This is a genomic window from Rubrivirga marina (genome assembly GCF_002283365.1).
GTDB classification, from domain to species: domain Bacteria; phylum Bacteroidota; class Rhodothermia; order Rhodothermales; family Rubricoccaceae; genus Rubrivirga; species Rubrivirga marina.
In genome coordinates, this window is the sequence record NZ_MQWD01000001.1 from 1,890,709 (window position 1) to 1,948,379 (window position 57,671).

The window sequence follows — 57,671 nt, forward strand, 5'->3', positions numbered from 1 at the left end:
AGAGGCCCCCGGCGACGGCTCCGACCCGGCCGACGTCTACGCCGAGACGCCGCCGAGCCCCGAGCGACGCCGCCGCGCCCTCTGGGCCGGCCTCGCCCTCCTCGTGCTCGTGACGGCCGTCGGCCTCACGTGGACGCTCGCGCGCGGCGACTCGTCCGACGCCGTCGCCGAGGCCCCGCCCGCTGCGCCGCTCGGCACCGCGAACGAGGAGGCCGTCGAGGGCGGCCTCGCCCAGTACGACCTCAACGGCGACGGCGTCGTCTACCAGTCCGGGATGCACCCCTACATCGTCCAGGACGAGCCCGGCACGTGCCCCGTCTGCGGGATGGACCTCGAGCCTGTGCCGGTGAGCGGAGCGCCCGCCGGGACCGTCGAGATCGACCCGGTCACGCTCCAGAACATCGGCGTCCGGACGGCCGTCGTCCAGGAGCGCCAGCTCGAGCGGACCCTCCGCACGACCGGCACCTTCGAAGCCCAGGACGCCGCCCGCGAAACGGTAACGCTCCGCGTCGGCGGGTTCGTCGAGCGGCTCTACGTCGACACCGAGGGCCAGCGGATCCGCCAGGGCCAGCCGCTCCTCGAGATCTACAGCCCCGAGCTCGTGTCGACGCAGCAGGAGCTGCTGCTGGCGGTCCGCAACCGCCAGCTCCTCGGCGGCGGCGACGGGGCCGACCGGCTCGTCGAGGCGGCCCGGACGCGCCTCCGCCTCTTCGGACTGGGACCCCAGCAGATCGCCCGGGTCGAGCAGAGCGGGACCATCCAGGAGCGGATCACGCTCTTCGCGCCCGCCTCGGGCACGGTCCAGAACAAGCGGATCGTCGAGGGCATGCAGGCGACGCCCGGCATGCCGCTCATGGACATCGTCGACTTCGGCGCGCTCTACCTCCAGGTCGACGTCCCCGAGCGCGACCTCGGGTGGGTCAGCCGCGGCACGCGCGGCGTCGTGACGCTGGCGGCGCTCCCGGGCGAGGAGCTCCGCGGCCGCGTCGACTACGTCTACGACACGCTCGACCCGGCCACGCGGACCGGCACGGCCCGGATCACGGTCCCCAACGCCGGGGGCCGCCTCCGGCCGGGGATGTTCGCGACGGCCACGCTCTACGGCGACCTCTCGGCCGTCGGCCCGGTCGTGCCCGCCGAGGCCGTCGTCCGCGACGGCGACGGGGCCGCGGTCATCCTCGCCCTCGGCGAGGGCCGCTTCCGCCCGCAGCCCGTCACGCTCGGCGAGGAGTCCGACGGGCTCGTCCGCGTCCTCTCCGGCCTGTCGGCGGGCGAGCGCGTGGTCACGAGCGCCCAGTTCCTCATCGACTCCGAGGCCCGCCTCGCGGCCTCGCTCGGGGCCATGACCGGCGGGATGGGGACGGCGGACACCGACGACTTCCCCACCGAGTGATGCGCGGTCCCAATGCAAGAGACGGCGCGCTCGAGCGGCTCATCGAGTGGAGCGCCGAGAACCGGCTCCTCGTCGGCCTCGTGACGCTCATGGTCGCCGGGCTCGGCGCGTGGGCCACGCTCACCACGCCCGTCGACGCCATCCCGGACCTCTCGGACGTCCAGGTCATCATCCGGACCGAGTACGCCGGCCAGGGCCCGCAGATCGTCGAGGAGCAGGTGACCTACCCGCTCACCTCGGCCATGCTCTCGGTCCCGGGCGCGCAGACCGTCCGGGGCTACTCCATGTTCGGGACGAGCTTCGTCTACGTCATCTTCGAGGACGGGACCGACCTCTATTGGGCCCGCTCCCGCGTCCTCGAGTACCTCTCCCAGGTCCAGGACCGGCTCCCGGACGCCGCCAGCCCCGCGCTCGGACCCGACGCGACGGGCGTCGGCTGGGTGTACCAGTACAGCCTGCGCGACACGACGGGGCAGTACGACCTCGCGCAGCTCCGGTCCGTCCAGGACTTCTACCTCCGCTACGAGCTCCAGGCCGTCGAGGGTGTCGCCGAGGTGGCGACGGTCGGCGGGTTCGAGAAGCAGTACCAGGTCGTCGTCGACCCCCAGGCGCTCGCGGCCTACGGCGTCCCCATCGGGCAGGTCGCCGACGCGCTCCGGCGCTCGAACCGCGACGTGGGCGGGCGACTCCTCGAGCTCGGCGAGCGCGAGTTCATCGTCCGCGGGAAGGGCTACCTCACCGGCCTCGACGACATCCGGCAGGTCGTCGTCAAGGCCGAGGGCGGGACGCCCGTGACCGTCGGGCAGATCGCCGAGGTCCGCCTCGGCCCCGAGATCCGGCGCGGGATCGCCGATGTCAACGGCGAGGGCGAGGTCGTCGGCGGCATCGTGGTCATGCGGAGCGGAGAGAACGCCCAGGCGACGATCGACGCGGTGAAGGAGCGGATCGCCGAGGTCTCGTCCGGCCTCCCGCCCGGCGTCGAAGTCGTCACCGAGTACGACCGCTCCGAGCTCATCGCGAGCGCCGTCTCGGCGCTCGCGACGACGATCTGGGAGGAGATGCTGGTCGTGGCCCTCGTGGTCATCGTGTTCCTGCTCCACGTCCGGAGCGCGTTCGTGGCCCTCGTGACGGTCCCGGTCGGCATCCTGATCGCGCTCGGGATCATGCGGCTCCTCGGCATCAACGCCAACATCATGAGCCTCGGTGGCATCGCCATCGCCATCGGCGTGATGGTCGACGCCTCGCTCGTCATGGTCGAGAACGCCCACAAGCACATCGAGCGGGCGCGCGAGGCCAAGCGCGCCGCTGGCGGGGCCGGCGACGGGGCAGCGCCCTCTGGCGACCCACCCGCGCTGGCGGACTCGGAGCGGGTCCGGGCGGTCATCGAGGCGGCCAAGGAGGTCGGCCCGTCGCTCTTCTTCGCGCTCCTCATCGTGACGGTCAGCTTCCTGCCCGTGTTCACGCTGGAGGCCGTCGAGGGCCGCCTCTTCCGGCCGCTCGCGCTCACCAAGACGTTCTCGATGGCCGCCGCCTCGGTCCTCGCCGTGACCCTCGTCCCGGCGCTCATGGTCGTGTTCGTCAAGGGGAAGATCCGGAGCGAGCGCGACAACCCCGTCGCCCGCGTCTTCCTCCGCGCCTACCGGCCCGTCATCCGCGGCACGCTCCGCCACCCGAAGGCCGTGCTCGTTGTCGGGTTCGCGCTCCTCTTCGCGACGCTCCTCCCGGTCCAGCGGCTCCTCCTGGGCGAGACCTACGTGCCGTTCCCCCAGATCGGGTCCGAGTTCATGCCGCCGCTGTGGGAGGGCGACATGCTCTACATGCCGACGACGCTCCCGGGCGTCTCGCCGCAGGGGGCGAAGGAGATCCTCCAGCGGACCGACCGCATCCTCGCCTCCTTCCCCGAGGTCGAGCGCGTCTTCGGCAAGGTCGGACGGGCCGAGACGGCGACGGACCCGGCCCCGCTCTCGATGCTCGAGACGACCATCATCCTCAAGCCCGAGGACGAATGGCGGGACGGGGTCGACCGCGACAGCCTGACCCGAGCGTTCGACGCGGCCATCCGGTTCCCCGGCCTCACGAACGCCTGGACGATGCCGATCAAGACGCGGATCGACATGCTCGCGACCGGGATCCGGACGCCGGTCGGGGTCAAGATCGCGGGCGAGGACCTGGAGACGCTGGAGCGGCTCGGCGAGCAGGTCGAGCGGGCCGTCTCGGCCCTGCCCGGTACGCGGAGCGCCTACGCCGAGCGCGTCATGGGCGGGAGCTTCCTCGACGTCGAGGTCGACCGCTTCGCCGCGGCCCGCTACGGGCTGACGTCGGGCGACGTGCAGGACGTGCTCCAGGCGGCCGTCGGAGGCATGACGGTCACGACGACCGTCGAGGGCCTCGAGCGCTACGGCGTCAACGTCCGCTACCCGCGCGCCCTCCGCGACGACCTCCCCGCCCTCCAGCAGGTCCTCGTGCCCACGCCCGGCGGCGCGCAGGTCCCTCTCGGCGAGCTGGCGACGTTCGCGTTCGTGAGCGGGCCGCCCATGATCAAGTCGGAGAACGCCCGCCCGAACGCGTGGGTCTACGTCGACCTCGACGAGGGCGCCGACGTCGGGACCTACGTCCAGGACGCCCGCGCGGCGGTCGAGGCGGCGGTCGACCTCCCGCCGGGCTACTCCATCCGGTGGAGCGGCCAGTACGAGTACATGGAGAGGGCCAACCGTCGGCTCGCGGTCCTCGTGCCGATCACGCTCGCCGTCGTGTTCCTCCTCCTGTTCCTCCACTTCCGGAGCGCGGAGGAGGCCCTGCTCCTGATGATCCCGCTCCCGTTCGCGGTCGTCGGCGCGGTCTGGCTCATGCTCGCGCTCGGGTTCAACTTCTCGATCGCCGTCGGCGTCGGGATGATCGCGGTCGCGGGGCTCGCGGCCGAGACCGGCGTCGTCATGCACGTCTACCTCGACGAGGCCGTCGCGCGCTACCGCGAGCGCGGCTGGCTCACGAGCGTCCCCCGCCTCAAGGCGGCCCTGGAAGAAGGCGCCGTGGACCGCGTCCGGCCCAAGCTGATGACGGTCTTCACGACGATCCTCGGCCTCACGCCGGCCATGATCGGGACGGGCACGGGCGCCGAGATCATGCAGCGGATCGCGGCCCCGATGGTCGGGGGGCTCGTGACGTCCACCGTCCACACGCTCGTGATGATCCCGGCGCTCTACGCCGTCGTCCAGGGCCGCCGCCTCCGCCGCCAGCTCCGCGACGCCCCGGGCGGCGACGGCCGGGCGGACGGCCTCGCGCTCGAGCCGCTCGCGCCCGCCGCCCGCGCCCACGACGCCCCGCCCGCGCCATGACGCCGCCGCTCCGTCTGGCGGCCGTCGTGGCCGCCCTCCTCGCCTCGGGCTTCACGGCCGAGCGCCTGGTCTCCCAGGGCCGCACCGCTACGCCTGCGCCGGAGTTCGTCGCCGCCCCGCGGGCAGACGCACGGGCCGAGCGCGTGGCACCACCTGTCGCGCCGCCCGACGCCCCCAAGTCGACCCCCAGCCCGATGTGGGCCGCGCGTGCGCGCCTCCCGATGGGGCCCGTCCAGGGGCCGGTCAGCTCGCCGTTCGGCCCCCGCGTGCACCCCGTCTCGGGCCGTGCCGGCCACCACGACGGCGTCGACCTCGCGGTCCCGGCGGGCACGGCCGTCTGGACCGTCGCGCCGGGGACGGTCCGCTCGGTGGGCCGCCAGCGCGGCTACGGGCTCGTCGTCGAGATCGACCACCCCGATGGCATCGGCGGGAGCGAGCCCGTCCGCACGCGCTACGCCCACCTCGCCTCCGTCGACGACGCGCTCCGTCCCGGCCTCCTCGTCGGCCGCGGTGTCGCCCTCGGCGCGAGCGGCGGGAGGCCGGGCCGCGACGGCGTCTCGACGGGCGCGCACCTCCACTTCGAGGTCCGTGACGCCGACGGGCGACCACTCGACCCCGCCCGGTTCGTCCTCCTGCCCCAGACCGCCGCGCCCGCCCCCCGCTGGTCCGGCCCGTGGCCGAGCGATCCCGCGCCGACCCCGGACCCCGCGACCACCTCCGCCAGCCCCGCGTCAGCGGAGACCCCTGGCCGTGCCGAGGCGGACTCCGCCCACGCGCCCGACGCCGACCTCCCCGAGGTCGCGCTCCCCGAGTACCCCACCCTCACCCCGTTCACTCCCACCCCCCACACCCCATGACCCGCTTCCTCCTCCCGCTCCTCCTCGCCGCCCCGCTCGCCCTCGCCGCCTGCGGCGACGCCGACACCGACGAGGTCGCCGACATGCCCGCGATGGGCGCCGAGGCCACCGACGAGACGCACGAGATGCCCGACGGCACCGTGATGGACGGCGCCGAGCACGAGCACATGGCCTCCGCCGACGGCGAGGCCACCCAGCCCCAGCTCGTCGACGGCGTCCAGGTCGTCGAGGTTGAGGCCGGCCGGATGGGCTACCAGCCCCGCCAGATCGCCCTCGAGGCCGGCGTCCCCGCCCGCCTCGTCGTCACGCGGACCGTCGAGGACGAGTGCTCGTCCCAGATCACGCTCCCGGCCTACGACGTCCCCACGACGGACCTCCCGCTCGGCGAGCCCGTCGCCATCGAGTTCACGCCGACGGAAGCCGGCGAGGTCCAGTTCGTCTGCGGCATGGACATGCAGCGCGGGACGATCGCAGTCGTCTCGTAGAGGCCGCCTCCGGTCGTTCCATAGCGTCCCCTTCGTAACTGCTGAGGGCGATGTCGATACGCGCCGTTATCGGGCTTGGGCTTCCCAGCAGGCCTTACGCAGCGACACGCCGGAGCCCCTTCCCGGCCGGGAGGTGGAACCCGACGTGGCTCGTGACGACGCCCCACACGACGAGGTCCTGCCCGTCCCGGAGCTCGATCGGCTCGTGCTCCGGGTTCGCCGCCAGCAGCACGACCCGGCCGCCCCGCCGGACGTACCGCTTGACGGTCAGCTCGCCGTCGACGGCCGCCACGACGATCATCCCCGACTCCGGCTCGACGGCCCGGTCGACGACGAGGACGTCGCCGTCGCGGATCCCCTCGTCCCGCATCGACCACCCCTCGGCCCGGCAGAAGAACACGCTCGGCGACGAGGCCCCGAGGAGGTCGCGCATGTCCAGCTCGCCCTCGCGGTAGTCGTCGGCCGGGCTGGGGAACCCGGCGGCGACGGCCGAGGCGAAGAACGGGAGCCACGGGCCGGGCGGGAGGTCGGCCGCCGTCCCGATGACGGTGACGCGGCCGTGGGGCGGGTCGTCGGGTGGGGGGGAGAGCGCGAGGGGCATGTGGGTAGGAGAGGGAGCCGGACGCAAAGGAGCGAGGTCCCCCGTGACACACCGGGTGTCGCACGGCCTGAGAGCGCCGGGGTGGCCCTCAGGCGCCGTCCGGGCTGCGTCTGGGAGGGGAGGGCCACACGTCGTCCCCGCGCGCTCAGGGGCGCTGAGAGGGCCCAGACTGGACGCCTACGTCGGCCTCACCCGCCGGCCCCCACGCGGACGACGTCGGCCCACGTCTGCCAGCACGAGGAGGACGCCCGTGACGACTCCGCCCACGAAGCAAGGGCGGACGCCGGTCCGCCCCCATTCGAGCCCGCGGTCGGGGCGGACGATGGACCGGAGGACGCCGGCCGAGCGGGGGAGGCCGTCCCACTCCATCTCGTCGGCGATCCGGTCGAGGTCGTCGCGGGCGGCCTCGGTGAGTCCTCTCGAGCGGTCGGTCATCGTCGTCGGGGTTGGGGGCAGAGAGGGGCCAGGCGACCACCACCGCGCCGGCCCCTGCCGATGGCCGGCGCGACAGGCACGCCGGTCGGGGCCCAAGACCGGGAAGCGCCCACGATCTAACCCTGCTCCACGTCCCGGCGTCCACCACCGCGGGTGGGCCGTCGCGACGTTGACGACGGTCGGGTACGGCGACGTGTGCCCAGTCACGGCTGGCGTTCACCGTCCTCGTTGTCGGCCTCGGCGTGGTAGCCGTCCCGACCGCGCTCGTCTCCTCCGCGCCCACGGAGGTCCTCCGCGAGGAGCCCGAGCGGGACGGAGGGCGACCGGGGAGCCCCGAAGCCCCACAGGCCTGAGCTAGCGGGGGCCCTATTGACGGCCTCCCCGCCCGGTCCCAAACCCGGCGCGGCGTCCGAGCGCCCACTCCGAGTCCGCTGCCCACGCGGGACGACGTTCCGAGGCCCCCGGGTCGTTTCCTGAGCGTCCGTCCCTGACCACCGACGGCGGGTCCGCCACCGAGGCCCGGTCTCCACACCTCTGGAGGCCGGGCCTCTTCTCGTATCCGGCCGCGACGCCGAGTCCGGTCGGCCATCATCAACGGCGAACACGTGTTCGCCACCGCCACGGCTGAGGTGCCGTGCGCCATGACCCCACCCACACCCCAGGCCGAGGTCCGCCCGGCCTCCATGCCGGCCGACGACCGGCACGCTGCCCCGTCCGTCGTCCCGCTCCTCCGGCTCCGCGGCCACGACCGCGAGCCGGTCCCGCCCGAGGCCTGCCTCCTCGGACCCCGCTGCCTCGTCTGCCGCTGGCGACGCGAGGGGCTCCTCGACCGAGCCGAGGTCGGCCCGCCGACCGGCGTGAATCGGCGCCCAGGGCCCGATCAGCCGCTCGGAAAGAGCGGGGTCCGAGGTCCCCTCCGGCTCCCGTGCGCCCCCCAGAAAGGGCCGTAGGAGCCCAGAAAGCGCACAAACGCCCGCCATGCGCCGAGTCCCCTGAGGGGCCGGCGTACAACAAACGCCACCCCCCGGCCGACGCCGGGCCCCATCCGCGGGCCCGCCCTGCCACCCCCCTCGCTCACGTCGAGCGACGCCCGCGCGGAGGCGCGCGGGCCCGCCGCCCGTCGGCGGCATCCCCACCGCCCGTGCCCACCCAGACTCGCTGGGCGAGGTGCGCGCGGCCTTTACACCGGCCTGAGAGGGCCATCCCCATCATGTCCAGCTACAACCTTCCCGGCTACGGCGACGCCTGCCTCTGCGGGAGCTACGGCCCCTGCCGATGCCCGCCCGAGCCCGACGCCGACGCGTACCACCAGGCGTCGTACGAGGCCGGCTACGGCCACTGCACGGCCGACGGCTACGACGAGCGCCCGCTGACCGAGTGGGTCTACCGAACCGGGTACCGCGTCCGCTACGACCGCGGTCCCGACGGGCGCCCGCGCGCGACGCACGTCATGACGGCGCTTCGGTTCGCCGCGTTCACGTGGCGCCACGGCCACCGGTCCGAGGCGGCCTACTCCGTGTGGTTCGAGCGCCAGTACAGGTTCGACCTCGCGTCGTACCTCATGGGCTACGACGACGCGGGGGCCGGCCTGCCGAGCGCGGTCGACGATCCCGAGCGCCACCGGCTCTGCGCCGAGGCCCTCGACGCATACGAGCCCATGCCCGACCTCTACGACGAGCGGCTCGGCCCATGGCCGGCCCCGGCCGAGGTCGACGACGGGCTCCCGTTCTAGACAGCTGTCTAGTCACCGACTGCGGCGCCCGCCGCGACGGGCCACGGCCCGGGCTCCCAGAGAGCCGAATGGGCCGGTCACCGGCCCCCATCACACGACGCCCGCCCCGAGAGATCGAGGCGGGCGTCGCCATGTCTGGCCGGTCGGCCAGATCGCCGAGCCGGGAGGGTCCCGGCCGGCTTCACGGCGCACACGCTGCTCCAACAGCGCGGCGCCTCAACCACGACAGGGGAAGAGGTCCCCACGTCATGTCGAACACCCACGATACCACTCACGCCGTACGCCACACGTCCGGCACGCACACTACTCCTGACGAGGCCCACGCGGCCGAGGTCGCCGCGCAGGCCGGCCGGTGGCTCGCCTTCGCGACCGAGCGGTCCCGGATGCGCCCGGGCACGCTCCTCGCGAAGGCGCTCGCCTCGGCCACGTTCAGCACGCTCCACCGGGCCTCGTCGCTCGCCGTGCCGAGCAAGCTCGTCGGCACGGCGAAGCACCAGCGCGCGCTGTGGGCCCTCGTCCGGGACCCGGCCGATCCGTGGGCCGAACTGCGCTTGGGCGTCACGAACGAGGCGATCACCGCGAGCCTCGGCGACGAGGCCCTCGGGTCAGTCCAGGCCAAGCACGTTCCCTGGGTCCGCCCGCTCGTCCCGTTCGGCCTCACGGCCCACCTCGCCCGCGTGACCGGGAGCGAGACCGAGGGGTACACGCTCGGCGCCAACGTCGTCCTCGGCCACGTCGGCCGCGCGCTCGACCGGCTCCTCGACGCGCTCGGCGGGGCGGACGGTCCGTCCGCCGGCGGCGACGGCGCGACCGCCGAGCCTCCGCCTGCCTCGCTCCGCCTCGTTGTCCGGCCCGAGGCCGACGTCCTCCGACCGGGCTACGACGCCCAGGACGTCGTCCTCTACCGGCACCTCGACGGGACGGCCTGCGCCTCCGTCGCCCACATCCCAAGGCACTCGCCGACCGGGATCGAATGGGGCTACGCGGGCTCCGGCCCGGCCGACCTCGCCCGGTCCGTCCTCCTCGCGCTGACCGACGAGCCGACGGCCGAGGCGCTCTACCAGGCCTTCAAGGCGGAGGTCATCGCCCGCGTCCCCCACGCCGGCGGGGTCCTCCGCGCGGCCGACGTCCGGGCCTGGGTCGCCGCCCAGACCGACCGCCCGACGGCCGCCTAGCTCACTTCTATCCACCGACCGAGAGGCCGGCGCTCCCACCGCGGGGCGCCGGCCTCTCTCCATTTCAGCCAACTCCCATGACCAAGAACACACCCGCCCCGAACCAGCTCGCCCTCGGGCTCACGACGCCCGTCCTCTCGGCCGCCCAGCGCGACGCCCGGCCCGACCGACAGACCCGCCTCGACGCCGCGAAGGCCGTCCTCGCCCGCGGGCTCGCTGGCGTCCGCGACGACCCGAAGGCTCTGGAGGCCTACCTCGCCTTCCGCGCCCGCTTCCACGACTACAGCCCCCGGAACACCATGCTCATCTTCCTCCAGCGCCCGACGGCGAAGTACTGCATGGGCTTCCGGTCGTGGACGAAGCACGGGCGCCGGGTCCGGAAGGGCGAGCGCGGGATCACGGTCCTCGCGCCGATCCTCCGCCGGCCCACGACCGAGGAGGTCGCGGTCGGACACGACCCCGACGACCGGGTCCCGGCCGGCTTCCGGACGGCGACGACGTTCGATTACCTCCAGACGGAGGCGACCCGCGACGACGCGCTCGTCTACACGCCGCCGATCCCCCGTCTCGACGCCGACGGGCCCGACGGCCTGCTGGCTCGCCTTGAGGCCACCGCACGGGCCCTCGGCTACACGGTGACCTACACCGAGGCCGGGTACGCCGACGGCCGGTGCCGCTTCGCGGACCGCGTCATCCAGGTCCGCCCTCAGCTCTCGGGGTCCGACCAGTGCGCGGCCCTTTGCCACGAGCTCGCACACGCCGTGGCCCACACGGGGGACCGGGAGACGACGAGGGCCTCGAAGGAGCTCCAAGCGGAGGGAGCGGCCTACGTCGCGCTCGCCGCGCTCGGGCTCGACACGGCCCGGGCGAGCCTGCCCTACCTCAAGGGATGGGGCGACGACGAGCGGATGGCCGCGGAGCTCGACGCGATCGACCGGATCGCCGGCCGGCTCCTCGCGCTCGTCGACCACGCGACGAAGGTCCCCAGCTAGGGCTCCCCACGCCGGGCGCGCTGCCCGGCATCCCACACTTCCGACCACCGACCGACAGGCCGGGCTCCCTCTGCGGGGCCCGGCCTGTCGTCGTCTCCGACATCCCCATGACTACCAACCAAGCCCATCACACGAACACGTGTTCGTCCTCCACGCGCCCCGAGCCGACCGGCCTCGGGCGCACGCTCGACCTGTTCACCCTGCCCGTCGATCCTCCACTGATCGACATGCCTCGCCTCGACGTCCCCGTCTTCTCCGTCCGCCTCGTCCGGGAGCGGAGCCACGAGACGGCCGTCGTCCGGACCCCAGCCGACGCCGCTCGACTCTGCTGCGAGCTCCTCGACGGGTTCGACCGGGAGGTCTTCCTCGCCGTCGCGCTCTCGACGTCCAGCCGCGTCATCGGCGCCCACGTCTGCCACGTCGGGACGGTCGACGCGAGCGTGGCCAGCCCGCGCGAGGTCTTCCGGTTCTGCTTGTTGTGCAACGCCCGGTCGGTCCTCGTCGCCCACAACCACCCGTCGGGGAGCCTCGAGCCGTCGCGGGCCGACGTGGTCGTGAGCAAGCAGCTCAAGGCGGCCGGAGAGGCCGTCGGCGTCGGGCTCGTCGACTCGCTCGTTGTCGGCTACGACGGACGGTACACGTCGCTCGTCGATCGGGGACTTCTGTGACAAAGCGTTGACGGGGGCGGCGCAAACGACCCCGGAGACGGCCGGCCGGCCCGGCTCGAACGGTCTCCACTCCATGATGCGCCCTTGAGGCCTTAGGGGTCCTCAGTGGGTGAAGCGTGATGGGCGATTTGCGTGGCCCGGGAGGCCTCGTGACCGTCCCCTTGCGTCATGATATCGGCCCCACCAGGAGAACCACCGTGCCCGACCTGTCGACCGTCCCCACTCCCATCGCGCTCGCCGCCCTCCTCCGACCCGGCGAGCGGGCCCTCCGCATCCCCGGTGCCTCCCGGTATTGGGCCACCGACCGCGGCCGCGTGTTCTCGACCGCGCGCGGCCTCCGTGAGATCAGGCCCTATGCCAAGCCGTCCAAGCGGTACCTCCAAGTGGACGTCTGGTTCGACGGCCCGGACGGGACGACCCGGAGGCGCGTCGTGTTCGTCCACGTCCTCGTCATGAGCGCGTTCGTCGGGCCCCGGCCGACCACGCCCGGCGTGGCCTACGACGTCGACCACGTCGACGGCGACCGACAGAACAACCGGATCGCCAACCTCCGCTACATCCCGAAGGCCGAGAACGTCGGGCGCGCGATGCGCTCGGCGGCCCGGGACGGCCGTCACCCGACGGCGAAGCTCTCGCCGGCCGACGTCTGGACGCTCCGGTGCCGGGCCCACGACGAGGGGACGGCGCCGGTCGTGGCGGACGCGGCCGACGAGCTCGGCATGTCCGTCGCCGCCGTCCGCGCGGCGATCTCGGGCCGGTCCTGGCGGTGGGTCCCCGACCCGTCGGACCGCCCCGGCGTGGAGGCGCTCGCCCGCTCGCTGGGGGTCGACGCCGACGAGGCCCGCCGTCTCCTCGACCTGTCGCCGTTCGTGCGCCCAGCCGTCCGCGTGATCCCGTTCCGGTCGGCCTCCCAGGCCGCGTGACCGTAATCGGTGGCCGGCCAAACACCGGCGTGGTCGCCTGAGCTGATGCCCACAGCGGGAGTGCACAGCTGTGCACTCCAGGCGGGCGTTCGCGGAGAATCTAACCCCCCACAGTCCCCGTGGTGCTATCTTACCACGTGAGCCCGTAGCCCTATGACTTACCGTTCCAACGACGCCGAAGTCGGCCGCCTCGCCCGCTTGCTCCGGGAGGAGCTCGGGCTCTCGCTGGCCGAGACCGGGGCGAGGATCGGGGCCGACCGGTCGAACCTGAGTAAGGCCGAGCGGGGCTTCCCGGGGTTCGGCTCGATCGCCCGCCGCGCGCTCGAGGAGCTCGCCGTGCTCCGGGAGGTGGAGAAGGGGAAGGGGCCTGAGGACGTCGTCCGGCGGCGGTCGCGCGTCCGCGTCGTCGTCCAACTCCCGCGGGTCGTCGACGACCTCGTCGACCGGCTCCGCGAGCCCGACCGCGGGGCCCGGTTCCTCGCGCTCCGCGAGGCGTTCGGGCGTGAGGGGATCGACGTCGCCCGCGACCCCGACCGACCGTCGGCCGCGGCGATAGGGGCACACGGCACCGTCGACCTCGACACCCTCGTCGTCCGGCTCGCAAGAGCGGACGGGGCCCGCTCGCTCCTCGCGTACCAGGGCCCGCGCGAGCCCCACCGCCTCCACGAGCACATCGACCGGTTCGCCGAGCGCGTGCTCGACCTCATCCCACCCCAGAACCGACCCCACTAACGCCAGGGGGCCAGCAGGTTGCAGCTGCTGGCCCCCACGCATGGCACCTGCCGAGTCATCACTAGACAGCCGGTCTCCGCACTGCGGGGACGAGGTCCTACCATGCCCGACACCGACGCGGAGCCCGACGCCCGGTTCCATCCGACCACGACGCTCGACACGACCAATCCGCCGGTCGGCGAGCCCCTCAGCCCGAGGCCCGCGGGCCGCCGGCGGGCGCGTATGGAGGCCCCTGGCAGGCCCGCCGTGAAGGCCGTCACGCGGCGCCCGGACTGGCCGCGCCCCGGCCACAGCCCCGAGGACTGATGGCCGCCACGAACGAGGGCCGCCCCGTCCCGACGCCCCGCGGGAACGCCCGTCGGAGTGGGGACCGGCGAAAGCCGCGCGAGGACGTCCAGCGTGAGAGGCTGGCGCGCGCCCAGGCGGCCTCCGAGATCGAAGAGAGCGTGTACGTCGAGGTTCGGGGCGACCCGAGCCGTTGGCAACTGGAGGTCGCGTACACCGTCGATGGATGTCCGGACCTCGTCGCGTTCTACGACGCCGTCCGCGGCCGGTGGCGGCCGAAGGGGGACACCCGATGGCGGGAGGCCCGGACGGTCGTCGCGTTCCTCGACGCGTTCGCGCCCGGAGCCATCCCCGCCGGAGAGAGGCCGTGGCTGCCGGACTACGGATACCTGCACCTGAACGACCCAGGGAGCTGGAACCCCCAACTCGCGGCCCGGCTGGCGGCGCGCGAGGCCCGCCAGCGGGAGTGCGGTGTCCTCGGGTCGGAGCCGAAGCCAACCCAGACCCACCCCCTCCCGCGGGCGGTGGTCCTCACCCCCCGGCGGGAAGGCCCCCCCGCCGCGACGGGCGAACCGTCGACGGGCCCGCCGCCGGAGGCCCCCGAAGGCCCTGCGAAGACCCCGCCGGACAGCGCCGGCACCTCGGACGCCCGCGCGCGCGCGACCCGCCGGTCCGGGCGACCGGGGGACAGGGGTAGGGAGGGGGCCGGCGGGCGGGGCGGCCGGAGGGCAGGGGAGGGGACGCTAGTTGGGGATCTGGAGGTCAGTGGCCGACACCAAACCGACGAGAAGGGGGGCCTACGGGCCGATCCCGAAGCCCAAACCGGGGTGTCACGAAACCCGGAAAGGGTCGAGGCCCCGGCGGGACCGACCGGGTATGTCCCGACGTCGGCCCCCGGCCTCCGGAGCCAACACGACCTCGTCGTCGGCCTCGTGAAGGGGCTCCCCTTCGAGCGTCCCGAGCTCGTCGGGCCGGCCACGAAGCTGCTCGTCCACGTCCTCCGGACGGGCCGCGCCAAGGACGGTTTCTGGGTGCCCGTCAGCTGCCGGCTCATCGAGGAGGCGACCGGCGAACACAACACGTCGGTCGTGTGGCGGCCGCTCGAGGAGGCCGGGGTCCTCGAGGTCCGACCGGAGGACCGCGAGCGCGGGCGCTCCCGGGAGTTCCGCGCTCGGGAGGACGTCGCCGACGAGTTCCTCCGGCTCGGGGCCACGTCGAGCGGGCGGCACGTCGACCTCTACACCGGAAGGCGGTCCCGGACGACGCGCAGGGTCCGCAAGACCTACAGCGACGGGAGGCCCATCCCGACCCTCATCGTCGACGCCCTCGAGGCCCTCGCCGAGAACGGGTGCCCGGTCGACTTGGCGCGGGGCCAGGCGGTCGTCGACCGACGGCGCGCAGAGTACGAGGCCGCTAGAGACGAGTGGACCGCCGCCGGCCGGCCGGAGGAGGGCGACCTAGCGACGGCGTACAGGAGGGCCCGGGGCCGATGGACGACCGACGCCAAGTGCTGGGGGGAGGTCCGCTCCGGTCTCACCGGCGAGCGCGACGGTGTCCACTGGTACCGGCCGGCGTTCGCCCGCGACCCGCAGATGTCCGGGCGTGTCACGGAGCGCGGCGGGCTCCAGAACGCGAGCCGCCTCCTGAAGCACGAGGCGCTCTCGCCGCTCCGGGCGAGCCACGACGTCCGGAACCACGACCTCTCGTCGTCGCAGCCGTGGGGCCTCGTCCAAGAGTTCGAGGACGCGGGGGTCGACACGGCGTGGCTCCTGGAGTATCTCGCGTCGGACAAGGCGGACTTCGCCGAGCGGGCCTTCGGCGACCGGAGCGAGAGGACCGTCCGCCTGCTGAAGGACTCCTTCCTCGCGCTCGTGATGGGGGCCCGGCTCCCGACGTGGCTCGAGGATCGGGTGCCCCACTTCAAGGACGGCGCCCGGGTGAGGCCCGAGCTCCCAGCCATCGCGCGGTACGTCCGCGACCGGTTCGGCGGCGGGGCACCGACGGACGAGGCCCGGCGGGCGCTGGACGGGTTCCGCGCCGTCGTCGCGCCGTTCGTCGCGCGCCGCGACGAGTGGCTCGCCTCGTTGGAGCGCCGGGTCCTCCACGGCGACCTCCGCGTCGGTGGGCGCGGCGGGAACTGGGTCCGGAACGCCGCGGGCGTCACGCTGAACACCGACGCGTACTCGGGGTGGGAGCTCCGGAGCCAGCTGTCCGCTTTCGTGCTTCAGGGACGCGAGTCGAGCTTCATCCATCACCTCACGCTCCTCGGCGAAGACCACGGCTTCGTCCCCGTGTCAGGCCAACACGACGGGCTGGTGACGATCGGCGAGGTGCCCGAGGCGGCCGTCGAGGAGGCGAAGCGGCGGTCGGGGCTCCGCTACGCGGACCTCAGGGAGAAGCGGTACCACCCCGACCTGCCCGTCCCCGGGCTCGACGACTGAGCCCGTGCGACGCGAGACCCTCACCGGCGTGACCGTCGTCGTGGCGGAGACCGACCGGGACCGGTTCTGGTCCCGGGTCGACACGGAGACGACGCCCGACGGGTGCTGGCCGTGGACCGGCGCGCTCAACGCCGAGGGGCGGGGCCGCTTCTCCGCGGCGGGCGTCCGCGACTACGCCTACCGCTGGCCGCTCGTCTTCGACGGCCACCGGTTCGAGCCGGGCGACGAGATCGACCACCTCTGCGACAACCCGGCGTGCGTGCGGCCCGAGCACCTAGAGCTCACCGACCACTTGGGCAACATGCGGGCGATGGGGGAGAGGGAGCGCGGGCCGAGCAAGCTGTCCCGTCGGCAGGCGGACGAGATCCGGGCGCGCCGGTCCGCGGCCGACCGGCCCACGCAGCGCGAACTCGCGGCGGAGTACGGCGTCGACCGGTCGACCGTCTCGCTCATCGAGGCCGGGAAGATCTGGGGCTGGTAGCGCGGCGGGTGCCGCAGGGCGGCCGGCCCCCGTGGGCTCTGTGGCGTCCGGGCGAGCACTGTGAGCGGCGTCATTCGGCGGTCCGAGCGGTGAGTCCGGAGCGACGCCGGGGACGCACGGCTGCGTCTAACTTCACCGGCCGATCGAGCCCTCCGACGTGCCGCGCATCTTCGACAACATCGACCTGGACCTGCTGCCGGACTTGCAGCGGTCCTTGGGCCGATCCGAGCGCGCGGACCTCTGCGTGGGGTACTTCAACCTCCGCGGCTGGCGCCATATCGGGCCCCACGTCGAGGCGGTGGCCGGCGGCGAGGGCCGGCAGTGCCGGATCATCGTCGGGATGCACCGGAGCGAGTCGGGCGAGCTCAAGGAGGCCCTTCGGCTCGACCGCGACGGCGACGGCGTCGACATGGGCGAGGCCGTCCGGCTCAAGCGGCGGCTGGCCGAGGAGTTCAAGGAGCAGCTCACGCTCGGGTCCCCGTCGAACGCCGACGAGCGGGCGCTCCGGCTCCTAGCCCGCCAGCTCGGCGAGGGCAAGGTGACCGTCAAGCTCCACACGCGGTACCGGCTCCACGCCAAGCTCTACCTCTGCCACACGCCGGACAACCCGGTCCTGCCGACCGTCGCCTACCTTGGCTCCAGCAACCTGACGTTCTCGGGGCTCCGCGGCCAGGGCGAACTGAACATCGACGTCCTTGACGGCGACGCCGCGGCGAAGCTGACCCGGTGGTTCGAGGCCCGGTGGGCCGACCGGTTCTGCCTCGACATCAGCGCCGAGCTCCTCGCCCTCATCGAGGAGAGCTGGGCCCGCGATGAGCCCGTCCGGCCGTACCACCTCTACCTCAAGGTGGCCTACCACCTCTCGCAGGAGGCCCGGCTCGGTCTGGCCGAGTTCGCGCTCCCGGACGTGTTCGAGCGCGAGCTGTTCGACTACCAGGCCGCCGCGGTGAGCCTCGCCGCCCGCCACCTCTCGCGCAGGTACGGCGTCCTCCTCGGCGACGTCGTCGGCCTCGGGAAGACGATGATGGCGACGGCCCTCGCCCGGGTCTTCCAGGACGAGATGCGGCTCCGGACGCTCGTCATCTGCCCGAAGAACCTCGTCCGGATGTGGGACGGGTACCGGAGGCGGTACGGGCTCCGCGGCGCCCGCGTCCTCTCCATCACCGAGGTCCTCACGCGGCTCCCCGACCTCGAGCCGTACGACCTCGTCGTGATCGACGAGAGCCACAACCTCCGGAACCGAGAGGGCAAGCGGTACCGGGCCATCCGGGACTACGTCCAGGCCCACGACGCCCGGTGCGTCCTCCTCACGGCCACGCCGTACAACAAGGCCTACGAGGACCTCTCGAACCAGCTCCGCCTGTTCGTCCCGCCGGACCGGGACCTCGGCGTCCGCCCGGAGGCCCTGCTCCGCGAGATCGGCGACGCCCAGTTCGAGCGGAGGTACCAGGTCCAGCCCCGGACACTGGCCGCGTTCGAGAGGAGCCCGCACCCGGACGACTGGCGCGAGCTCATGCGGCTCTTCCTCGTCCGCCGGACCCGGTCGTTCATCAAGGAGCACTACGCGCTCGACGACGGCGGGCGGAGGTACCTCCTCTACCCCGACGGGACGAAGTCGTACTTCCCCGAGCGCGTCCCGCTCAACCTCCCCTACGGCGACGGGCTCGCCGACGACGACGCGGACCCGGCCGCCGCGCTGTACGGCGACGACGCGGTCGACACCGTCGCGGGCCTCCGCCTCCCGCGGTACGGCCTGGGCGCCTACGCCCGCCCGGCCCCGCGGCCGCTCCCGACGCCGGCCGAGGTGGAGGTCCTCGACGGACTCTCGCGGGCCGGCACGCGGCTGGCCGGGTTCACGAAGACGAACCTGTTCAAGCGGCTCGAGTCGAGCGGCCACGCGTTCCTCCTCTCGGTCGAGCGCCACGTCCTCCGGAACTACGTCTACATCCACGCGATCGAGAACGGGCTCCCGCTGCCGATCGGGTCGCAGGACGCCGCGCTCCTCGACCTCGGCCGGAACGACGAGGACGCCGACAGCCTGGCCGCGACGGGCGGCGAGGACCGCGAGGGCGAGGCGCTGGCCGGCGGAGCGCTCCGGGTCGGCCACGCCGCGTTCGAGGGGGCCGCGGCCCGGACGTACGAGGCGTACCGGTCGCTCAACACGCGGCACTTCACGTGGCTCCGGTCCGACCTGTTCGGCCCCGAGCTCGCCCGGGACCTCCGGGCCGACAGCGAGGCGCTCATCGGGCTCCTCGGCCGCGTCGGCGACTGGGACCCCGCGCGCGACCCGAAGCTCGACCGGCTCCGCCGGCTCCTCGTCGAGGACCACCCCGACGAGAAGGTCCTCGTGTTCAGCCAGTTCGCCGACACCGTCGACTACCTCGTCGGGCACCTGCGGGCCGGCGGGGTACAGCGCGTCGTCGGCGTGACGGGGGCGACGGAGGATCCGACGGAGGAGGCCGTCCGGTTCAGCCCCGTCAGCAACGACGCGGCGGTCCCGGCCGACCTCCAGACCCGCGTGCTCGTGACGACCGACGTCCTCTCGGAGGGCCAGAACCTCCAGGACGCCCACGTCGTCGTGAACTACGACCTCCCGTGGGCCATCATCCGGCTCGTCCAGCGTGCCGGCCGCGTCGACCGGATCGGCCAGCAGGCCGAGCGGATCCTGGCGTACTCGTTCCTCCCGGCCGAGGGCGTCGAGCGGATCATCAACCTCCGGGGCCGGGTCCAGCAGCGGCTCGCGGCGAACGACGAGGTCATCGGGTCCGACGAGCTCTTCTTCGAGGACAGCGCCGGCCGGACGTTCCTCCGCGACCTGTACAACGAGAAGGCCGGGGTCCTCGACGACGCGCCGGACGAGGACGTCGACCTCGCGAGCCAGGCCTACCAGATCTGGACCGAGGCGACCGACGAGGACCCGGCGCTCAAGGACGCCGTCGAGGCCCTCCCGCCGGTCGTCTACGCGACGCAGATGGCCGGCCCGGACCGGGAGCCCGGGGCCCTCGTCTACCTCCGGACGGCCGAGGGGTACGACGCGCTGACGTGGGTCAACCGCCGGGGCGAGCGCGTGACCGAGAGCCAGTTCGAGATCCTCCGCGCCGCGCGGTGCGAGCCGGACGCGCCCGCGCTCCCCCGGACGGACGACCACCACGCGCTCGTCGAGAAGGGCGTCCGGGGCCTCCTCCGGGAGGGGGGGAAGCCCGGGGGCCAGCTCGGGCGCCCGTCGAGCGTCCGCGCCCGGACGTACCACCGGCTCAAGGCGTACGCCCGCGAGATCGAGGGGTCGCTGTTCCAGACGCCCGACCTCGACCGGGCCATCGAGGAGGTCTACCGCGCGCCGCTGACCGAGATGGCCGAGGCCACGCTCAAGCGCCACCTCTCGCACGGGCTCGACGGGCGGGCCTTCGCCGGCGCCGTCGCCGAGCTCCGCGACGCGGGCGACCTCGTCCAGCACCTCAACCCCGACGAGGAGGGGACGGCCCAGATCATCTGCTCGGTCGGCCTCGCGCCCGCCGGGTACGCCCCCGCCGACCCCGCATGACCCTCGACCCCCGCCGCGTCCGCCGCCTCCTCGACGCCCACGACTTCGAGGAGCTGTTCCGGGAGGAGCTCGCCTGGAGCCGTCCCGAGCTTCGCGGGGCGAACGAGGTCGAGGCCGCCGGGCGGACCTACACGTGGCGGCAGGTCGCCACGGCCGGCGGCGTCCACGCGTTCGTCGTCGAGTCCGAGGACGGCGGCGTCCCCGACGCCCAGGCCCGGCGCGCGGTCGTGGCCGAGATGGAGCAATTGTTCGGCGAGCCCGTCCTCATCTTCGTCGACGCGGCCCGGACCCGGAGCCTCTGGACCTACGTCCGCCGCGAGGGCGGCAAGCTCGTCGTCCGGTCCCACCTCTACGCGAGGGACCAGCCGGTCGACCTCTTCCTGTCGAAGCTGGCCGGCCTCCTGTTCGAGGTGGCCGACTTCGACGAGGAGGGCCGGCTCCCGCTCCTCAAGGCGACCGAGCGCGTCCGCCGGGCGCTCGACGTCGAGGGCGTCACGAAGAAGTTCTACAGGGCCTTCCAGCGCGAGCACGACGCGCTGATCGCGGCCATCGAGGGGATCCCGGACGAGGGCGACAAGCGGTGGTACGCGTCGGTCCTCCTCACGCGGCTGATGTTCGTGTACTTCCTCCAGAAGAAGGGCTTCCTCGACGGCGGGAACCGGTACTACCTCGAGGACAAGCTGAGGGAGAGCAAGGCGCGGCTGGGCGAGGACTCGTTCTACCAGGGGTACTTCCAGGAGCTCGTCCAGGCCCTCTTCTTCCAGGGGCTCGCGACGCGCGAGGACCAGCGGGACCCCGAGGTCGTCGCCCGGATCGGCCGCGTCCCCTACCTCAACGGCGGCCTCTTCCTCAAGCACGAGGTTGAGCAGCGGTACGACGGCGCGCTCGACGTGCCGGACGAGGCGTTCGAGAGCCTCCTCGACGTGTTCGGCCAGTACGACTGGTACCTCGACCCCGAGGAGCGGCCCGACGGGAGCCGGAGCCGGGACTTCCTCAACCCGGACGTCCTCGGCTACATCTTCGAGAAGTACATCAACCAGAAGGCGTTCGGGGCCTACTACACGCGGCCGGAGATCACGGAGTACCTCTGCGACCGGACGATCGACGGGCTCCTCCTCGACGCCGTCAACGGCCGCCCGGCCGCCGACGCCGCACCGTCCTCGTCGGCCACATCGCCGCACCGGTTCGAGTCGGTCAACGACCTCCTCGTCGGGCTCGACGACCGGCTCTGTGCCCGGCTCCTCTTCGACGTCCTCCCCGGCCTCCGTCTCCTCGACCCGGCGTGCGGGTCCGGCGCGTTCCTCGTGGCCGCGCTCAAGAAGCTCCTCCAGGTCTACCAGGCCGTCGTCGGCCGGGCCAAGCTGTCGTCCGACGGCGACCTCCGAGACTGGATCCGCGACGCCGAGGCCGGCCACCCCTCGCTCGCCTACTTCCTCAAGCGGAAGGTCATCACGGAGAACCTGTTCGGCGTCGACCTCATGGAGGAGGCGACGGAGATCGCGAAGCTCCGGCTGTTCCTCGCGCTCGTCGCCAGCGCGCAGACGGTCGACGAGCTCGAGCCGCTCCCGAACGTCGACTACAACGTGATGGCGGGGAACAGCCTCGTCGGGCTCCTCCAGGTCTCGGGCGAGGACGTCAAGCGGTACGCCCAGAACGACCTGTTCGGTCGGCCGTACCCCGAGCTCGTCCACGACAAGAACGCCAAGACGGAGCGGTACCGGAGGGCGACGGGGCTCGACCCCACGGTCGACCTCCAGCGGACGCGCGACGAGATCCAGGCGCTCCGGGCCGAGGCCCAGCCCCGGCTCGACCACGTCCTCGCGGCGGAGATGGTCGGCCTCGGCGTGAGGTACGAGCGGGCGACGCTCGCCGGCGGGAAGGTCCGGTACGAGAGGGAGGACCTCCGCGTCGACCACGTGGCCGCGCTCGAGCCGTTCCACTGGGGGTTCGAGTTCGCCGAGGTCCTCGCCGGGGGCGGCTTCCACGGGATCCTCGCCAACCCGCCGTGGGACAAGTTGAAGCCCGAGGACAAGGAGTTCTTCATGGCCTACGCCGACGTGGTCACGAAGAACAACATGGCGATCGAGGACTTCCGGAAGGAGAAGAGGGCGCTCATGAAGCGGGACGACGTCCGGGCCGCCTACCTCGACTACCTCAGCACCTTCCCGTACCAGAAGTCGTACTTCCGGTCGTCCGCAGACTTCTCGCACCAACGGTCGACGGCCAACGGACGGAAGGTGTCGAGCGACCTCAACCTGTACCAGCTGTTCGTCGAGCGCAGCTGGCGACTCCTCCGACCGGGAGGGCGGTGCGGCATCATCGTGCCGAGCGGGATCTACTCCGACTTGAGCTCGAAAGGCCTCCGCACCATGCTCTTCGAGCAGAGCCGAGTCGACAGCCTGTTCGGCCTCTCGAACGAGCGCTACCTCTTCGACGACGTCCACCATTCGTTCAAGTTCACCGTCCTCACGTTTCAGAGAGACGGTCAAACCGAGGCATTCAACGCGGCCTTCAGGCTCAACCCGCGGGAGGCCGTTGGGAAGGATCGAATCGAGACGTTCCTGACAAGCCCGTCCGAGCACGTCCACATGACGGTCGATTTGGTACGTCGACTCTCACCTCAGAGTCACGCCGTTCTCGAGTTCCGAAACGAGACGGACCGCCAGATCGCCGATACGCTTGCCTTGCACGCCCGTCTCGGTGACGTGGTGCCAGAGGCGTGGTCGGTCTCGTTCCATCGCGAGCTGCACAAGACGGGCGACAGCGACCTCTTCCATTCCACGCCGGCTCCTGGCCGGCTCCCGCTCGTTGAGGGCAAGACGATCCACCAGTACGACCCGTCGTACTCGTCGCCTCAGTATTGGGTCGAGGAAGCTGAGGGCCGGGAGCGGCTTACGAAGCGGGGCACCGTGGACAAGAAGCAGGCGTACGACTATCAGACGTTCCGGCTGACCTTCCGGGATGTGGCTCGAAGCACAGATGAACGAACGACCATCGCGACGCTCCTGCCTCCCGGTCGCTTCTGCGACCACACGGCATCGTTGATCTGGACGCGTGACGTCGATGGCAAGCCGCTCGTCTCGGACGCTGAGCAGCTCTACCTCCTAGCCGTCTTCAACTCTGTCGTCTTCGATTGGCTCATCCGGTTGAAGGTCGGGATGCACCTCAGCTTATTTCTTGTCGAGAGCCAGCCGGTCCCGCGCCTCACCGAGGCGGACCCGGCCTTCCGTCCGATTGTCGAAGCCGCGGCCCGCCTGACGTGCGTCGACGCGGCGTTCGACCCGTTGGCGGCGGAGGTCGGCGTCGAGGGCGAGACGGACCCCTCGGCTCGCGCGGCGCTTCGGGCCGAGCTCGATGCCCGCGTCGCCCACGTGTACGGAGTCACGCGCGAGGAGCTCGGGCACGTCCTCGGCACGTTCCCGCTCGTCGAGGACGAGTACAAGGCGGCGGTGATGGAGGCGTACGGCGTCCTCGCCGACGCTGCCCAGGCTCCCCCCGACGACGCCGACACGGCCCGCGTCGCGGCGGCGGGCGAGTCCGACCGGGTCGAGTTCAAGTCGACGCTCCGGCGCGCGCTGAACCCTCAGGTGCCCGACCGCGTCATCGAGCACGAGGTGCTCAAGACCGTCGCCGCGTTCCTCAACACCGACGGTGGCACGCTCCTCATCGGCGTCGACGACGGTGGTCAACCGCTTGGGCTCGACCACGACGGGTTCGACTCCGACGACCGGATGCTCCTCCACCTAAAGAACATCGTGGAGCGGAGCCTCGGCGTCGCCGCGTTTTCGTCGTTGTCGTTCCGTGTCGTCGATCTCGGCGGCCAACGCGTCCTCCGCGTCGACGCCCGCCCCGCACCGGAGCCGACGTACCTGACCGATAAGGTCGAGTCCGACGCGTTTTACGTGCGCACGGGGCCATCGTCGACCTCGCTCTCGCTTCGACATGCGGTAGGGTACATCGCGCGGACGTTCCCGAGGGACTGATGGGGTATCCGCTCTACCTCATCGACGGTGGGACCGTCTTCACCCAGCTCAAGAAGCGGGTCGCCCGCGCCAAAGCTTCCACGCCCGCTGGGAAGAAGCGCGCGGCCGCCGTCGGTCTGGCGCAGAAGACCGTCCTCGGGCCGATCAGCAATGCAGTCCAAGCAGCGGTTCCGACCGCTGCATCTCGCCGGGTGGCAGCCCTCCCTCGAGATGTGAGTCGGTTCGCCAACCTCCACGTCGACCAGTGGATATCCCACGTCGGGCCCCACGCGTCCCAGTACGCTCGCGAGATCGACCGCCCCCCCGGATCGATCGTCCTGCCGGGAGGGGCGCTCCCGCAGGTCGTGGAGGATCACAAGGCGGACGTGAAGGCCCCGAACCGGGGGATGCTTGGGGTCATCGGCGAGGCGCTTCTGGTCGCCGCCCTCGACGTGCTCGGCCATGGTCGGGACGACTTCGTCCAGCTCAAGATCAGCAACAAGAAGCGGTTTCCCGACTTCGCCATCGTCAACCCGAGCGGCACCTTACAGAGCCTGTTCCCGGCCTCTTCCTTGCCGGTCGACTACCTCCCCGTTGAGGTGAAAGCGAGCGGCAACGGGCGCAAGGTCCGCAAGAACGGGAAGCCGTCCAAGCAACCATCCGTTCTTGGTCCGCTGAAGGAGGCCGCGATGCAGACGCTCAGCTTCTGGAAGACGGTCGACGCCCTCGCGAAGACGAACCGGGGGCCGGGCCCAAGCGTGATCTTCCTCGCCTCCCGGGACCTCTACCGACGGACCTTCAACCTCTTCCTCATCACCGGTCGTTAGGCCGATGGAAGTGCCCCCGCCCCCCGACTCCACTACCCAAGGTGATCCCCCCTCTGGGGGGCTGCTCGGGCCATACTCGAGCACCTACGCGGAGCTGTCCGCCAGCGTAGCCCGAGCCCGGGTTGCGATGTGGGCGTGGGACCTCGAAGGCGCGAGGCTCGTTGTCGCCGAAGCGCTGGAGAGTCACGCAGAAGCGATTGGTCGCTCGTTGGATGTTGCTGATGAGGTCCGCCGTTCCCTAGCGCCTGTTCAGGGGTCCGCTGGCGAAGAGACGCCCGTGGAACCGGCGACGTCAGTTCTTGCGGACCTACCGGGTTCACCCGAGTTCGCCGCAGCCTACGTGCTGAGTGGTCCGGCCGCCGTGCTCGTCCACATGCTCGAACGAGTGGGTTCTCCCAGCGAAACGCCGTCGAGTAGCCCCCCGTCTTCTTTCCGCTTCCGGACGGTGATGGAGTCCGATGGGAGAGTCCGGCTCCGAGGCTACTCGACCTCGGGTGAGCCTTTCGGCCTCGACCAGATCCAGTCAGGACTCACGGGGACGTTCGACACGCCGGGAGTCGTGCTGGTGGCGCCCGACGACGAGGCTCAGTCGGGGTTCTCGGCGCTGTTCCGGTTAGCCGTTGCCGCCCCAGGTCCGCTAGGCACCATGGGCGAACCCGGCTCCACGACGGCTCTGCTGGACGTGGAGGTCCACGGCGACCTGATCGAGGCCCTCTATGTCCCCGTCGATCCGATCGCGGACCCCGCTCTTGTGATCAACAGAATCGCCGCCGTCGCTAGCTCGGCCCTCCCTGAGTCCTAAGACCCGTCCATGCTCATCGACGCGCTCAACCCCGCAGCCCTCGTCCGGGTCCGCGACGCCCTCGCCTCGGTCCCGTCGTTCCCCGAGGCCGAACGGGCGATCGAGGCCCGCCAGCATGTGCTCGATCGGTTCGGACCGACGTTCACCCCCGACCGGGTCGCCACCATTGACGCCGAGGAGTTCCAGGCCTTCCTGGCCTTCAAGAACAACCGGCACTGGACCGGGCTGGAGCGGCAGGGCCCGAAGATCTGCTCAGACATGCCCGCGCTCCGCGAGGCTCTTGGACGCCTCCTCGACGAGTCCCGTCCGATCGGGTTGAGGGCGACCGAGGCGGTCGACATGGTGACCGGGATGGGCCGGGCCATCGCCACGGCTGTCCTCCAGGTCGCGTACCCCGGCGAGTACGGGGTCCTCAACAGCACGTCGGAGGGGGGCATGAGGGCGGTGGGGCTGTGGCCGGAGTTCGCCCGCGGCCTATCGTTCGGAGAGAAGTACGACCGCGTGAACCAGGTTCTGGTCAAGACCACGGCCGAGGTTGGAGTCGACCTCTGGACTCTCGACGCGCTGTGGTACATAGTCCTTCAGTTGGAAACGACCGAGGCCGCCACTCCGGCCCCCGTAGGTGCGCCCAGCGCGGACGCCGAGCCCAACGGGGGAGGTGTCCGGTTCGGGCTTGAGCGTCACCTCCATGACTTCCTCCGCGACAACTGGGACAGCGGCCCCTTCGGGGCCGAGTGGGCTCTCCACGCCGAGCCCGGCGACGACGAGGCCGGGTATGAGTACCCCTGCGACGTCGGCCGCATCGACCTCCTCGCCCGTCATCGGAGGACCAGGGACTGGCTGGTCATCGAGCTGAAGCGGGCCCAGAGCAGCGACCAGACCATCGGGCAGGTTCTCCGCTATGTCGGGTGGGTCGAGGAGCACCTCGCCGAGGACGGAGAAGGAGTCCGGGGCCTCATCGTCGCCCACGACGCCGACCTCGGCCTCCTGTACGCGCTGAGAGGCGCCCACGGGGTTGACCTCAAGCTCTACGAGGTCGAGTTCAACCTCCGGGACGCCCCATCGATCTGACGACACGGTGCTCCAAGTCCGGTCGTCTGGGGATTAGCTTTCCGGCAGGCTCTCAGGCCGACTAACTATCCCCAGCGGTCAACATGCGGTCAACGTCCCGCGTGGCCGCCGAAACCTCCACCGCCAGCGCTGAATCCCCCACTTCCGGCCTCGGAGCAGCTCACTCGTAATGAGCAGGTCGTCGGTTCAAATCCGACCGTTGGCTCTCATCGAAGACGCCCTTTTCGCACCGGAAGGGGCGTTTTTTGTGCACGGTGCTCCTCGAGCGAAGGCGCGTGTGGGACGGCGTTCGTACGACGAGTCCGTTCACCGGTCGCTGGCGACGCGGGTCGACAGGCGGGCCGCGTTGCCCCGCTTGACGGCCACGCCCCGCGGCACCCGAAGGCTGCTCCGTGCAGCGCGTCCGTACCGGTAACCCCCCATCGGACCGCCCTCCCCGTCGGCGCGTCTCGATGCCCCGACGCACGGAGGAGGCCTCGTCCCCTGGCCGCTTCAGGGCCCAGTTACTCGTTGGGCGGGGAATAGTCGAACTTGTCGATCAGCAATCGGTCGCGACTGCGGACGAGCTCGATCGACCCTTCGTCGTAGTAATCGGAGGCCGACAAACTTCTCTTCGACGTATTGGTTTTTTTTGCTTTGTATATAAATTCTCTTTCTTCTTGCGATATCGACCTGACGTTTTCTATGGCAAGACACAGATCGCATTCCAAGGATTCTTGTCTGATAAATGAATCTATATAACAATTGTCTTTCTCGTAGTCCTTCAAGTCAGATTTGTTTGCAACAGATTTTGCTAACAGATCACTGTTTGCGCAACATAGATATAAATATCGGTACGTCATGAATCCGCAAAAGCTTGATATCTTCGTATTGCCATATCCTTCGCCTATGCTCAAGCTGTTGCTGGGGTCGTGGATTGAGCGGAGCCACGTGCGAAAAGACTCTACATTGTCACTGTCGTCGTACAGGCGTGTCCACAAACTTGCATCCCTGGAGAGTTCGTTCACCAAGCCGGGGTAATTCCGGCGCGGATTCGAGATCGACGCCTTGACGTGGGGGAGCAGGTTCTTTGTCGTGAGGCGCTGGAACAGGCCGCCATTCCCCTGGACGCCGAACGTCCAAAGCGAGATGTACCAATCCCACGGGTTGCGTATCGAGGAGATAAAGTGTCTGTCCGATTGTATTTGGTCCGGGGTCGCTGCATTGTGCTTCCCTAATTGTTCGCCGTCGAACAATTCAGATAGGAGCTTTGCTATATGGGTACAGCCCGTCTTCTGCATTTGAATATATATAAATTTATCACTTTTAAACATTATATTATTTAGCGGGGTGAAGTCGGCGAGGGCGGTGGTCTGCCACGAGGGGCGGACGATGCGGCCGACCGAGGCGCCGGGGTCGAGCACGGCCTGGGCCTGCAGCCGCCGCTCGAGACCGGCGAGCGCGCGGGGCGCGAGACGCGGCGGCGAAGACGGCGAGGGCAGACAGGGACGTCACGCGCAGGGGGAGGGAGGAGCACCGACCCGTCGTTCCGTCGCACCGATGGCGCAGAACGCCCCCGTGGCAGGCTTTCGGGCTCCCGGGCGTCGCCCCCATCGGGTCTCAGGCGTGGGAGGGCGGGTGGCGTCCGGCTGAGGTCGCCGGCTAGGTCCCGATGCTCCCCTCCCCGCTGTCCTCTCGCAGGCCGTCCCGTGTGGCCAGGACGTACAGGAGGACTGGGACGCCGAGGCCGACGGCCTCGGTGGCGTAGGTCTGGGAGAATCGGTAGGCCTCGAACACGGCGTCCGACCACGCGATGCCGGCTGCGACGAGCGCGACCTGGGCCCCGCCGAGCGCCACGTGGCAGGCCAAGAGGACGGCCCAGTAGGGCCGTCGCGGCCGCAGGCCCACGAGGAACAGGCCGGGGAGCAAGAAGAGCAGGCCCGGCGGCGCCGTCCACGAGGCGAAGGCGCGGTCCGCGTCATCGCCGGCCCGGTAGATCTCCACGGAGAGGCCCGACCGCCGGACGACGACGTCGAAGGCGCCGGGCCGTTCCACGGCGGCGGCATGGAAGGCCGGGAGGGCGAGCCCGTGCGTGAGGAGGGGGCGGGCCGGGCGGAGGACGAGTCCATAGAGGACGACGAGCCCGAGCATCGCCCCGGCCCGCAGGACCCATGTCGGCCGGTTACGCCGCTCGAGCATGGGACACGGGAGCCCCCGCCGGGTCCGGGCCGGCGGGGCGGTCACCGACGTGCGTCCACGACACCCACAGGCCGAAGATCACGGCGTAGAACACCCACACGGAGTGCTCGGTGTGGACGGCGTCGAACCAGTCGGGCCGCCAGCCGAGGAGGGCCAACAAGACGACGCAGCGGGCCACGTTCGCCACGACGATGAGCGCCAAGCCCAACGGGATGAAGACGGCCCGCCGGATCCAGGCGCCGGGGTAGGCGAGCACGAACCCGACGAACAGGCTCAGCGAGGACAGCCCGTTGCACCCGTCCGCAACCTCGATCCCTCGTGGGCCGAGCCACACCACGCGGCCGTCGGTGACGACGGCGTCCGACCCGAAGCGGACGACGGCGCCGGTGGCCGAGGCGACGAACAGCGAGAGCGCCTCGTCGAGCCGGCCGTCGGGGAGGATCCAGAGGTCGTACAGCACGAACCACACGCCGTAGACGAGCACCATGACCCCGGCGAAGCGGACGAGGTGACACGGGGCCCAGGGTGTCATCGATCGAAGTGGTCCGCCTCGCACGTTCCGTCCGCTGTCGGTCGAGTCAAGGTAGGCCTCGCGGGGTAAACGCCGCGTTCACGGCACCCAGAGGCGCGGCGCGCTGGGAGAGGGCGCGGCTCGGTCCGCCTCGGGCCAGGCACGCTCTAGGCCGGCGACGCGCGTCGCCGGCGGACCAGGAACGCCACCCCGACGCCGGCCCCGACGCCGAGGACGTCCGCCAGGGCGTCGGAGGCCGAGCCGGAGCGGAGCGGGACGACCGCCTGCTGGAGTACCTCCGTCCCGACCGCGGCTACGACGCCGAGGGCGAGCACCACGCCGAGCCGAGCGTGCCGGCGGAGGCCCCAGAGCCCGCATGCCACGGCGAAACCCAGGGCGTGGGCGGTGAACTCCGCGGAACGCACAACGTGTGGGATCCATTCCCCGGGCACGCTGAGGGAGACCGCGACGGCGAGCGTCGCCGTCAGCGCGCCGACGGTCCAGCCGAAACGAACGGGCGTGGACCCGAGCGATTCGGAGCGCTCGGGCAGGGCAGACGGTCGTCGGGGCATCTCGCGGGAATCGGGCGCGGGGTGGGGAGGGCGTTCAGAGTAACCCCCATAAATTGGTCGACGCTCCTCCGGCCGAGGGAAGTCTAGCCCCTTATGTTTGAGCTCTCATTTCCTAGCGGCTCGGTGCGCGACCGATCTATGCCGACTCCTCAGCCCTTTCCGCCCGAGACCTTCGGGGCCTCGCCCCCGCCTCCCGACTACTCGCGGCCGGGGTACGTCTACGGCCCTCCCCGGCGGCCGGCCGACCTCGCCAGCCAGCTGCGGGAGTGGGTCGACGTGGTCGTCCGGGGGCGCTGGCTCATCCTGGCCTGCGTCGCCGCCGTCCTCGTGCCCGTGACCGCGTACGTGGTCACGGCGCCCGACGTCTACGAGGCGTCGTCGTATCTCTACGTAGAGACGAGCTCGGGCGGGGGGCTGAGCGGCATGATGCCGACCGGGAGCGATGTGGTCCCCTTCGTCCAGGACCAGGGGATCTCCAACGAGCTTTACATCCTCCAGAAGGCCGAGGACCTGCCCCGCGCCGTCGCCGCGACGCTGCTCGCGCAGGCCGCGAGCGAGGAGGCGCCCCCGCTGACGGTGGTCGAGACGGAGACCGGGGAGCTCGCCTCCGTCGAAGAGGTCGCCGATCGGGTGACGGAGTACATCCGGGTGCAGCAGGACGGCGGAGACCGGACGAACGGCGTTCGCGTCGCGGCGAAGAGCACGTCGCCGCAGGAGGCCGCGCTCATCGCTCAACTCTACGCCCAGGCCTACGTCGACCGGACGCAGAACTCGAGCCGGGCCTCGGTGGCCGCCAGCCGCGAGTTCCTCGAGTCCCAGGCCGACTCGGTCGCCGCGCAGCTGCGGTCTCGCGAGGAGGCCGCCCGGGCTTACATGGACGAGGAGGGCGCCGTCCGCCTCGACGAAGAGGCCTCCAACATCGTGAGCCAGCTGGCGGCGCTTCAAGCCGAGCGCGACCAGGCGCGCGTCGAGGCCGGGATGGAGGCGTCGCGGATCGCCGAGCTCCGGGCCCAGATCGCCCGCCTCGAGGGGACCGTGGCCCAGCGGATGGGCTCTGGGACCGCCCGGGAGCTCCGCCAGGACGAGGAGCGGCTCGCCGCCCTCCGGGAGCGGCTCGAGACCATCTACCTCAACGACCCCGCCCTCCGGTCGCGCTCCGACGTGCCGGCCGACGTGGCCCAGCTCCGCCGCCAGATCGACCAGCTCGAGACGCGCGTCCAGCAGCGGAGCGACCAGCTCGTGGAGGAGGCCATCGCCGCCGGCGGCGTCGACGCCGCTGCAGAGGGGCTCCCGCGCCTCTCCGCCCTCCGCGACCGGCTGACCGAGGCGGAGGTGGCGCTCCAGGGACTCCGCTCCCAGATCAGCATCCTCAACGACCGGATCGCGGCCTACCAGAGCGACCTCGATCAGATTCCGTCGCAGAGCGTCGAGCTGGCCCGCCTCATCCGCGAGCGCGAGAGCGCCGAGCGGCTCGCCCTCGGGCTCGACCAGCGGCTCCAGGAGGCCCGCGTGGCCGAGAGCGCCGAGCTCGGCTACGCCGAGGTCGTCCGCTCCGCCGACGTGCCTGAGGACCCCGTCGCACCGAACCGGCCGCAGACTCTCATCTTGGGGCTGATCCTCGGCCTCGGGCTCGGTGTCATGCTGGCCGTCGGCCGGGCGCAGCTCGACCAGACGCTCCGCCGGCCGACGCAGCTCCGCGAGCTCGGGCACCCGATCCTCGGCGTCATCCCCGACGTTACGAAGCTGATCGAGGAGGACGCCGGCGGTGCCGACGCGGTCACCGTCCAGGGCTGGACCCTCGACTCGCGCGTCGTCACGATCCTGTACCCGATGTCGGCCGGAGCGGAGGCCTTCCGCGGGCTCCGGACGAGCGTCCAGTTCTCGAAGCCCGACGCCGTCGTCCAGACCCTCCTCGTCACGAGCGCCAGCCCGGGCGAGGGCAAGAGCACCGTGGCCGCCAACCTCGCCGCCGTCATCGCCCAGTCCGGCCGGCGGACGCTCCTCATCGACGCCGACCTCCGCCGGCCCCGCGTCCACAGCCTGTTCGGGATGAGCAAGACGCCCGGCCTCTCGGAGTACATCTCCGGCCAGGGTGATCAGCGCGACATCACCGTCGGCGACGAGTTCGACGTGCTCCCGGCGGGGACGATGGTCCCGAACCCGGCCGAGTACCTCGGCTCGAAGGCGTTCCGCGACCTCCTCGACGGGTTCCGCCAGACGTACGACGTCGTCGTCATCGACGCCCCGCCGGTCCTCGCCGCCACCGACCCGGTCCTCCTCTCGACCCAGGTCGACGGGACGGTCGTGGTCGCCGCGGCCGGGCAGACGAAGGACTTCGAGCTTGAGCACGCGGTGCAGGAGATCCACAACGTGGGCGGCGACGTCCTCGGCGTGGTGTTCAACCGGTTCGACGTGTCGAAGGAGTACGGCTACCGCTACCAGTACGCCTACCGCTACGGCCGCAAGTACACCTACGGCCACGAGGGGAATGCGTAGAGTCCTGATCGCCCTCGCCGTCCTGCTGGCGGGGGCCGCCGACGCCCAGTCGTACGGCCAGCTCGGCGACGTCCAGACGACGGCGCCCGGCTACTTCTTCTTCGCCCGGCCCGGTGAGCCCGTCGTCGCCGTGACGGCCGTCGGCACCCTCCAGGCGCCGGGCCGCTACGTCGTTCGTCAGGGGACGACGGCTGCGGACCTCCTCGCCCTCGCGGGAGGTCCGGTCGCAGACCGATCCGGACGAGCCGCGGCCCGCATCTATCGTGACGACGCCCTGCTCCTCGAACGGGAGGTCCAGGCGCTCTACGCGCCTGGAGCGACGCCCGTGGCCCTCCAGGAGGGCGACGTGGTCGAGGTCGTCGGGCTGGTCTCCTCGGTCCCCGGGTACTACGTTCACACGGAGCCGGGAAACGCCCCGTTTGCGGTCACGGCAGCGGGCGCCTTCGCTGCACCGGGGCGATACGTCGTCGACCCCGGCACGACGGTCGGGGATCTCGTGGCGCTCGCGGGGGGCTCGGGGGTGCTGGGCGAGCAAGAGGCCCAGACGAGGGTCTCGGCGATCGTTCGCCTGTACCGCGACGGGGCCCTCGCCTTCGAGGCCGCGCTCGAAGACCTGTACGCTCGGCAGACCACGGCCCTCCAGACTGGGGACGTCGTGGACCTCCAGGTGACGTACGAGCGCGAACGAGACTTTTTCCGAGACGCACTCTCCATCGTCTCCGCGCTGGTTGGCGTCGGGCTCCTCATCGAACGCCTCGCCAATTGACGCTCCCGCATCGGGCTCGACGTCGCGCTCCCTCTCCTGTCATCCCGAGGAGACACGTGATGAGGGATCTCGGATCGGCTGCCTCAGCGCCTCGATGGGCGAGGCGGCCGAGCCCCACGAGATCCTTCGTGTGCTCAAAGGCCGTTCGGGAATCGGAACGGTGCGCCATTCCGCTGCCGTCGTCCCGGCGCAGGCGGCACCGCGCAGCAACGGCGCAGCCAACCCGGGGACTCGACCGCCGTGCCTCCCCCTTCGTGGAGGGCCGGCGCTCCCGGTCCGCGCGGGGCCGGCTCTTCTACGCGATCCCTTGTCCAGGGACTGACAACGCAGAGGTGCGAGCAGCACCCACATCCCCCGTCGAGAACTAGATTCGATTCCTGATCCATCGTCTCCAGCTCTGATGCCCCATGCTCGCGTCTGGCGTGTGTTCTACACGCGGCCCCGAAACGAGAAGAAGGTCGCTGAGCGACTGAACGACGGTGGCATCGACGTGTGCCTCCCGCTGCGGACCGTCCTCCGTCGGTGGTCGGATCGCAAAAGGAAAATTCAGGAGCCGCTCTTCCCTGGCTACCTCTTCGCACATGTCGACGAACGCGAGCGTTTGGCGGTCCTCCAGGACGATGGAGTCGTTACGACGGTGTCATTTGGAGGGACACTCGCTGAGGTTCGGAATACAGAAATCGTGATGCTCCGCGCCTTGGAAGGGCTTCCAAAATCCGTAGAGGCTCGGGCGCTCGACGCCGTTCCGCCTGGGACGGAGGTGATCGTGACGACCGGCCCGCTGAAGGGCGCCCGAGGGACGGTAGAGGGCTCGCCGAAAGCGTTTTACCTCTTCATCCTCATCGAGTCGGTCCGCCAGGCCATCCGCCTCGAGGTCCCCGCAGACTGGGTCATGCGGACGGGTGGGAAGGCCGGATAACCGCCGGGAATCGTCTTCCGGTTAAGACGCGAGTAAGGCCTTTTCCACAGGGCGGCTGGTGGTAGGTTGCGCGCAGGTGGGGCCTCTCTGCCCGCACACTGCGTCTGTCCGCACGGTCGGTCCTCGTGATGGGACTGACGTGGCGAAGCTGTATGCGCTTCTTTCCTTCGATGACCGACCCGCTCCCTCTGCCGACTGTCCTCGACCCCCTCGGTGGCTCGCTTGCCTCCCTACTGGCAGTCGGGCTCGCCGGTCGGCCCCCCGGCGGCTCGAAGGGTCCGGTCAGGCCCCGTGGCTTCTCCTTGGGGCGTAATGGTCGGTGATTTGTGGAGTGCACGGGACCAGAAAATTCGGCGGCATCGACGTGCGGCACCATGGTCGGGGCACGATCGCGTGACATCGGAGCTGGATAGACGAGCCCCGCTTGAGTACCTGCGGAGACGGCTGAGGGTTAGGGGGCGCTCAGACTCGCCTCTGAACATGCGTGTGATTTCGACATTCCTAACGGTCGCCCCATCTGCCCACCCGGCAGATGGGATCCCCGAGACGGCCCCGAAGGCAGTACGAAGGATCCCCCGGGACACCGACGTCGATGCCGCGCGCTGCAGAGCCCCGCGAAGCTCAGCCACGCGCTGGTCGGAGAGAGCTGGACGCACCTTGTACCACAAGACCTAGCCTACCATGGCACGTGTCAAGCTCAATCCCATCGTCGACCGCGTCCAGGGCGCTTTCGGCGACATCGTGTTCCGCAATTACGAGGGGAACACCGTCATCTCCCGCCGTCCCGAAGCGCCGGAGGGCCCGCCCACGCCCGGGCAGGCCGCCCAGCGCGCCCGCTTCCGCGATGCCGCCTTCTACGGCCGCGTGGTCATGGCCGACCCGCCGGCCCGCGAGTTCTACGAGGCGATCGCCAAGCAGCGCAAGCATCCGGTCTTCAGCGTGATCGTGGGCGACTTCCTCAACGCGCCCACCGTCACGTCCATCGACGACAGCGCCTACACCGGCACCACCGGCGACCCGATCGTCGTCCAGGCCCACGACGACGTCGAGGTCACGGGCATCACGGTGACGCTCACCGACGACGGCGGGAGGGTCCTGGAGACGGGGCCGGCTGCCACCGACGAGTGGCGCTGGCGCTACGACGCCCAGACGGACGTGCCCTCGGGGACGACCGTCACGATCACCGCCGTCGCGATGGACCGGCCCGGTAACACGGGAGACCTCGCCGTCGACAAGACGATTCCGTGACGACAGACTTCCGTCGGCCGGGGCCCCACGCCCCGGCCGACCCCGGCGCACTTTGCTCGCCTGACCCGCAGAGAATCGATCGCTCCGAGGGCGGCGGGCTTGGCCAAGTGGTCCGAGTTCCACTTCCTCCATCGCGGTCGGATCGCTCGAGGACCTGAGGCGCCGTACCGCTTCTGACAACCACCCTGACAGGTTACATGACAAACTCTAGCTCCACATTCAGAACTCTCATCGACCGGATCGAGGCTCGCGAAGCCTGCGTCGGTGTGATCGGCCTCGGTTACGTCGGGCTTCCGCTGGCTGTCGAAGTAGCCAAGGCTGGCTATCGCGTCATAGGGTTCGAGGTGAGCGCGTCGGTTGCCGATCGGATCAACGAGGGTGACAGCCACATCGGCGACGTGCCGTCGTCGGAACTGGCCCCACTCTGTGAGAGCGGGCGCATCACGGCTACGACGGACATGTCTCGCCTCGCCGAGTGTGACGCGATCTCGATCTGCGTGCCGACGCCGCTCGGCAAGACGAAGGACCCCGACCTCAGCTACGTGGTCTCGGCCACGCGGGCAATCCGCGCCGCCCTCCGGCCCGGGCAGCTCATCATCCTCGAGTCGACGACGTACCCGGGGACGACGCGGGAGGCCATGCTCCCCGTACTGGAGGAGGCCGGGCTCACCGTCGGCGAGGACTTTTTTCTGTGCTTCTCGCCGGAGCGCGTGGACCCTGGCAACGCCGTCTGGCACACGAAGAACACGCCGAAGGTGCTAGGCGGCCTGACCGCCGCGTGCACGGAGCTGGGGCAGGCCATCTACGGCCGCATCTTCGACACGGTCGTGCCGGTGTCGAGCGCGGAGAGCGCGGAGCTCGTCAAGCTCTACGAGAACACGTTCCGGATGATCAACATCGCCCTCGCGAACGAGATGGCGCAGGTCTGCGAGCGGCTCGACGTGGACGTGTGGGAGGTGATCGAGGCGGCGGGCACCAAGCCGTTCGGGTTCATGACCTTCACGCCGGGGCCGGGCCTCGGCGGCCACTGCATTCCGCTGGACCCGCACTACCTCTCGTGGAAGATGCGGACGCTGGCCTTTAAGACGCGGATGATCGAGCTCTCCAGCGAGATCAACGCCGAGATGCCGGCCTTCGTCGTCCGCAAGGTGGCCGACGCGCTGAACGAGGAGGGCAAGGCCGTCAAGGGGAGTCGGCTCCTCGTCCTCGGGATCGCCTACAAGCGGGACATCGACGACCTCCGGGAGAGCCCGGCCCTCGAGGTGATCCAGCTTCTCCAGGACAAGGGGGCGGACATTCAGTACCACGACCCGTACTGCCCGACGATTGCCGACGACGGCCACACGCGGATCGCCGACCTCCCGCTCCACAGCCAGCCGCTCACGGAGGACGCCCTCGCCGACGCCGACGCCGTCGTGATCATCACCGACCACAAGACGGTAGACTACGAGCGCGTCGGGGCCCTCGCCAAGCTCGTCGTGGACGCCCGCGGCGTGATGCGCTCGGTACCCTCGGCCGCGAAGGTCGTCGGGCTCTCCGGTCAGGAGCAGAACCTCGGCCCGGTGCAGGAGCCGGCCGCAGCCGCCACGGTCTGATGCACTACGACAGCGTACGAGACAGCCTCCGCCGCCAGCCGCGGACGTGGCTGGTGACCGGCGCCGCCGGCTTTATCGGGTCCAACCTGCTGGAGGAGCTCCTCCGGCTCGGGCAGACCGTGGTGGGGCTCGACAGCTTCGCCACCGGGCACCGCCGGAACCTCGACGAGGCCGTCGCGGCGGCGGGGGAGGGGGCCGCCGACCGGTTCACCTTCGTCGAGGGCGACATCCGGGACCTCGATGCGTGCCGCCAGGCGTGTGAGGGCGTGGACCTCGTCCTCCACCAGGCGGCCCTCGGGTCCGTCCCCCGATCAATCAAGGACCCACTCACGACGCACGCCGTGAACGTCGACGGGACGCTCCACATGCTGACGGCGGCCCGCGACGCCGGCGTCGGCCGGTTCGTCTACGCCTCGTCCTCGTCGGTCTACGGTGACCACCCGGGGCTCCCGAAGGTGGAGGGGGCAATCGGTACACCGCTCTCGCCATACGCCGTCTCGAAGCGGGTGTGCGAGCTCTACGCCCGGACGTTCCAGGACCACTACGGACTGGAGACCGTCGGCCTTCGATACTTCAATGTGTTTGGGCCGCGTCAGGACCCAGACGGGCCTTACGCCGCGGTCATCCCGCGGTGGATGGACGAGATGCTCGATGGCCGGTCGAGCACGATCTTCGGGGACGGCGAGACGAGCCGTGACTTCTGCTACGTGGCGAACGTGGTCCAGGCCAATGTGCTCGCCGGACGTACCGCCTCCGACGCCACGGGTACGGTGTACAACATCGCCGTGGGAGACCGGACGACGCTGAACGACCTGTTCCGGGAGATGAGCCAGAGCCTCGTGGCCGAGGGCGCCATGGACGCGACCCCAGAGCCGGCCTACGCTGACTTCCGGCCGGGCGACGTCCGCCACTCGCTGGCCGACACCTCAGCGGCCCATCAGGCGCTCGGCTACCGTCCGACCCATCCGGTCGGGTTGGGCCTCCGCAAAACGGTCGCGTGGTACGTCCAGGACCGAGCCTCCGCTAGCTCGTAGGTGCCTCGAAAGGGTCGTGCGGACGGGCTCGTTATATATGTCTGGCGTTGGAAGTAGGCAAGAGTGCCGTCGGAGATCGCGCGGTTGGAAAACTTAACATTCGCTTTAGTCGAGGAATGTTTTCCATCTTAGATCAACCAGGAGGGGCAAGGAGATGGCTCAATTTACTACAGGGACGCTTGGCAAAAAATAATGATAAAACGGGCTGGTCTCTCCGCACCGATCGCCCTTCTTGATTGCGATAGGGCCGGACACATTTCCATGGCTCCAAATCCAGTTTGGATCTAGGGCCTGTTCGAACGCATGCTGAAGGACTTTGCCAAGGTCTTCTCCGGGCGGATGGGACAGACCATCATCGGATTCGGGACCCTTTTCGTCTTGCTGCGTCTGATGACGAAGGAGGACTACGGGCTCCTCGCGCTGGTCACGTCTCTCTCTGGCGTCATCGCTGTCGCGGCTCAGTTCGGCCTCTCGTCCGGGCTTTCGAAGCTTGTAAACGACGCGCAAATTCGGGCACCCGAGACCGTCGCCGCTCTGTTCCGGAGGGGGCTAGCCGTCCAGTTTATCCTGCTCCTAGTCTTCGGGTTTGCCGGCACCGGCATCGCCGTCCTCGTGTACTCGGAAGAAATTGGCCCTCGCTTGCCTGTTATCGCGGGGATCGCACTCTTCGTCGTCGGAACCGTGGCGGGCGAACACTATTTCCGGACCGGTCGCACGCTGGACTTGTTCGGAAGCATTGCTAGGCTGACCATATGGATGGCTGTGGCGCGCCTTGTCGGAGCAGTCATCCCATATGCGCTGACGGGGTCGATCGGGTGGAGCGTGTTCTACTATGGCGCTCTACAGGCGCTCACAGCCAGTTTCTACCTCTATGGTCTCCTGCGCGAAATGAGCGATGGCGAGGCCACCCACGCGGCGTTGGAGGGCGGGCTCCGACCTTGGGATTATGTCAGGGTTGCACTGCCGTTTCTTGTTATAGCCTCCAGTAACATTATCTTCTCGCAGATTGCGCTGCTCGTGTTGGGCAAGGCGCAAACGCTCGGATCCGTGGCGGAGTATGAGGTGGCAAACCGCGTGGTAAACTTCCTCCGCAGCCCTGCAATCGCATTCAGCTTCGTCATCTCGAGCCGGTTCGGTCGAGCCGTGGCGAGCGCTGATAACCGTGCGGTCCGCGAAAGACTCCGCACGAACGCGCAGGTGAGCCTCCTCGGCGTGCCGATGGCGATGAGCCTTTTTTTCTGCGCAGACTGGGTGCTACTGGTGCTCGGCGGGGCAGCCTACGCGGACGCAGTGCTGCTAGTCCAGATCCTGAGTATCTATCTCGCGGGCGCCTTCATTGCCGACAGCTATAGCCTCTCACTGGACTACTCAGGTCTATCGCGCGGTCGGGCGGGAATCGTAGTGGCGGTCGCTGTGATGAACATCGCGCTAAGCGTCTGGTTAGTGCCCCTGATGGGGACACAGGGCGCCGCACTTGCGGTCACTACTTCGACGATGGTGCAGGCGTTTGGTTTTGTCTCTCTGATTCGCTGGGAATTTTCCATAGGCTTCATCGACGCCACGGGAATCGCAAATACGTTATATGCATTACTTGCGATTATTATAATGATTGTTATGATTCTGACGAATAAGTCTATCGATATTATATTATTACGTATCTGCGGAATTGTCGGGGCCTTTGTACTTGCTGTAATCTATTCGCTTTTCCTTATCAAACAACATGAATATACGAAGAATGTTTAATATCATAAAGAAATTATACGGTTATTTTTTGCTGATGACACGGGGAGGGGTGGCGTATGCCCGGTGGCTAGGTGTCTCAGTTGGGACAGGTTGTCGGATATACACTTCGAGTTTCGGGTCGGAGCCATTTTTGACTTCGATCGGAGATCGTGTCACCATCACGAGCGGGGTCAAATTTATCACCCATGATGGATCGGCATGGCTAGTTCGAGACGAGAGGGGACGACGTTATGTTTATAATAGTATAAAGATAGGTAACGATGTTTTTGTAGGGGTCAACACAATAATATTACCTGGTGTCGAAATTGGGGATCGGGTAATTGTCGCAGCTGGATCAGTCGTCACTAAGTCTATTCCTGATGGATGCATCGTTGCGGGTGTTCCGGCGAGACGCATAGGGGAGTATGCTGAATATGAATCATTTGCATTGAATAATTTTGCATCAGAAAAAGATTTGTCAGGATATGATTATGTATCAAGAGTTAATATGGGATTAGACATCAGGGGGGCTAAACCATTGTTGGGATAACTAGCCGTGCAAAACATGATAAATATATCATATATTTTTTTGGCTATAATAATTGGTTTAGCTAATTATGGCAGAATTAGAAAAGTATCGATAGATACGTTTGATATTTTCTCATACTCATATATATTGGTCTACTGTCTGGTTCCGAGTGTGATCATCGGCAATGAAAATCCCATCTTTGATATAGCTATAGCTTATGATGAGGGTAGTGGGTTTGCTGAGTTATTTGTAATTGTTGTATTTTATGCCCTGTCTTGGGCGGGATGGCAATTTGTCATGATTAGAGTAGCTCACGGAAGGCGATATTTTGCATGGTCCGATTACCCGACTGTGCATGTAGTATTCATAATATCAATCATTGTAATTATTGCGTTAATTACTTACGTGGTGTCATATGGAGGCTTGGAGTCGTCCTTGAATGAGGCTGCGGCGATCAGGGCTGGCCATCGACAAGTTCAGAGATACGCGTTTGTAAAACGTTTTTTGGTCTTGCCGGTCATAACCGTTACAATATTGGTTGGTGTCAGTCTTGTGAGGCGACGCTTCAATATGATGCGTCTATTGGCTATAGGTTCATCAGTGGCGTTATTCATTATCTGCGGACTATTGCTTGCGGGGCGCGGGCGATTCATTGTATTGCTTTTGATAATATTTGTGTGTATATCAAATGTAAGAAACAGGCCTGCTCTGGCTATGGGCTTGGTGTCAATTTGTATAGGCATTCCATTGATGATTCTTGGCAAACCGTTCTTGAATTCGGTTGCGTCATATCAAGAATTTGATATATTATCAAATATAGGAAATTCAGTATATATTATAAATTCGTTGATAAATGATTTCAAGTATCCATATATAAGTCTTGATGCATTAGTTGATGATATGTTTTTCATGCCTCAAAAAGTTCGTCATGTCAGTGATCTGTATTATGGTATTGTGTCTTTGGTTCCGGAGCAAATTATCCCAGTTCGAGCCGGTGATAGTGTGGCATACGAGAATACGATGAGGGTGTCAGGCTATTATGATTCCGATGTGCCTCCAGGCATCGTCGCTTTGTCGATATATATGTTCTCTTTCGCCGGTGTGGTCCTAGTGCCTGTGCTTCTAGGGTGGATTTTTGCAAAGGTTGATTCATGGTTCCATATGACTAGAGTGAGGTCCGAAGTTCATCTTGCGACGCACGCAATAATTGCCGTCACGCTGGGATATGGGATAATGGCGGGCGAGCCGAGGGTGTATCTGCAATCTTATGTATTACATTGGTTATTCTTTATAAGCTATATAATATGGACTAAATACAAATTTTATATATATCGAAAAGTACATACTAACGCAATTTTACATTTTCACAATTAAACAATGTCCAAAGTAGGAGATGTGCTTTTTGTTCTGCCCACGGATTTGCTTGGGGGGGCCGAACAAGTAATGCGCCTGCTCGTGCTTGAGGCGGCGACTGAGCGATCACAAGTTCACGTGGTATTTCTGTCGGCTGGAAGGAGGGGGATGTGGGGAAAGGTGCCATCGAATGTTCATCTTCACTACGTAGATGCGTCTAGTGAAAAAATGGGGTTTGTCAAGGCCTTGCCTCTTGTACTCAGACTTAGTAAGATTTTGCACTTGGCTCAAGTGGTATCGTCACATCTCCACGTGAACGCATATCTAGGTATGCTGCGCAAGCTTGGGCTGATCCGAATGGACTGGCAGGTGGCCCGGGAGTCGACGGTGTTCCGCGACCGTTTTGCCGGTGTCAAGCTCGCGCTCTTCAAGTTGCTCTACCGGGTAGGCTACGGATCCGTGGATCTCGTGGTTTGCCAGACAGATTACATGAAGGAGGCTCTCCTCGACCTCGTACCACAAGCGCACACGTGGGATGTCGAGGTAATCCCAAACCCGATTGATGTAGAAGCAATCACGAGGCGAGTGTCAGAGTCCGTGGACCCCTCGCCACACGGGTTAATGCCCTACATTGTGTCGGCCGGTCGATTGATCCCGGAGAAGGGATACGATGTGCTCCTCCAGGCTTTCGGGCGGATCCGGGCGCGGCACCCCGGGATGCGACTCCTGATCCTCGGTGAGGGGGGGGAGCGTGCGAAGTTAGAAGACTTAGCCGCTGGGCTTGGCGTAAAGGATGGAGTCGAAATGCCAGGTCGAGTACTTAATCCAATCCCATACTTTGCCCACGCTGAATGCTGCGTCGTCAGTTCCCGCGTCGAGGGATTTCCCAATGTGCTGCTCGAGAAGATGGCCGTGTCCGATGCGGTTGTCTCGACGCTCTGCGCAGGGGGCGTGGACCAATTGGAGGGCGTGCGCGTCTGCCCCCCTGACGATCCCGACGCGCTAGCCGATGCCATCGAAAGCGTTATCGGACGGTCGGTGTGCGGTTCGGGCACTCTCGCGTCGACGCTCTCCACCCGAGCGCCAAAATACTTCTGGCACCGAATCTCCAGGCACTAGAATGAGCCAGCTGCACACGGCACTCTCTGGCGCCCGTTCACGACCCCGCCTCGTCTACGTCGTGACGGACCCGATGACGGCACGGCACCTTCTTCGCGGCCAACTGGCGGCGGCCGGACGCCGCGGCTTCGATGTTGCTGTCGCCACGGCCGCTGGGCCCGACCTCGACCGCGTCGCGGCGCGCGACGGCGTCGAGGTGTTCCCAGTCCCGATCACCCGCGAGATCGCCCCCCTCGCCGACGCCCGCGCCCTTGCCGCGCTCGTCGGCGTCATGCGGCGGTGGCGGCCCGACGTCGTCAATGCGGGAACGCCCAAGGCCGGGCTCCTGGGAACGCTGGCGGCTCGCCTAGCTGGCGTGCCCGTCCGCCTCTACACTCTTCGCGGCCTCCGCCTCGAGACTACGACCGGCCGGACTCGCGCGGTCCTCCGCACGACTGAGCGGCTCGCGTCCTCCGCCGCCACGCGCGTTATCGCCGTGAGCCCGAGCTTGGCCGCCGAGACTATCCGTCTCGGTCTCGCGCCGGACGACAAGGTGACCGTCCTCGGGCACGGCGCGAGCAACGGCGTTGACGTCGACAGGTTCGCCCAGCCGGATGGCGACGCCGTCCAGTCCCTCCGCCACCGCCTGCGTGCCCTGAGCAAAGCCGAAGGGCCGATTCCTGAGACCGCCCCCGTGATCGGCTTCGTCGGCCGGTTTACGCGGGACAAGGGGATCGCCGAGTTGGTCGCGGCCTTCGAGCGGGTGGGGGAGAGGCATCCCGGGGCGCGACTCCTCCTCGTGGGCGACTTCGAGGCCGGCGACCCCGTCGGGGCGGACGTCGCCGAGCGGATCGCGGTGCACCCCCGCATCCTCACGCCGGGCTTTCTGCCGGACCCCGCGCCGGCTTACGCGCTCATGGACGTGCTGGCGTTCCCGTCGCACCGCGAGGGCTTCCCGAACGTGCCCCTCGAGGCCGCCGCCGCCGGGCTCCCGATCGTCGGCGCCCGCGCGACGGGGACCGTCGACGCCGTGGTAGACGGCGAGACCGGCACGCTCGTGCCCCCCGGCGACGCGGACGCCCTGGCCGACGTCCTCGGCCGTTACCTCTCCGACGCCGACCTCCGTCAGCGGCACGGTGAGGCGGGGCGCCACCGCGTCGAGGCCCACTTCACGAACGAGATCGTGTGGGCGAACCTGTTCGACGAGATCGACCAGCTCCTCCAGGCCGCGGGCATCGAGCCACCGTCTCCCTCTCGCCCGCCGTCCGCCGAGGTGTTCAATGTGGCGTGAGTGGACGGGCCCAGCGCAGACGGACCGTGAGCCGATGGGCTCCGAACAGACGGGCTCTGGGCTGAGGTCCCCTGTTCAGGCCGGTGTCGGACGGACGGGCCCTGGGCGGAGCAGAAGGGCCCGCTCGTGTCCTCGTCGCCCTGTCTCTAATCAGCCACCGGTTCACGGGTCCACTCGCGGGCCAGACGGACGACCTCATGGAACCCGCCTTCGCCGAGAAGACCAGCCACCGGCCCTTCGGCTCCGCTCAGCCCAGGCATGGAGGAGAGCAGGGGGCAGGTGGAACGCCGTTCATTGGCTGAGGGCATGAGGCGAACGTTGTACACCCGCGTAGGGAAGCCCCTCTTCGACCGGACGGCCGCTGCCGCCGGGCTCGTCGTACTGAGCCCGGTCCTGGGCGCGGTTGCCCTGCTCGTACGCACGAAGCTGGGGGCACCCGTTCTGTTCCGTCAGACCCGCCCGGGGCGGGGCGGCGAGCCGTTCGAGATGGTCAAGTTCCGGACAATGACCGACGCCCGTGGCCCCGACGGTGCCCTGCTCCCGGACGCTCAGCGGCTGACGCCTCTCGGCCAGCTCCTCCGGAGCTCCAGCCTCGACGAGCTCCCCGAGCTCTGGAACGTGGTTCGGGGCGACATGAGCCTCGTAGGCCCGCGGCCGCTCCTGATGCGCTACCTCGACCGGTACACCCCGGAGCAGGCGCGGCGCCACGAGGTCCGGCCCGGCATCACGGGGCTGGCCCAGGTGTACGGCCGCAATGCGATCGGGTGGGACGAGAAGCTGGCCTATGACGTGTCGTACGTCGACCAAGTCTCACTCGGCCTCGACCTCCGCATCCTGCTGCGGACAGTCTTCCAGGTCGTCCGCCGCGACGGCATCTCAGCCGAGTCGCACGCGACGATGCCCGAGTTCACCGGAACGGAATCGTAGGCGTCAGGCCACGTAAGCAAGCCCCCCGACCAACACCACGCTCAACCATGCAAGACCTCGTTATTTACGGAACCGGTGGATTTGCGCGCGAGACGCTCCAGGTAGCGCTCGACATCAACGAGGATGGCGGCACTTGGAATGTGCTCGGCTTCCTTGATGATGATCCCGAACAGCACGGCCAGTCGATCCACGACCTCCCAGTGCTGGGAGGAGCAGGGTGGCTCACAAATCGGTCCGATGTCCAAGTGGCTGTAGGGATCGGGAGCACGCCAGCGAAGCGCAAGGTGGTCCGGCGCCTCGCCGATGCACAGCACAGCGCTTTTGCGACGCTGATTCACCCCCGTGCGTGGATCGGCCGTCGTGTCGGAGTGGGGGCCGGCACAATCGTTTGCGCCGGAACGATGGTGACGACCGACATCGAGATCGGTGACCACGTCATCCTGAACTTGGACTGCACGGTTGGCCACGACACCCAGATCGAGCAGTTCACGACAGTCGCACCAAGTGTTAATATCTCAGGTGACATCCGAATCGGCGAGGGCTGCGATCTCGGGACGGGCGCTGCGATTATTCAGGGGGTGTCTATCGGCGCCTGGACTGTGCTTGGCGCTGGGGCGGTCGTGGTTCGCGATCTCCCCGCGAACGTGACCGCGGTCGGGGCTCCAGCAAGAGCGATCAAGGAGCGCCCTGCGGGTTGGCATGAGTAGCTCGGTAGCAGCCAAACATGCTCCGTGTCCGCTTGGTGACACGAGGACGCGTAGGCTAGGCAACTGTGTCGTGAGTGAGGAATCATGAACGTTCTCGTCGTTGGCGTTGGCGGGCACGCGAAGGCCGTGATCGCGACGCTCCAGGCCGCAGGCCACGCGATTGTCGGCTGCCTCGACGACCGCGCAGGGGCGGAGGGGACGGCCGTCCTCGGCGTGCCCGTCGTCGGCCCCACGTCGCGGCTGGCGGAGCATGACGGCGAGGCCGTCCTGGCGATCGGCGCCAACGCCGTCCGCCAGCGGCTGGCGGCGGCGCACCCCGCGGCCCGGTGGGCGACGGTGGTCCACCCGACGGCCGTGGTGCACGAGAGCGTCCGCCTCGGGGCCGGGGCGGTCGTGTTCGCCGGCGCCGTGCTCCAGCCGGACGTCACGGTCGGCGCGCACGCCATCGTCAACACGGGCGCGACAGTCGACCACGACGGCCGGCTGGGCGATTTCGTGCACGTGGCTCCGGGGTGCCACCTGTCCGGCGGCGTGACGCTGGGGGAGGGCGCCTTCCTCGGCGTCGGCGCTGCCTGCCTGCCCGGCGTCACCGTCGGCGCGTGGACGACGGTGGGTGGCGGGGGCGTCGTCGTTCGCGATCTTCCGCCGCACGTCACCGCCGTCGGCGTCCCGGCGCGTTCTCTGGAGACGCCACAGTAGGGGCGCACCCCATACTGTACGTGTCATCCTGAGCGAAGCGAAGGATCTTGACGCGGTGCTGGACGCTGTCGCTCCCGGTAGCGAACAACGACAGGCCTGAGTTGAGATCCTTCGACTCCGCCGCTGCGCGGCTCCGCTCAGGATGACACGGAGAGAGGTCCGCGGCGGAGTGGACCGCGGCGCGTTGTCCCCATCTCTTCCCACCTGACCCCGACCCGTTCTCTGTGCCCGACCGTCTCTACCTCTCGCCCCCCCACATCGGCCCCGACGAGCTCGCGCTCGTGACCGAGGCCTTCGAGACCAACTGGGTCGCCCCGGTGGGCCCCCACGTCGACGCGTTCGAGCGCGAGTTCGCCGCCTACGTCGGGGCCGAGCACGCCGTGGCCCTCTCGTCGGGGACGGCCGCGCTCCACCTCGCCCTCCGCGACCTCGGCGTGGGACCCGGCGACGAGGTCGCCGTCTCCACCCTCACGTTCTGCGCGAGCGTCAACCCGATCCTCTACGAGGGCGCGACGCCCGTCTTCGTCGACAGCGAGCGCCGGTCCTGGAACCTCGACCCGACCCTCGTCGAAGACCTGTTCCGGGATCGGGCGGCGAAAGGCCGGCAGGTCAAGGCCCTTGTCCCGGTCCACCTCTACGGCCAGACCGCCGACCTCGGCGCGCTCGTGGAGCTCTGCGACCGGTACGGCGTCCCGATGATCGAGGACGCGGCGGAGGCGCTCGGCGCCAGGTACCAGGGGGAGGAAAGCCAGGGGCAGAGCGAAGCCCGTGATCGGGCCCTGAACGGCGGTTCCCGAGCGGCGGTCCCCGAGCGGAGTCGAGGGGAGTCGAGGGGAGCCGAAGGGCCGGTGGCGGGGCCTCCGGGCGAGAACGAGGCCGAAGGGCTCTCCCCCCGGGGCTTCGGCTCCGCTCAGCCCCCGCCCGACCGAGGCCCGTCTGCTCAGGGGCCAGGCGGCGGGCGGAGCCCCGGCACGTTCGGCCGGGCCGGCATCTTCTCGTTCAACGGCAACAAGATCATCACGACCTCGGGCGGGGGGATGCTCGTGACCGACCGCGCCGAGACGGCCGCCCACGTCAAGAAGATGGCGACGCAGGCCCGCGACGCCGCGCCCCACTACGAGCACTCCGAGGTCGGCTACAACTACCGCCTGAGCAACGTGCTCGCCGGGATCGGCCGCGGCCAGCTCCGCCAGCTCGACCACCGCGTGGCCGCCCGGCGCCGCGTGTTCGACGCCTACGTCGATGCGCTCGGCGACCTTCCCGGCGTCGCGTTCATGCCTGAGGCTTCGTGGGGGACCCACACCCGCTGGCTCACGTGCCTCACCCTCGACCCCGAGGCGGCCGGGGCCACGCGCGAGGACGTCCGCCGCGCGCTCGAGGCCGACGACGTCGAGGCCCGCCCGGTCTGGAAGCCGATGCACCTCCAGCCGGTCTACGCCGGCTACGAGGCGGTCGGTGGGGCCGTCGCCGAGGACCTCTTCGACCGCGGCCTCTGCCTCCCGTCCGGCTCCGGCATGACCGAGGCCGACGTCGAGCGCGTCGTGACGGGGGTCCGGGCCGCGCTCGGCGTCCCATCCGTCCCCCCGGAGAATGGGGAAGTCCCTGAGGTCTGAGGGGGAAACGGGAGATAGGGGTCCGTGGGGCGGTTTGGCATTTCCCTCACGTTGGGCATCCACACAATGGGCGTAGTATGCACCGCCCCACCACGGTCCACTTCGCGCTCAAACCTGTAGCGCTCTCCCTCTGTTGGACCCCATGAGAGACGCCGTCCGTCGATACCTCCCGCCGGCTCACGAGGTGGCCGTGTGGACGAAGTTCTTCCTCGACGTCGCGGTGTGGAGCGCGGCCGCACCGATTGCCTACCTCCTCCGCCTCGAGGGGAACGTCGTCGGGTACATGCCGTCGCTCGTGGTGTACACGGCCGCCGGCACGGTCCTGAAGGTTGTCGCCGTGTATGGCTTCCAGTTCCACCGCCGCGCCTGGCGGTGGATCGGGGTTCGGGACCTGTTCTGGCTCATCGTCGCCGTCTGCGGCGTCATGCTCGTGCAGGGCACCGGCGTGCTCGTGGCCGACGGGTGGGGCACGGACCTCGTGTTCCCCCGGAGCGTCCCGGTGATCGAGGCCGCGCTCGCGATCCTGGGCCTCAGCGCCCTCCGGCTGTCCCGCAGGCTCCGCCACGAGCGAGCGCGGAGGGCCGAGGCCAGCGACACCAAGAGGGTCCTCGTCGTCGGCGCCGGCGACGCGGGCGTCCTCCTCGTCCGGGAGCTGCTCCGCCACCCCGAGACGGGCCTCGTGCCCGTCGGCTACCTCGACGATGACCCGATCAAGTCGAACCGCCCCCGGATGGGCGTCCCCGTCCTGGGCACCCTCGCCGACCTCGAGGCCGTCGTGGCCGAGCAGGCGATCGACGAGGTGCTCCTCGCGATGCCGAGCGCCCCGGGCCGGGTCGTCCGCGAGGTCGTCGAGGCCGCCCGCCGGGCCGACGTGTCGAGCCGCGCCGTCCCCCGCCTGACGGACCTCGCGACCGGGCGGGTCCACATTGACGAGGTCCGCGAGATCGACCTCGAAGACCTCCTGGGCCGCGAGCCGGTCCGCCTCGACACGAAGCCGATCCGTGCGTACGTGACGGGCCGCGTCGTGCTCGTGACGGGAGCGGGCGGGTCGATCGGGTCCGAGATCGTCCGCCAGGTGGCCGCGTTCGAGCCGGCGGCGATCGTGCTCCTGGGGCGGGGCGAGAACAGCGTGTACCAGATCGACCGCGAGGTCGGCCGGCGGTGGCCCGACGTCCCCCGCCACGCCGTGATCTGCGACGTCCGCGACCGGGCCTCGCTGCGCGACGTGTTCGAGCGGTTCCGGCCGGAGGTCGTGTTCCACGCGGCGGCGCACAAGCACGTCCCGCTGATGGAGGCCAACCCGGCCCAGGCCGTCCTCAACAACGTGGTCGGGACGCGGAACGTGGCCGAGCTCGCCTGCGAGCACGGCGCCGACCGGCTGGTCAACGTCTCGACCGACAAGGCCGTCAACCCGACGAACGTGATGGGCGCGTCGAAGCGGGCGGCGGAGATGGTCGTCTCGTCGGTCGGCGCGCGCCCCGACTGCGCGTGCACGATGGTGTCGGTCCGGTTCGGGAACGTCCTCGGCAGCCGGGGGAGCGTCGTGCCCCTGTTCCGCGACCAGATCGCGCGGGGCGGGCCGGTCACGGTGACGCACCCCGACATGGTCCGCTACTTCATGACGATCCCCGAGGCGTCGCAGCTGGTGCTCCAGGCTGGCGCGTTCGCCGAGCGGGGTCGGGTCTACGTCCTCGACATGGGCGAGCCGGTCCGGATCGCCGACCTCGCGCGCGACCTCATCCTGCTGTCCGGCCTCGAGCCCGGCGAGGACATCGAGATCGCCTACAGCGGGGCGCGCCCCGGCGAGAAGCTCTTCGAAGAACTCCTGATGGCCGAGGAGGGGACGGAGCCGGGTCCGCACGAGAAGATCTTCGTCGCCCGGAAGGCCCGCGTGGTGGGCGGCCTCGGCGGCCGGCTCGCGGCGCTCGTCGAGGCGGCCGAGGCCAACGACGGCGACGGGGTGCGGACCGCCTTCCGGGCCGTCGTCGAGACCTACCGCCCGGACCACGCGGCCCCGACGGGTTCCGTCGCGTCGACCGTGCGGGCCGGCGGCGACGGCGGCGTGCCGGTCGAGGCCGGCGTCCTCGACGAGGCGGGGTACGAGGACGCCACTCTGTCGCCCTGACCCCGAAGGGAGGGCGTAGTCAACGAACGTGGCGGATCTCGACGCGGCCTCCGTGGCCGTCACCAGCGGGCTGCAAAGGCCGGTCGGTCGGCGCTGAGATCCTTGGCTTCGCCGTCCCTTGTATGATGGGTCCGGCGCGGTAGCCCGCCCGTCCCTCGGTCCCCGAGACCGCCCCGGAGCGAGGGCGCCGCGCCGCTCTCTGCCCCATCCCGAACAGTTGCCGGGACCGCCGAGCGTGTCCGCGACGCGAGTCCGTATCTGCAAGGCCGGGACCCGGCGGAGCCGTTCCACCCTCCGCCGACCCCATGCCCGACCTCTACGTCGGCGTCGACGTCTCGGCCGACGCCCTCGACCTCGCCCGTTCCGACGGCCGCGCCGAACGGCTGCCCCACGACGACGACGGGCTGGCCCGTCTGGCCGAGTCGTGCGAGGGCGCCGCGCTCGTCGTCCTCGAGGCCACCGGCGGCATCGAGCGGACGGCTGCCGCGGAGGTCGCCGCCACCGGGGTCCCGGTCGCCGTCGTCAACCCCCGTCAGGTCCGCGACTTCGCCCGCGCGACCGGCCAGCTCGCCAAGACCGACGCCATCGACGCGGCCGTCCTCGCGCTCTTCGCCGAGCGGGTCCGCCCGGAGGCCCGGCCGCTCCCGACCGACGAGCAGCGGGCGCTGGCCGCGCTCGTGGCCCGGCGGCGCCAGGTCAACGAGATGCTCGTGGCCGAGCGGCTCCGGCTGAGGACGGCCGCCCCCGCCGTCCGACGGGGCATCGAGGCCCACGTCGCGTTCCTGGAGGGCCAGAAGGCCGAGGCCGAGCGCGCGGTCGCCGAGGCCGTCCGGTCGAGCGCGGCGTGGCGCGAGCGGGACGACCTCCTCCGGTCGGTGCCCGGCGTCGGGGCTGTGCTCTCGGCCACGCTCATCGCGGAGCTCCCGGGGCTCGGGCGGCTGACCGGGAAGCAGGTCGCCGCGCTCGTCGGGGTCGCCCCGCTCGCCCGCGACAGCGGCCGGCTCGTCGGGCGGCGGTCGGCGTGGGGCGGCCGGGCCCCCGTCCGGGCCGCGCTGTACATGGGGGCGCTGACGGCGGCCCGGATGAACCCGACGCTCCGGGCGTTCTACGCCGGGCTGGTCGGTCGGGGGAAGGCGCCGAAGGTGGCGCTCGTGGCCGTGATGCGCAAGCTGCTCGTCGCGCTCAACGCGATGGTCCGGGACGGGCGACGGTGGGACGAGAATCGGCCGGTGACCGCTTGACTTCCGACACAGTTGCTTCGGGGTCGCTCCGCTCAGGATGACGAGAGAGCCGGAGCTTTCGCACAAGTCCTGGGCGTCCCGGACGAGGCACTGCTCGGATGAGGCGCCGCGCGGGCACGCCCGAGAGGTCACCCCGAGACGGAGTCGTCGGCGCCGCACGAGTTGTCACTCACGGAGTCCCCCCTCCTCCCATGAGGAGGGGGACAGGGGGTGGTCAGCCTGACCCGTGGCAGGGCGACCTCTCCAGACGACCCCGCCGGAACCCTACGAGCGCCCGCCCATCGTCGCGAGCCGCTCGCGGATGGCGTCGCGCAGGGCGGGCCGCCAGTCGAGCGGGCCGAGGCCGAGGGCGTCGAGCGACGGACCGAGCTCCAGCTCGACCCGCTCGGGCCGCCGGGCCGCCGTCGGGTAGTCGGCGGTCGGGATGGGGGCGACCTCGACGTCGAAGGAATGCCCCGCGTCGGCCGCCGCGTCGACGGTCGCGGTCGCGAGCTCGTGCCACGTGGCGAGGGGCGCGCCGGCCGCGTGGACCGTCCCCACGAGCCCGTCGAGGGCCCGCCGGGCGGCGGCGTGCGCCGCCCGGGCCACGTCGCGCGCCGCCGTGGGGTGGCCCCACTGGTCGGCGACGACGGTAAGGCGGGGGCGCTCGGCGGCGAGGCGGAGGATCGTCGCCACGAAGTTGGCGTCGTACGCGCTGAAGACCCAGGCCGTCCGCAGGATCACCGAGGCGGGCGCGGCCGACCGGACGGCGGCCTCGCCGGCGGCCTTGCTCGCGCCGTAGACGCCGAGCGGCGACGTCGGGTCGTCGGGCGCGTAGGGGGCGCCCTTCGTCCCGTCGAACACGTAGTCGGTCGAGAGGTGGACGATGGGGGCGCCAACGGCCGCGGCCGCCGCGGCGACGTGGCGGGCCCCATCGCGGTTGACGGCGAACGCGGCCTCGGGCTCCGCCTCCGCACGGTCGACGGCGGTGTAGGCCGCCGCGTTGACGACGACGTCGGGCCGGGCCGCCGCGACGGCCTTGCGGACGGCCGCCGCGTCGGTGATGTCGAGGGCCGCCCGGTCGAGCGCGACGACGTCGTGGGGGCCGGCGAGCCGTACGAACTCTCGGCCGACTTGGCCACCGGCGCCTGTCAGGAAAAAAGTCATCGGAATCAGGGCGCTTCGGAGGGCCCGAAACGGACATCTGGAAGGGAGGGGACTCGCTTCCCTGGGACGGAAAGAGACACGATACCCCAAGTCCCTGACGGTATGGACGTCGTTGCGCTATGGCCCGTGTGGCTGTTCGGGTGGTGACCGTTCCTGCTCTGGGTGGCCCTGGTCAGCGCGGTCGCAGGCCTCGCGACTCGGCCCCGGCTGAGCCGACCAGGGAGGCCCTTCCGTTACGGCGCCAAAAGCGCGTCGAGGGCGGCGCCGTAGATCCGCCGCGCCGTCGCAGCGCCGTCAGGCACGGCCCGGGCGTAGGCCTCCAGCATCACGCCCGCGTTGGCCTCCAGCACCGCCAGCCCGTCGGCCGTCTCGACCACGTCGACCGAGGCGAAGCGGAGCCCGAGCGTCCCGGCCGCCGCCGCCGCCAGCCGCTCGACCTCGTCGCGGACCTCGGCGCTCTCGATCGGCCGCGGCACGGACCCGAGCTGGAGGTTGTGGCGCCAGTCGAGGAGGACCTGCTCGCCCTCGCCGGGCACACGCCGCCGTACATCGAGGGCGACTGCGGAGGCGTCGAGGCCGGCCGCCTCGGCGAGGGCGCCGACCGACCGGACCCCGTCGCCGACGACCGCGGGCCGTGCCTTCGCGTACGTCAGCAGCACGTCGTCGTCGAGGAGCACGGCGCGGTACTCGGTCTCGATCTCGTGGAACGGCGAGAGCGCCAGCGCGCGGTGCCGCACGAGCCCGTCGTGGACCGCCGCCTCCAGCTCGCGCGCGCCCCGCACCCGGACGACGTCCTCGCCGCCCGTCCCCTCGTTCGGCTTGACGACGAGATCCCAGCCGTTCCGCTCGCCGAGCGCCCGGATCGCCGCCCAGTTGCCCGCCTCGCCGACGTAGGGCGCGAGGTCGGGGCGGAGGACGAGGTGGTGCGCGACGCACGGCACGCCGCGCGCTTCGAGGAGCTCGGCCGTCGCCACCTTGTCGGCCGAGACGGCCCGCGCGCCGGCCGAGTTGAGCGGGAACACGTAGCCGACGATGTGTTCCGTCCAGCCGCCCCACGAGAGGCGGAGGATCCAGTCGCCCGCGAACGACGCGACCTCGACGCCGCGCTCGGCGGCGAGCTGGCGAACGGTCGAGACGAGGAGCCGGTCCTGGTTGGCGAGCACGGGGGGGAGGGGCAGGGCGGACTCGCGGATCGGTCGTCCGGAACGAACGAGAAGGAGCACGGCGCAGGTGGCGGTCGCTAGCGGGGCCCCAGACCCATCCGGGGGCGCCGAAACCGTTCACTACGCTGAGGCCGGGAGGTGTGGAACAGCCGCGCGAGCCTGGGGCTTGTGCGGAAACGCCCCTCATCCCGTCATCCTGAGCAGCGCGAAGGATCTCGACGCCACCGCGAGCCGCTCTGCGAGCGCTGGCGACGGTCTCGGACGCCGCGTCGAGATCCTTCACTGTGTTCAGGATGACACCTCGGGGGTTTCCGCACAGAGCCTAGGTTGGTCGGGCCCCAAGGTATCCCGCGCCCCGGCGCATCTCCCATGCCCTCCGGCCTCGACCGGCTCCTCGCGCTCCCCCGGTTCGCCGACGACCCGGCCGGGGCCTACCGCCCCGGCCTCGACCGCGTCCGCGCGCTGCTCGGCGCCATGGGCGACCCGCACCGCGCCGCGCCCGTGGTCCACGTCGGCGGGACGAACGGGAAGGGGTCGACGGCGTCGTTCGTCGCCGCCATCGCGACCGCCAGCGGCCGCCGCGTCGGCCTTCTCACGTCGCCGACGCTGCTCCACCCGGCCGAGATGGCCCGCGTCGACGGCGTGCCCCAGGTCGAGGCCTTCGGCGCCGCGGCGGATCGGTGGATGGAGGAGGCTGCGGCCGTCGGGAGCTCGTTCTTCGAGGCCGCCGTCGCGCTCGCGTTCGTCGTTTTCTCGCAGGCGGAGGTGGACCTCGCCGTCGTCGAGGTCGGCCTCGGCGGGGTGGAGGACGCGACGGCCGTCGTCGACCCCGCGGTGACGATCGTCACGAGCGTCGGGCTCGATCACACGGACGTGCTCGGCGCGACGCGGCCCGAGATCGCGCGCGTCAAGGCCGGCATTGCGGCGCCCGGCGTCCCGTTCCTGCACGCCGTCGAGGGCGCGGAGACGGTCGCGGCGCTGGAGGAGGAGGCGCGGCGGCGCGGCGGTGTCCCCGAGCGCGTCCGCGAGACGGTCCGGCTGGCGACCGAGGCGGAGGGGCTCGTGATCGAGACCGAGCGGCAGAGCTACGGCCCCGTCGCGCTCGGGCTGCCCGGCGCGCACCAGGCCTGGAACGCCGCGCTCGCCGTCCGTGCCGTCGAGTCCCTCGGCCTCGGCGTCGCTGGGGAGGCAGTCGAGCGGGGGCTCCGCGACGTCGTCGCGCTCGCCGGGCTGCGGGGGCGGTCCGAGGCGTGGGTTGGCGACCCGCGCCTCGTCCTCGACGTGGCCCACAACGCCGACGGGCTGCGCGCCGCGCTCGCGGCCGTGGCCGTGCCGCCCGGCGGCCGGCTCCACGTCCTGCTCGGGATGATGGCCGACAAAGCCATCGCCGAGGTCGCCGACGCCCTCCGCGGCGTGCGGATTCAGACCGTCCCCCTCGACACGCCGCGCGCGCTCTCGGCCGCCGCCCTCGCCGCCCGTCTCCGCTCCGCCGGCCTCGGCGACGTGACCGAGGCGGGCGGGGTGGCCGACGCCATCGGCGCCTTCCGGGAGGCGGCCGGCGCGGCCGACCGGCTCCTCGTCACGGGCTCGCACCGGACGGTCGCCGAGGCGCTGCGGGCGTTCGAGGACGGCGCCGTCTGACCGTTACAGCGACACGCGGACGCGGAGCGAGGGCTGGATCCCGGAGAAGTCGCGGGTGACGGCCTCCGGCGTGCCGTCGGGCCCCGGGCGGAGCGACCAGTCGAGCGGGTCGTGGCGGTCGAGCACGTTGGCCACGTCGAGCGCGACCTCGGCGCGGCGGGCGCCGCCGAGCGGGAGCGTCGTCGCGAGGCCGACGTCGAGCGTGAGGAGCGGGGCGAGCCGGTCGCCCTCGGGGCGGTCGAGCGCGAACGGGCCGACCGCGTCGACGCCGAGGGCAGGCAGGACGTCGTAGTAGGCCCGGCGGAGGGCCCACGTCCGGCCCCAGATGCCGAGCGCGCGGGCGCGGACGAGGAGCCCCGCGTCGCGGCGGCCGGCGGCGAGGACGTCGAGCCCGAGCGTGGCGCGGACGGGCTCGGCCCACGGGGCCGGGACCCAGCGGCCGTCGAAGCGGGCGTCGCTCCGGCGCTCCGTCCGCGCGACGGCGAGGCCGGCGCTGGCGGCCCACCGCGGCGACTGCCGCTCGACGCGCGCGCCGACCCCGACCGACCGGCCGTGTTCGGGGAGGAGGAAGTCGGCCTGCGCGGCGAGCGGGGGGGGCGGCGCGTCGGCGGCGAGGAGGGCGCCGTAGTCGAGGGCGTAGACGCGCGGGAGCGCCTTCGCGTAGCCCTCGACGCGCGCGGCCCACCGGTCCGAGGGCTGCCACAGGACCTCGCCCGCGAGGTGGAGCGCCGACGGCGGCTCGACGGTCGCGTCGACGGGGAGCCAGACGGCGACGTCGGGGACGAGCGCGCTGGGCCCGAACGTCGCCAGCTCGACGCGCGTCGCGAACTGGCGGTACACGCCGCCGGCCAGCCGGGCCGCGACGCCCGCGAGGGGGATCGGCCCGAGGCGGTCGGTCGGGAGCGCGTCGTAGCGGACGGCGAGGCGGGGCTCGGCGAGCACGTCGCCGGTCGCGGCCCGGGCCGTCAGGCGGAGGCCGGGCTCGACGGTCCACCGCGCGCCGAGCCGGAGGCGGGCGTCGGCGACCGCCGCGAGGCGGGCCTGGGTGTGCGCGGCGTCGAGGTCGCGGAAGGCCGTCGACCCGAACCCGCTGGAGAGGAGGTGGAACCGGCTGCGCGCGACGACGCCCTCGGCCCCGACCGAGACCTCCCGGCCCCGGCCGAGCGCGACCGTCGCGTCGGCCTCGAGGGCGAGCTCGTCGAGGGCGTTCCCGTTGTCGGCGAGGTCGAGGGCGTCGAGCGCCGCGCCGAGGCGGGCCTCGAGCACGTCGGGCGCCTCGGTCCCGTCGAGCCCGGCGTCGCGGCCGTCGACGGCGTCGTAGCGCTGGCGGAGCGCGTGGCGGCTCAGCCGGGCGCCCGCCCCGACGCGCCAGCGGGCCGAGACGACGGCCTCCCCGCGGAGCGTCGCCGCGAGGTTCGTCCACCGCGTCGCGTCGCGCGCGAGGAGCGGGGCCGACGGGTCGAGCGCGCCGTCGACCGGCGCGCCGAGCGCGACCAGTTCGGTCGCCACGTCGGCCGTGCCGCGGTACACGGAGGCCTGGAGCGAGCGGAGCGGGCCGACGCGGACGCGCGTGGCCACGTGGAGGTCGGCGAACGCGAGGTCGGACCCGTGGCGGTGGAGGTCGAACCGCTCGCGCGCCATCGGGCCGTCGGCGTCGAGCGCGGCGGCGAGCACGGGGTCGACGTCGTTCCACGCCTGGAGCGCCCGGTCGAGCGATGCGGGCCGGACCACGTCCCACAGGCTCCGCCGGGCGGCCACGAGCGTCGTGACCTCGACCGGGTCGCCCCCGAGGCGGCCGGCCTCGGCGTGGTGCTGGAGGCGGGCGCCAGCGGCGTACACGTCGGCCTCGGCGGCGACGGCGAGCGGGCCGTCGGCCGGCCGTTCGAGCACGTGCTGCGTCTCGATGAGGCCCGCCAGCCGGGAGCCGTGGCGCGCGCCGAACCCGGCCTTGTGGACCGTCACGCGGTCGACGGCGAGCGGGCTCAGCGACCCCAGCGCCGGGCCGATCGCGAGCGGCTCGTAGATCTGGGCCCCGTCGAGCGCGAGCGCGTGCTCGCCCGCCTCGCCGCCCTGGAGCGAGAGCCCGTCGCGGAACGTCCGCCCGCCGACGCCGAGGAGCGGCTGGAGCGCCGGCCCGCCGACGCTCGACGTCGGCGCCGGGGCGCCGTTGGCCAGGGGCGCGGCCGTCTCCGTCTCGGGCGGGGCGCCGGCGACGCGCTCCGGCAGCACCTCGAATCCCACGTCGGCGCCGAGCGCCTCCGACGCCCCCCGCGCCTCGATCCCGTCCACGACGACGGCGCCCGTGCTCGCGACGGTCGGGCGGAGCCGGATCGTCGGGCGGGCCACGGCGCCCGGCGCG

The 57,671-nt window shown here is 70.1% G+C and carries 46 protein-coding genes and 1 tRNA gene (1 of these 47 running past the window's edge); 38 read left to right on the forward strand and 9 right to left on the reverse strand.

The window, feature by feature from the left end; translation table 11 throughout:
• The 4 genes from BSZ37_RS21950 to BSZ37_RS07825 form a co-directional block, all read left to right on the forward strand.
• Positions 1-1,393, forward strand: a 1,393-nt coding sequence (locus BSZ37_RS21950) for an efflux RND transporter periplasmic adaptor subunit (protein ID WP_179299519.1), incomplete at its 5' end; no start/stop codon positions are given.
• Positions 1,393-4,728, forward strand: coding sequence for an efflux RND transporter permease subunit (locus tag BSZ37_RS07815; protein WP_095510015.1), 3,336 nt, complete (start codon positions 1,393-1,395; stop codon positions 4,726-4,728). The genes BSZ37_RS21950 and BSZ37_RS07815, both read left to right, overlap by 1 nt.
• Positions 4,725-5,585: a M23 family metallopeptidase gene (locus BSZ37_RS07820; RefSeq protein WP_095510016.1), complete on the forward strand. Its 861-nt coding sequence runs from the start codon at positions 4,725-4,727 to the stop codon at positions 5,583-5,585. The genes BSZ37_RS07815 and BSZ37_RS07820 overlap by 4 nt, the downstream gene beginning before the upstream one ends.
• Positions 5,582-6,070 carry a cupredoxin domain-containing protein gene (locus tag BSZ37_RS07825; RefSeq protein ID WP_095510017.1) on the forward strand — a complete coding sequence of 163 codons (489 nt, stop codon included), beginning with the start codon at positions 5,582-5,584 and terminating at the stop codon, positions 6,068-6,070. The genes BSZ37_RS07820 and BSZ37_RS07825 overlap by 4 nt, the downstream gene beginning before the upstream one ends.
• A 94-nt stretch (positions 6,071-6,164) precedes the next feature.
• Here the strand turns inward: BSZ37_RS07825 and BSZ37_RS07830 are convergent, their stop codons facing one another.
• Both BSZ37_RS07830 and BSZ37_RS07835 read right to left on the reverse strand, forming a co-directional pair.
• Positions 6,165-6,671 (reverse strand): LexA family protein, encoded by a 507-nt coding sequence (locus BSZ37_RS07830; RefSeq protein ID WP_095510018.1) that lies wholly within the window; start codon positions 6,669-6,671, stop codon positions 6,165-6,167.
• 177 nt (positions 6,672-6,848) lie between these two features.
• Complete coding sequence (locus BSZ37_RS07835; protein ID WP_095510019.1) at positions 6,849-7,106, reverse strand: hypothetical protein; 258 nt, start codon at positions 7,104-7,106, stop codon at positions 6,849-6,851.
• 641 nt (positions 7,107-7,747) lie between these two features.
• Between BSZ37_RS07835 and BSZ37_RS07840 the strand changes: the two genes are divergently transcribed.
• The 16 genes from BSZ37_RS07840 to BSZ37_RS21955 all read left to right on the forward strand — a co-directional run bounded on the left by BSZ37_RS07840 (position 7,748) and on the right by BSZ37_RS21955 (position 26,943).
• On the forward strand, positions 7,748-8,056 hold the full coding sequence (locus tag BSZ37_RS07840; RefSeq protein WP_143537591.1) for a hypothetical protein: 309 nt from the start codon (positions 7,748-7,750) through the stop codon (positions 8,054-8,056).
• 260 nt (positions 8,057-8,316) lie between these two features.
• Complete coding sequence (locus BSZ37_RS07845) at positions 8,317-8,838, forward strand: hypothetical protein (RefSeq protein WP_095510021.1); 522 nt, start codon at positions 8,317-8,319, stop codon at positions 8,836-8,838.
• A gap of 248 nt (positions 8,839-9,086) precedes the next feature.
• Entirely contained in the window at positions 9,087-10,013 is a 927-nt protein-coding gene (locus tag BSZ37_RS07850) for a DUF6166 domain-containing protein (RefSeq protein WP_095510022.1), read from the forward strand.
• 77 nt (positions 10,014-10,090) lie between these two features.
• Positions 10,091-11,005 carry an ArdC-like ssDNA-binding domain-containing protein gene (locus tag BSZ37_RS07855; RefSeq protein WP_095510023.1) on the forward strand — a complete coding sequence of 305 codons (915 nt, stop codon included), beginning with the start codon at positions 10,091-10,093 and terminating at the stop codon, positions 11,003-11,005.
• Positions 11,006-11,112: 107 nt separating this feature from the next.
• The gene (locus BSZ37_RS07860) at positions 11,113-11,673 is read left to right on the forward strand and encodes a JAB domain-containing protein (protein WP_179299520.1); all 561 of its coding nucleotides are present in this window, start codon (positions 11,113-11,115) and stop codon (positions 11,671-11,673) included.
• A gap of 197 nt (positions 11,674-11,870) precedes the next feature.
• The gene (locus tag BSZ37_RS07865) at positions 11,871-12,596 is read left to right on the forward strand and encodes an HNH endonuclease signature motif containing protein (RefSeq protein WP_179299521.1); all 726 of its coding nucleotides are present in this window, start codon (positions 11,871-11,873) and stop codon (positions 12,594-12,596) included.
• A 153-nt stretch (positions 12,597-12,749) separates the two neighbouring features.
• Positions 12,750-13,328: a helix-turn-helix domain-containing protein gene (locus BSZ37_RS07870; protein ID WP_095510026.1), complete on the forward strand. Its 579-nt coding sequence runs from the start codon at positions 12,750-12,752 to the stop codon at positions 13,326-13,328.
• Positions 13,329-13,430: 102 nt separating this feature from the next.
• The gene (locus BSZ37_RS07875; protein ID WP_095510027.1) at positions 13,431-13,634 is read left to right on the forward strand and encodes a hypothetical protein; all 204 of its coding nucleotides are present in this window, start codon (positions 13,431-13,433) and stop codon (positions 13,632-13,634) included.
• A gap of 911 nt (positions 13,635-14,545) precedes the next feature.
• The gene (locus BSZ37_RS21480; protein ID WP_143537592.1) at positions 14,546-16,054 is read left to right on the forward strand and encodes a hypothetical protein; all 1,509 of its coding nucleotides are present in this window, start codon (positions 14,546-14,548) and stop codon (positions 16,052-16,054) included.
• A 4-nt stretch (positions 16,055-16,058) separates the two neighbouring features.
• Complete coding sequence (locus tag BSZ37_RS07885) at positions 16,059-16,535, forward strand: HNH endonuclease (protein WP_095510029.1); 477 nt, start codon at positions 16,059-16,061, stop codon at positions 16,533-16,535.
• A gap of 157 nt (positions 16,536-16,692) precedes the next feature.
• The gene (locus BSZ37_RS07890; RefSeq protein WP_095510030.1) at positions 16,693-20,076 is read left to right on the forward strand and encodes a helicase-related protein; all 3,384 of its coding nucleotides are present in this window, start codon (positions 16,693-16,695) and stop codon (positions 20,074-20,076) included.
• Positions 20,073-24,059, forward strand: coding sequence for an ATP-binding protein (locus BSZ37_RS07895; RefSeq protein WP_095510031.1), 3,987 nt, complete (start codon positions 20,073-20,075; stop codon positions 24,057-24,059). Before BSZ37_RS07890 ends, BSZ37_RS07895 begins: the two co-directional genes overlap by 4 nt.
• Entirely contained in the window at positions 24,059-24,865 is an 807-nt protein-coding gene (locus BSZ37_RS07900) for a hypothetical protein (RefSeq protein WP_095510032.1), read from the forward strand. Before BSZ37_RS07895 ends, BSZ37_RS07900 begins: the two co-directional genes overlap by 1 nt.
• A gap of 127 nt (positions 24,866-24,992) precedes the next feature.
• Positions 24,993-25,667, forward strand: a complete 675-nt coding sequence (locus BSZ37_RS21485; RefSeq protein WP_143537593.1) for a hypothetical protein — start codon at positions 24,993-24,995, stop codon at positions 25,665-25,667.
• Between the two features lie 117 nt (positions 25,668-25,784).
• Positions 25,785-26,738 (forward strand): endonuclease NucS domain-containing protein, encoded by a 954-nt coding sequence (locus BSZ37_RS07910; protein ID WP_179299522.1) that lies wholly within the window; start codon positions 25,785-25,787, stop codon positions 26,736-26,738.
• Between the two features lie 122 nt (positions 26,739-26,860).
• A tRNA-Thr gene (locus tag BSZ37_RS21955) sits at positions 26,861-26,943 on the forward strand.
• Between the two features lie 298 nt (positions 26,944-27,241).
• Here the strand turns inward: BSZ37_RS21955 and BSZ37_RS21490 are convergent.
• From BSZ37_RS21490 to BSZ37_RS07925, 4 genes are all read right to left on the reverse strand, one after another.
• Positions 27,242-28,141, reverse strand: a complete 900-nt coding sequence (locus tag BSZ37_RS21490; RefSeq protein ID WP_143537594.1) for a hypothetical protein — start codon at positions 28,139-28,141, stop codon at positions 27,242-27,244.
• A 238-nt stretch (positions 28,142-28,379) separates the two neighbouring features.
• Entirely contained in the window at positions 28,380-28,916 is a 537-nt protein-coding gene (locus BSZ37_RS07915; RefSeq protein ID WP_095510035.1) for a hypothetical protein, read from the reverse strand.
• Positions 28,900-29,448, reverse strand: a complete 549-nt coding sequence (locus BSZ37_RS07920; RefSeq protein ID WP_095510036.1) for an archaeosortase/exosortase family protein — start codon at positions 29,446-29,448, stop codon at positions 28,900-28,902. Before BSZ37_RS07920 ends, BSZ37_RS07915 begins: the two co-directional genes overlap by 17 nt.
• A 146-nt stretch (positions 29,449-29,594) precedes the next feature.
• The gene (locus tag BSZ37_RS07925; RefSeq protein ID WP_095510037.1) at positions 29,595-29,999 is read right to left on the reverse strand and encodes a VanZ family protein; all 405 of its coding nucleotides are present in this window, start codon (positions 29,997-29,999) and stop codon (positions 29,595-29,597) included.
• Positions 30,000-30,137: 138 nt separating this feature from the next.
• Between BSZ37_RS07925 and BSZ37_RS07930 the strand changes: the two genes are divergently transcribed.
• The 17 genes from BSZ37_RS07930 (at position 30,138) to BSZ37_RS08005 (ending at position 51,362) form a co-directional block, all read left to right on the forward strand.
• Positions 30,138-32,495, forward strand: a complete 2,358-nt coding sequence (locus BSZ37_RS07930; RefSeq protein WP_218830436.1) for a polysaccharide biosynthesis tyrosine autokinase — start codon at positions 30,138-30,140, stop codon at positions 32,493-32,495.
• Positions 32,488-33,261, forward strand: coding sequence for an SLBB domain-containing protein (locus tag BSZ37_RS07935; RefSeq protein ID WP_095510039.1), 774 nt, complete (start codon positions 32,488-32,490; stop codon positions 33,259-33,261). The genes BSZ37_RS07930 and BSZ37_RS07935 overlap by 8 nt, the downstream gene beginning before the upstream one ends.
• A gap of 400 nt (positions 33,262-33,661) precedes the next feature.
• The gene (locus tag BSZ37_RS07940) at positions 33,662-34,180 is read left to right on the forward strand and encodes a UpxY family transcription antiterminator (RefSeq protein ID WP_095510040.1); all 519 of its coding nucleotides are present in this window, start codon (positions 33,662-33,664) and stop codon (positions 34,178-34,180) included.
• Positions 34,181-34,861: 681 nt separating this feature from the next.
• Positions 34,862-35,428: a hypothetical protein gene (locus BSZ37_RS07945; protein WP_095510041.1), complete on the forward strand. Its 567-nt coding sequence runs from the start codon at positions 34,862-34,864 to the stop codon at positions 35,426-35,428.
• 197 nt (positions 35,429-35,625) lie between these two features.
• Positions 35,626-37,023, forward strand: coding sequence for a nucleotide sugar dehydrogenase (locus BSZ37_RS07950; protein WP_095510042.1), 1,398 nt, complete (start codon positions 35,626-35,628; stop codon positions 37,021-37,023).
• Positions 37,023-38,057, forward strand: a complete 1,035-nt coding sequence (locus BSZ37_RS07955) for an SDR family oxidoreductase (RefSeq protein ID WP_095510043.1) — start codon at positions 37,023-37,025, stop codon at positions 38,055-38,057. The genes BSZ37_RS07950 and BSZ37_RS07955 overlap by 1 nt, the downstream gene beginning before the upstream one ends.
• 303 nt (positions 38,058-38,360) lie before the next feature.
• Positions 38,361-39,800, forward strand: coding sequence for a lipopolysaccharide biosynthesis protein (locus BSZ37_RS07960; RefSeq protein ID WP_095510044.1), 1,440 nt, complete (start codon positions 38,361-38,363; stop codon positions 39,798-39,800).
• A 130-nt stretch (positions 39,801-39,930) separates the two neighbouring features.
• On the forward strand, positions 39,931-40,329 hold the full coding sequence (locus tag BSZ37_RS07965; protein WP_245838616.1) for an acyltransferase: 399 nt from the start codon (positions 39,931-39,933) through the stop codon (positions 40,327-40,329).
• Positions 40,330-40,479: 150 nt separating this feature from the next.
• Positions 40,480-41,682, forward strand: a complete 1,203-nt coding sequence (locus BSZ37_RS21495; RefSeq protein WP_143537595.1) for a hypothetical protein — start codon at positions 40,480-40,482, stop codon at positions 41,680-41,682.
• A 3-nt stretch (positions 41,683-41,685) separates the two neighbouring features.
• On the forward strand, positions 41,686-42,780 hold the full coding sequence (locus BSZ37_RS07970) for a glycosyltransferase (RefSeq protein WP_095510046.1): 1,095 nt from the start codon (positions 41,686-41,688) through the stop codon (positions 42,778-42,780).
• Between the two features lies 1 nt (position 42,781).
• Positions 42,782-44,050, forward strand: coding sequence for a glycosyltransferase family 4 protein (locus BSZ37_RS07975; RefSeq protein ID WP_179299525.1), 1,269 nt, complete (start codon positions 42,782-42,784; stop codon positions 44,048-44,050).
• A 318-nt stretch (positions 44,051-44,368) separates the two neighbouring features.
• Positions 44,369-44,977, forward strand: a complete 609-nt coding sequence (locus tag BSZ37_RS07980) for a sugar transferase (protein WP_218830437.1) — start codon at positions 44,369-44,371, stop codon at positions 44,975-44,977.
• A 47-nt stretch (positions 44,978-45,024) separates the two neighbouring features.
• Positions 45,025-45,684 carry an acetyltransferase gene (locus tag BSZ37_RS07985; RefSeq protein ID WP_095510048.1) on the forward strand — a complete coding sequence of 220 codons (660 nt, stop codon included), beginning with the start codon at positions 45,025-45,027 and terminating at the stop codon, positions 45,682-45,684.
• 84 nt (positions 45,685-45,768) lie between these two features.
• Positions 45,769-46,383 (forward strand): acetyltransferase, encoded by a 615-nt coding sequence (locus BSZ37_RS07990; protein ID WP_095510049.1) that lies wholly within the window; start codon positions 45,769-45,771, stop codon positions 46,381-46,383.
• A 224-nt stretch (positions 46,384-46,607) separates the two neighbouring features.
• The gene (locus BSZ37_RS22370; protein ID WP_218830438.1) at positions 46,608-47,996 is read left to right on the forward strand and encodes a DegT/DnrJ/EryC1/StrS family aminotransferase; all 1,389 of its coding nucleotides are present in this window, start codon (positions 46,608-46,610) and stop codon (positions 47,994-47,996) included.
• Positions 47,997-48,138: 142 nt separating this feature from the next.
• The gene (locus BSZ37_RS08000) at positions 48,139-50,121 is read left to right on the forward strand and encodes a polysaccharide biosynthesis protein (RefSeq protein WP_095510050.1); all 1,983 of its coding nucleotides are present in this window, start codon (positions 48,139-48,141) and stop codon (positions 50,119-50,121) included.
• 305 nt (positions 50,122-50,426) lie between these two features.
• The gene (locus BSZ37_RS08005) at positions 50,427-51,362 is read left to right on the forward strand and encodes an IS110 family RNA-guided transposase (protein ID WP_095510051.1); all 936 of its coding nucleotides are present in this window, start codon (positions 50,427-50,429) and stop codon (positions 51,360-51,362) included.
• A gap of 264 nt (positions 51,363-51,626) precedes the next feature.
• On the opposite strand, the gene rfbD is transcribed toward BSZ37_RS08005, so the two are convergent.
• Positions 51,627-52,508 (reverse strand): dTDP-4-dehydrorhamnose reductase, encoded by an 882-nt coding sequence (gene rfbD / locus BSZ37_RS08010; RefSeq protein ID WP_095510052.1) that lies wholly within the window; start codon positions 52,506-52,508, stop codon positions 51,627-51,629.
• A 233-nt stretch (positions 52,509-52,741) separates the two neighbouring features.
• A complete protein-coding gene (locus BSZ37_RS08015; protein ID WP_095510053.1) occupies positions 52,742-53,671 on the reverse strand; it encodes an ATP-grasp domain-containing protein in 930 nt (309 codons plus the stop codon).
• A gap of 369 nt (positions 53,672-54,040) precedes the next feature.
• Between BSZ37_RS08015 and BSZ37_RS08020 the strand changes: the two genes are divergently transcribed.
• Positions 54,041-55,312 carry a bifunctional folylpolyglutamate synthase/dihydrofolate synthase gene (locus BSZ37_RS08020; RefSeq protein ID WP_095510054.1) on the forward strand — a complete coding sequence of 424 codons (1,272 nt, stop codon included), beginning with the start codon at positions 54,041-54,043 and terminating at the stop codon, positions 55,310-55,312.
• A 3-nt stretch (positions 55,313-55,315) separates the two neighbouring features.
• Here BSZ37_RS08020 and BSZ37_RS08025 read toward each other — a convergent pair.
• Positions 55,316-57,671, reverse strand: part of the annotated coding region (locus BSZ37_RS08025; RefSeq protein ID WP_179299526.1) for a carboxypeptidase regulatory-like domain-containing protein (this coding region is incomplete at its 5' end). The annotated region continues 534 nt past the right edge of the window; 2,356 of its 2,890 annotated nt are in view.

What these genes read in the sequence shown, in the direction of transcription:
- BSZ37_RS07955 (WP_095510043.1), top strand. Translation starts at nt 37,023, where the DNA reads ATGCACTACGACAGCGTACGAGACAGCCTCCGCCGCCAGCCGCGGACG.
- rfbD (WP_095510052.1), bottom strand. Translation starts at nt 52,508, where the DNA reads ATGACTTTTTTCCTGACAGGCGCCGGTGGCCAAGTCGGCCGAGAGTTC.
- BSZ37_RS07900 (WP_095510032.1), top strand. Translation starts at nt 24,059, where the DNA reads ATGGGGTATCCGCTCTACCTCATCGACGGTGGGACCGTCTTCACCCAG.
- BSZ37_RS07950 (WP_095510042.1), top strand. Translation starts at nt 35,626, where the DNA reads ATGACAAACTCTAGCTCCACATTCAGAACTCTCATCGACCGGATCGAG.
- BSZ37_RS07970 (WP_095510046.1), top strand. Translation starts at nt 41,686, where the DNA reads ATGTCCAAAGTAGGAGATGTGCTTTTTGTTCTGCCCACGGATTTGCTT.
- BSZ37_RS08005 (WP_095510051.1), top strand. Translation starts at nt 50,427, where the DNA reads ATGCCCGACCTCTACGTCGGCGTCGACGTCTCGGCCGACGCCCTCGAC.
- BSZ37_RS07990 (WP_095510049.1), top strand. Translation starts at nt 45,769, where the DNA reads ATGAACGTTCTCGTCGTTGGCGTTGGCGGGCACGCGAAGGCCGTGATC.
- BSZ37_RS07855 (WP_095510023.1), top strand. Translation starts at nt 10,091, where the DNA reads ATGACCAAGAACACACCCGCCCCGAACCAGCTCGCCCTCGGGCTCACG.
- BSZ37_RS07815 (WP_095510015.1), top strand. Translation starts at nt 1,393, where the DNA reads ATGCGCGGTCCCAATGCAAGAGACGGCGCGCTCGAGCGGCTCATCGAG.
- BSZ37_RS07825 (WP_095510017.1), top strand. Translation starts at nt 5,582, where the DNA reads ATGACCCGCTTCCTCCTCCCGCTCCTCCTCGCCGCCCCGCTCGCCCTC.
- BSZ37_RS07840 (WP_143537591.1), top strand. Translation starts at nt 7,748, where the DNA reads ATGACCCCACCCACACCCCAGGCCGAGGTCCGCCCGGCCTCCATGCCG.
- BSZ37_RS07830 (WP_095510018.1), bottom strand. Translation starts at nt 6,671, where the DNA reads ATGCCCCTCGCGCTCTCCCCCCCACCCGACGACCCGCCCCACGGCCGC.
- BSZ37_RS07820 (WP_095510016.1), top strand. Translation starts at nt 4,725, where the DNA reads ATGACGCCGCCGCTCCGTCTGGCGGCCGTCGTGGCCGCCCTCCTCGCC.
- BSZ37_RS08020 (WP_095510054.1), top strand. Translation starts at nt 54,041, where the DNA reads ATGCCCTCCGGCCTCGACCGGCTCCTCGCGCTCCCCCGGTTCGCCGAC.
- BSZ37_RS21485 (WP_143537593.1), top strand. Translation starts at nt 24,993, where the DNA reads ATGTGGGCGTGGGACCTCGAAGGCGCGAGGCTCGTTGTCGCCGAAGCG.
- BSZ37_RS07875 (WP_095510027.1), top strand. Translation starts at nt 13,431, where the DNA reads ATGCCCGACACCGACGCGGAGCCCGACGCCCGGTTCCATCCGACCACG.
- BSZ37_RS07925 (WP_095510037.1), bottom strand. Translation starts at nt 29,999, where the DNA reads ATGCCCCGACGACCGTCTGCCCTGCCCGAGCGCTCCGAATCGCTCGGG.
- BSZ37_RS07985 (WP_095510048.1), top strand. Translation starts at nt 45,025, where the DNA reads ATGCAAGACCTCGTTATTTACGGAACCGGTGGATTTGCGCGCGAGACG.
- BSZ37_RS07850 (WP_095510022.1), top strand. Translation starts at nt 9,087, where the DNA reads ATGTCGAACACCCACGATACCACTCACGCCGTACGCCACACGTCCGGC.
- BSZ37_RS07975 (WP_179299525.1), top strand. Translation starts at nt 42,782, where the DNA reads ATGAGCCAGCTGCACACGGCACTCTCTGGCGCCCGTTCACGACCCCGC.
- BSZ37_RS07895 (WP_095510031.1), top strand. Translation starts at nt 20,073, where the DNA reads ATGACCCTCGACCCCCGCCGCGTCCGCCGCCTCCTCGACGCCCACGAC.
- BSZ37_RS07940 (WP_095510040.1), top strand. Translation starts at nt 33,662, where the DNA reads ATGCCCCATGCTCGCGTCTGGCGTGTGTTCTACACGCGGCCCCGAAAC.
- BSZ37_RS08000 (WP_095510050.1), top strand. Translation starts at nt 48,139, where the DNA reads ATGAGAGACGCCGTCCGTCGATACCTCCCGCCGGCTCACGAGGTGGCC.
- BSZ37_RS07945 (WP_095510041.1), top strand. Translation starts at nt 34,862, where the DNA reads ATGGCACGTGTCAAGCTCAATCCCATCGTCGACCGCGTCCAGGGCGCT.
- BSZ37_RS07845 (WP_095510021.1), top strand. Translation starts at nt 8,317, where the DNA reads ATGTCCAGCTACAACCTTCCCGGCTACGGCGACGCCTGCCTCTGCGGG.
- BSZ37_RS07870 (WP_095510026.1), top strand. Translation starts at nt 12,750, where the DNA reads ATGACTTACCGTTCCAACGACGCCGAAGTCGGCCGCCTCGCCCGCTTG.
- BSZ37_RS07930 (WP_218830436.1), top strand. Translation starts at nt 30,138, where the DNA reads ATGCCGACTCCTCAGCCCTTTCCGCCCGAGACCTTCGGGGCCTCGCCC.
- BSZ37_RS07960 (WP_095510044.1), top strand. Translation starts at nt 38,361, where the DNA reads ATGCTGAAGGACTTTGCCAAGGTCTTCTCCGGGCGGATGGGACAGACC.
- BSZ37_RS07935 (WP_095510039.1), top strand. Translation starts at nt 32,488, where the DNA reads ATGCGTAGAGTCCTGATCGCCCTCGCCGTCCTGCTGGCGGGGGCCGCC.
- BSZ37_RS07920 (WP_095510036.1), bottom strand. Translation starts at nt 29,448, where the DNA reads ATGACACCCTGGGCCCCGTGTCACCTCGTCCGCTTCGCCGGGGTCATG.
- BSZ37_RS07860 (WP_179299520.1), top strand. Translation starts at nt 11,113, where the DNA reads ATGACTACCAACCAAGCCCATCACACGAACACGTGTTCGTCCTCCACG.
- BSZ37_RS07835 (WP_095510019.1), bottom strand. Translation starts at nt 7,106, where the DNA reads ATGACCGACCGCTCGAGAGGACTCACCGAGGCCGCCCGCGACGACCTC.
- BSZ37_RS07915 (WP_095510035.1), bottom strand. Translation starts at nt 28,916, where the DNA reads ATGCTCGAGCGGCGTAACCGGCCGACATGGGTCCTGCGGGCCGGGGCG.